The 43,790-nt window shown below is 55.6% G+C and carries 48 protein-coding genes; 37 read left to right on the forward strand and 11 right to left on the reverse strand.

From position 1 onward, the window contains the following. Positions 1-105: 105 nt before the first annotated feature. The 17 genes from eutS to eutR all read left to right on the forward strand — a co-directional run bounded on the left by eutS (position 106) and on the right by eutR (position 14,876). Entirely contained in the window at positions 106-441 is a 336-nt protein-coding gene (eutS, locus tag JTI98_RS10835) for an ethanolamine utilization microcompartment protein EutS (RefSeq protein WP_042999878.1), read from the forward strand. Positions 442-454: 13 nt separating this feature from the next. Then, entirely contained in the window at positions 455-934 is a 480-nt protein-coding gene (gene eutP / locus JTI98_RS10840) for an ethanolamine utilization acetate kinase EutP (RefSeq protein WP_044258352.1), read from the forward strand. After that, positions 912-1,604 (forward strand): ethanolamine utilization acetate kinase EutQ, encoded by a 693-nt coding sequence (gene eutQ / locus JTI98_RS10845; RefSeq protein WP_058586936.1) that lies wholly within the window; start codon positions 912-914, stop codon positions 1,602-1,604. Before eutP ends, eutQ begins: the two co-directional genes overlap by 23 nt. Beyond that, the gene (gene eutT / locus JTI98_RS10850) at positions 1,601-2,404 is read left to right on the forward strand and encodes an ethanolamine utilization cob(I)yrinic acid a,c-diamide adenosyltransferase EutT (protein ID WP_042999881.1); all 804 of its coding nucleotides are present in this window, start codon (positions 1,601-1,603) and stop codon (positions 2,402-2,404) included. The genes eutQ and eutT overlap by 4 nt, the downstream gene beginning before the upstream one ends. Further along, a complete protein-coding gene (gene pta / locus JTI98_RS10855; RefSeq protein WP_044328173.1) occupies positions 2,401-3,417 on the forward strand; it encodes a phosphate acetyltransferase in 1,017 nt (338 codons plus the stop codon). The genes eutT and pta overlap by 4 nt, the downstream gene beginning before the upstream one ends. 36 nt (positions 3,418-3,453) lie before the next feature. Further along, the gene (gene eutM, locus JTI98_RS10860; protein ID WP_000387720.1) at positions 3,454-3,744 is read left to right on the forward strand and encodes an ethanolamine utilization microcompartment protein EutM; all 291 of its coding nucleotides are present in this window, start codon (positions 3,454-3,456) and stop codon (positions 3,742-3,744) included. A 77-nt stretch (positions 3,745-3,821) separates the two neighbouring features. Continuing rightward, positions 3,822-4,109, forward strand: coding sequence for an ethanolamine utilization microcompartment protein EutN (gene eutN, locus JTI98_RS10865; protein WP_042317652.1), 288 nt, complete (start codon positions 3,822-3,824; stop codon positions 4,107-4,109). An 11-nt stretch (positions 4,110-4,120) separates the two neighbouring features. Beyond that, positions 4,121-5,524, forward strand: a complete 1,404-nt coding sequence (locus JTI98_RS10870) for an aldehyde dehydrogenase family protein (protein WP_216081240.1) — start codon at positions 4,121-4,123, stop codon at positions 5,522-5,524. A 10-nt stretch (positions 5,525-5,534) separates the two neighbouring features. After that, entirely contained in the window at positions 5,535-6,374 is an 840-nt protein-coding gene (gene eutJ / locus JTI98_RS10875) for an ethanolamine utilization protein EutJ (protein WP_042999884.1), read from the forward strand. After that, positions 6,364-7,551 carry an ethanolamine utilization ethanol dehydrogenase EutG gene (eutG, locus tag JTI98_RS10880; RefSeq protein WP_044328172.1) on the forward strand — a complete coding sequence of 396 codons (1,188 nt, stop codon included), beginning with the start codon at positions 6,364-6,366 and terminating at the stop codon, positions 7,549-7,551. The genes eutJ and eutG overlap by 11 nt, the downstream gene beginning before the upstream one ends. Before the next feature lie 123 nt (positions 7,552-7,674). Beyond that, positions 7,675-8,901, forward strand: coding sequence for an ethanolamine utilization protein EutH (eutH, locus tag JTI98_RS10885; RefSeq protein ID WP_042999886.1), 1,227 nt, complete (start codon positions 7,675-7,677; stop codon positions 8,899-8,901). Continuing rightward, entirely contained in the window at positions 8,898-10,301 is a 1,404-nt protein-coding gene (gene eutA, locus JTI98_RS10890) for an ethanolamine ammonia-lyase reactivating factor EutA (protein WP_216081241.1), read from the forward strand. Before eutH ends, eutA begins: the two co-directional genes overlap by 4 nt. Positions 10,302-10,312: 11 nt before the next feature. Then, positions 10,313-11,674: an ethanolamine ammonia-lyase subunit alpha gene (gene eutB / locus JTI98_RS10895; protein WP_042999888.1), complete on the forward strand. Its 1,362-nt coding sequence runs from the start codon at positions 10,313-10,315 to the stop codon at positions 11,672-11,674. Between the two features lie 20 nt (positions 11,675-11,694). Continuing rightward, entirely contained in the window at positions 11,695-12,588 is an 894-nt protein-coding gene (gene eutC / locus JTI98_RS10900; RefSeq protein ID WP_042999889.1) for an ethanolamine ammonia-lyase subunit EutC, read from the forward strand. A gap of 9 nt (positions 12,589-12,597) precedes the next feature. Then, positions 12,598-13,257, forward strand: coding sequence for an ethanolamine utilization microcompartment protein EutL (eutL, locus tag JTI98_RS10905; protein ID WP_042999890.1), 660 nt, complete (start codon positions 12,598-12,600; stop codon positions 13,255-13,257). Positions 13,258-13,269: 12 nt separating this feature from the next. Next, a complete protein-coding gene (gene eutK, locus JTI98_RS10910) occupies positions 13,270-13,776 on the forward strand; it encodes an ethanolamine utilization microcompartment protein EutK (protein ID WP_058586935.1) in 507 nt (168 codons plus the stop codon). A gap of 47 nt (positions 13,777-13,823) precedes the next feature. Beyond that, positions 13,824-14,876, forward strand: coding sequence for an HTH-type transcriptional regulator EutR (gene eutR / locus JTI98_RS10915; protein ID WP_042999892.1), 1,053 nt, complete (start codon positions 13,824-13,826; stop codon positions 14,874-14,876). Between the two features lie 57 nt (positions 14,877-14,933). Here the strand turns inward: eutR and hemF are convergent, their stop codons facing one another. Together hemF and amiA are read right to left on the reverse strand one after the other, a co-directional pair. Further along, the gene (gene hemF, locus JTI98_RS10920; RefSeq protein ID WP_044328169.1) at positions 14,934-15,833 is read right to left on the reverse strand and encodes an oxygen-dependent coproporphyrinogen oxidase; all 900 of its coding nucleotides are present in this window, start codon (positions 15,831-15,833) and stop codon (positions 14,934-14,936) included. Positions 15,834-15,835: 2 nt separating this feature from the next. Beyond that, positions 15,836-16,705 carry an N-acetylmuramoyl-L-alanine amidase AmiA gene (amiA, locus tag JTI98_RS10925; protein ID WP_042999894.1) on the reverse strand — a complete coding sequence of 290 codons (870 nt, stop codon included), beginning with the start codon at positions 16,703-16,705 and terminating at the stop codon, positions 15,836-15,838. A gap of 211 nt (positions 16,706-16,916) precedes the next feature. Here amiA and JTI98_RS10930 point away from each other — a divergent pair, with 211 nt between their 5' ends. From JTI98_RS10930 to cysM, 10 genes are all read left to right on the forward strand, one after another. After that, positions 16,917-17,342 carry a GNAT family acetyltransferase gene (locus JTI98_RS10930; RefSeq protein ID WP_043001859.1) on the forward strand — a complete coding sequence of 142 codons (426 nt, stop codon included), beginning with the start codon at positions 16,917-16,919 and terminating at the stop codon, positions 17,340-17,342. After that, entirely contained in the window at positions 17,329-17,778 is a 450-nt protein-coding gene (locus JTI98_RS10935) for a DUF2919 domain-containing protein (protein WP_216081242.1), read from the forward strand. The genes JTI98_RS10930 and JTI98_RS10935 overlap by 14 nt, the downstream gene beginning before the upstream one ends. Positions 17,779-17,838: 60 nt before the next feature. Further along, positions 17,839-18,414, forward strand: coding sequence for an RpoE-regulated lipoprotein (locus tag JTI98_RS10940; protein WP_042999896.1), 576 nt, complete (start codon positions 17,839-17,841; stop codon positions 18,412-18,414). 95 nt (positions 18,415-18,509) lie between these two features. Then, on the forward strand, positions 18,510-19,409 hold the full coding sequence (locus tag JTI98_RS10945; RefSeq protein WP_216082242.1) for a Dyp-type peroxidase: 900 nt from the start codon (positions 18,510-18,512) through the stop codon (positions 19,407-19,409). 179 nt (positions 19,410-19,588) lie between these two features. Continuing rightward, positions 19,589-20,380, forward strand: a complete 792-nt coding sequence (gene ucpA, locus JTI98_RS10950; RefSeq protein WP_044327215.1) for an SDR family oxidoreductase UcpA — start codon at positions 19,589-19,591, stop codon at positions 20,378-20,380. A 154-nt stretch (positions 20,381-20,534) separates the two neighbouring features. Then, positions 20,535-21,551: a thiosulfate/sulfate ABC transporter substrate-binding protein CysP gene (gene cysP / locus JTI98_RS10955; RefSeq protein WP_044258375.1), complete on the forward strand. Its 1,017-nt coding sequence runs from the start codon at positions 20,535-20,537 to the stop codon at positions 21,549-21,551. After that, positions 21,551-22,384: a sulfate/thiosulfate ABC transporter permease CysT gene (cysT, locus tag JTI98_RS10960; protein WP_042999900.1), complete on the forward strand. Its 834-nt coding sequence runs from the start codon at positions 21,551-21,553 to the stop codon at positions 22,382-22,384. Before cysP ends, cysT begins: the two co-directional genes overlap by 1 nt. Next, the gene (cysW, locus tag JTI98_RS10965; protein WP_044327213.1) at positions 22,384-23,259 is read left to right on the forward strand and encodes a sulfate/thiosulfate ABC transporter permease CysW; all 876 of its coding nucleotides are present in this window, start codon (positions 22,384-22,386) and stop codon (positions 23,257-23,259) included. Before cysT ends, cysW begins: the two co-directional genes overlap by 1 nt. After that, positions 23,249-24,343 carry a sulfate/thiosulfate ABC transporter ATP-binding protein CysA gene (cysA, locus tag JTI98_RS10970; RefSeq protein ID WP_044258378.1) on the forward strand — a complete coding sequence of 365 codons (1,095 nt, stop codon included), beginning with the start codon at positions 23,249-23,251 and terminating at the stop codon, positions 24,341-24,343. The genes cysW and cysA overlap by 11 nt, the downstream gene beginning before the upstream one ends. 109 nt (positions 24,344-24,452) lie before the next feature. After that, the gene (gene cysM / locus JTI98_RS10975) at positions 24,453-25,364 is read left to right on the forward strand and encodes a cysteine synthase CysM (protein WP_216081243.1); all 912 of its coding nucleotides are present in this window, start codon (positions 24,453-24,455) and stop codon (positions 25,362-25,364) included. A 32-nt stretch (positions 25,365-25,396) separates the two neighbouring features. On the opposite strand, the gene JTI98_RS10980 is transcribed toward cysM, so the two are convergent. Then, positions 25,397-26,113 (reverse strand): type 1 glutamine amidotransferase, encoded by a 717-nt coding sequence (locus JTI98_RS10980; RefSeq protein WP_058586930.1) that lies wholly within the window; start codon positions 26,111-26,113, stop codon positions 25,397-25,399. 13 nt (positions 26,114-26,126) lie between these two features. Beyond that, positions 26,127-27,422, reverse strand: a complete 1,296-nt coding sequence (gene ptsJ, locus JTI98_RS10985) for a transcriptional regulator PtsJ (protein WP_216081244.1) — start codon at positions 27,420-27,422, stop codon at positions 26,127-26,129. Positions 27,423-27,504: 82 nt separating this feature from the next. On the opposite strand from ptsJ, the gene pdxK reads away from it, so the two are divergent. Together pdxK and JTI98_RS10995 are read left to right on the forward strand one after the other, a co-directional pair. Continuing rightward, a complete protein-coding gene (pdxK, locus tag JTI98_RS10990; RefSeq protein ID WP_058586929.1) occupies positions 27,505-28,371 on the forward strand; it encodes a pyridoxine/pyridoxal/pyridoxamine kinase in 867 nt (288 codons plus the stop codon). Then, positions 28,368-28,607, forward strand: a complete 240-nt coding sequence (locus JTI98_RS10995) for a hypothetical protein (RefSeq protein WP_042999906.1) — start codon at positions 28,368-28,370, stop codon at positions 28,605-28,607. Before pdxK ends, JTI98_RS10995 begins: the two co-directional genes overlap by 4 nt. 106 nt (positions 28,608-28,713) lie before the next feature. Here the strand turns inward: JTI98_RS10995 and crr are convergent, their stop codons facing one another. From crr to cysZ, 5 genes are all read right to left on the reverse strand, one after another. After that, positions 28,714-29,223, reverse strand: a complete 510-nt coding sequence (gene crr / locus JTI98_RS11000) for a PTS glucose transporter subunit IIA (protein WP_000522253.1) — start codon at positions 29,221-29,223, stop codon at positions 28,714-28,716. Between the two features lie 40 nt (positions 29,224-29,263). After that, positions 29,264-30,991: a phosphoenolpyruvate-protein phosphotransferase PtsI gene (gene ptsI / locus JTI98_RS11005; RefSeq protein WP_042999907.1), complete on the reverse strand. Its 1,728-nt coding sequence runs from the start codon at positions 30,989-30,991 to the stop codon at positions 29,264-29,266. Positions 30,992-31,037: 46 nt separating this feature from the next. Continuing rightward, on the reverse strand, positions 31,038-31,295 hold the full coding sequence (ptsH, locus tag JTI98_RS11010; protein ID WP_000487600.1) for a phosphocarrier protein Hpr: 258 nt from the start codon (positions 31,293-31,295) through the stop codon (positions 31,038-31,040). 382 nt (positions 31,296-31,677) lie between these two features. After that, entirely contained in the window at positions 31,678-32,649 is a 972-nt protein-coding gene (gene cysK / locus JTI98_RS11015; protein WP_042999909.1) for a cysteine synthase A, read from the reverse strand. A gap of 163 nt (positions 32,650-32,812) precedes the next feature. Further along, a complete protein-coding gene (cysZ, locus tag JTI98_RS11020; RefSeq protein WP_216081245.1) occupies positions 32,813-33,574 on the reverse strand; it encodes a sulfate transporter CysZ in 762 nt (253 codons plus the stop codon). Between the two features lie 230 nt (positions 33,575-33,804). Here cysZ and zipA point away from each other — a divergent pair, with 230 nt between their 5' ends. The 3 genes from zipA to JTI98_RS11035 all read left to right on the forward strand — a co-directional run bounded on the left by zipA (position 33,805) and on the right by JTI98_RS11035 (position 37,150). After that, entirely contained in the window at positions 33,805-34,842 is a 1,038-nt protein-coding gene (zipA, locus tag JTI98_RS11025) for a cell division protein ZipA (RefSeq protein ID WP_216081246.1), read from the forward strand. A 72-nt stretch (positions 34,843-34,914) separates the two neighbouring features. Then, positions 34,915-36,930: an NAD-dependent DNA ligase LigA gene (gene ligA / locus JTI98_RS11030; RefSeq protein ID WP_216081247.1), complete on the forward strand. Its 2,016-nt coding sequence runs from the start codon at positions 34,915-34,917 to the stop codon at positions 36,928-36,930. Between the two features lies 1 nt (position 36,931). Then, the gene (locus JTI98_RS11035; RefSeq protein WP_042317684.1) at positions 36,932-37,150 is read left to right on the forward strand and encodes a DUF3820 family protein; all 219 of its coding nucleotides are present in this window, start codon (positions 36,932-36,934) and stop codon (positions 37,148-37,150) included. Here the strand turns inward: JTI98_RS11035 and JTI98_RS11040 are convergent. Beyond that, on the reverse strand, positions 37,147-38,145 hold the full coding sequence (locus JTI98_RS11040) for a bile acid:sodium symporter family protein (RefSeq protein WP_044268280.1): 999 nt from the start codon (positions 38,143-38,145) through the stop codon (positions 37,147-37,149). The genes JTI98_RS11035 and JTI98_RS11040 overlap by 4 nt on opposite strands. 89 nt (positions 38,146-38,234) lie before the next feature. Between JTI98_RS11040 and JTI98_RS11045 the strand changes: the two genes are divergently transcribed. After that, positions 38,235-39,161: a LysR family transcriptional regulator gene (locus JTI98_RS11045; RefSeq protein WP_044258390.1), complete on the forward strand. Its 927-nt coding sequence runs from the start codon at positions 38,235-38,237 to the stop codon at positions 39,159-39,161. On the opposite strand, the gene JTI98_RS11050 is transcribed toward JTI98_RS11045, so the two are convergent. Further along, positions 39,152-39,493, reverse strand: a complete 342-nt coding sequence (locus JTI98_RS11050) for a FlxA-like family protein (protein WP_044327911.1) — start codon at positions 39,491-39,493, stop codon at positions 39,152-39,154. The genes JTI98_RS11045 and JTI98_RS11050 overlap by 10 nt on opposite strands. A 236-nt stretch (positions 39,494-39,729) precedes the next feature. Here JTI98_RS11050 and xapA point away from each other — a divergent pair, with 236 nt between their 5' ends. From xapA to JTI98_RS11070, 4 genes are all read left to right on the forward strand, one after another. Further along, positions 39,730-40,563 carry a xanthosine phosphorylase gene (gene xapA, locus JTI98_RS11055; protein WP_042999916.1) on the forward strand — a complete coding sequence of 278 codons (834 nt, stop codon included), beginning with the start codon at positions 39,730-39,732 and terminating at the stop codon, positions 40,561-40,563. A 63-nt stretch (positions 40,564-40,626) separates the two neighbouring features. Continuing rightward, positions 40,627-41,883, forward strand: coding sequence for a nucleoside permease (locus JTI98_RS11060; RefSeq protein WP_058586926.1), 1,257 nt, complete (start codon positions 40,627-40,629; stop codon positions 41,881-41,883). A gap of 98 nt (positions 41,884-41,981) precedes the next feature. Then, positions 41,982-42,866, forward strand: a complete 885-nt coding sequence (locus JTI98_RS11065; RefSeq protein WP_046402133.1) for a LysR family transcriptional regulator — start codon at positions 41,982-41,984, stop codon at positions 42,864-42,866. Positions 42,867-43,142: 276 nt separating this feature from the next. After that, the coding region (locus tag JTI98_RS11070) for a hypothetical protein (RefSeq protein WP_216081248.1) at positions 43,143-43,790 on the forward strand (648 nt) is incomplete at its 3' end.

Genomic DNA, 43,790 nt, shown 5'->3' on the forward strand with positions numbered 1-43,790 from the left:
TTATTAGTGATCCACTTCACCTTTTAAATCACCTTGCCGAATTTTGTTATTTACCCTGACAAAAAATTGCCACGATAAGCCCAGTCTTAACACAGGCGGTGAGCAATGGATAAAGAACGCATCATTCAGGAATTTGTGCCGGGCAAACAGGTCACGCTGGCGCATCTCATTGCGCATCCAGGTGAAGAACTGGCGAAAAAGATCGGCGTTCCCGAAGCAGGTGCCATTGGCATTATGACCCTGACGCCGGGTGAAACCGCCATGATTGCTGGCGATCTGGCGATGAAGGCGGCTGACGTACACATCGGTTTTCTCGACAGGTTCAGCGGCGCGCTGGTGATCTACGGCTCCGTTGGCGCGGTAGAAGAGGCCTTATTGCAAACGGTCAGCGGGCTGGGTCGGTTATTACATTTCACGCTCTGCGACCTGACGAAAAGCTAATTTTGAGGTGCTCATGAAACGTATTGCGTTTGTTGGCACTGTCGGCGCGGGAAAAACAACGCTTTTTAATGCATTACAGGGAAATTATTCCCTCGCCAGAAAAACCCAGGCCGTGGAATTTAATGAAAATGGCGATATCGATACGCCGGGGGAATATTTTAGTCATCCCCGCTGGTATCACGCCTTAATTACCACGCTGCAGGATGTAGATACGTTGATTTATGTCCATGCGGCCAATGACAAAGAAAGTCGCTTACCTGCCGGGCTGTTAGATATCGGTGCCAGTAAACGACACATCGCCGTGATCAGCAAAACGGATATGCCGGATGCCGACGTAACCGCAACGCGGGAATTACTGCGCGGAATTGGGTTTCAGGAGCCGATTTTCGAGCTCAACAGCCATGACCCGCAAAGCGTGCAGCACCTGGTGGACTATCTGACTGAGCTCAGCCAAAAGGAGGAAGGGGCAGGTGAAAACACTTATCACAGCTAACGATATACGTGCGGCGCACGCACGAGGCGAACAAGAGATGTCGGTGGTGCTGCGCGCCAGCATCATCACTCCGGAAGCCCGTGAAGTCGCGGAGTTACTGGGCATCACGATTGTGGAGTGCGAGGGATCCGCGCCAACGGCAGCGTGCAGTGTGGACGAGGCCAAATCTGAAACCCAGCGCATTCGTGAAACTATCATCGCGCAACTACCAGAAGGGCAGTTTACCGAAAGCCTGGTTTCACAGCTGATGGACAAGGTGCTGAAGGAAAAACAGTCGCTGGAGCAGGGCGAGATGCAACCGGGTTTTCACTCGGTGACCGGCAAAGGCGGCATCAAAGTGATCGACGGCAGCAGCGTTAAGTTTGGCCGCTTCGATGGCGCGCAGCCACACTGCGTAGGCCTGACCGATCTCGTCACCGAGCAGGACGGCAGCAGTATGGCCGCCGGGTTCATGCAGTGGGATAACGCATTCTTCCCATGGACGCTGAACTACGACGAAATCGACATGGTGCTCGACGGTGAATTGCATGTGCGCCATGAAGGCGAAACGATGATCGCTAAAGCCGGGGACGTCATGTTCATCCCGAAAGGCTCGAGCATTGAATTTGGCACGCCGACGACCGTGCGCTTCCTGTACGTTGCGTGGCCTGCGAACTGGCAATCGGTATGAAAGATTTCATCACCGAAGCATGGCTCAGAGCGAACCATACGCTCAGCGAAGGGGCGGAAATCCATCTCCCCGCTGACGCTCGCCTGACGCCCTCTGCCCGCGAACTGTTGGAAGGCCGTCATCTGCGCATCAAGTTTCTGGATGAGCAGGGCAGTCTGTTTGTCGACGACGAGCAACAGCAGCCGCAGCCGGTGCACGGGTTAACCAGTAGCGATACGCATCCCCAGGCCTGCTGTGAACTGTGTCGCCAGCCGGTGGCGAAAAAGCCTGACACCTTGACCCACCTGACGGCGGACAAAATGGTCGCCAAAAGCGATCCGCGTCTGGGCTTTCGCGCCGCGCTGGACAGCACCATCGCGCTGGCGGTGTGGCTGCAAATCGAACTGGCGGAGCCGTGGCAGCCCTGGCTTGCGGATATTCGTTCGCGGCTGGGCAACATTATGCGCGCCGATGCGATGGATGAACCCCTGGCGGCACAGTCCATCGTTGGGCTGAACGAGGATGACCTGCATCGTCTTTCCCATCAACCGTTGCGTTATCTGGAGCACGATCATCTGGTACCTGAAGCCAGTCATGGTCGTGAGTCCGCGCTGCTGAATCTGCTACGTACCAAAATTCGCGAGACGGAAACGATCGCCGCTCAGGTCTTTATCACCCGCGGATTTGACGTCCTGCGCCCGGATATTTTGCAGGCGCTGAACCGTCTCTCCAGCGCGGTCTACGTGATGATGATTCTGTGTGTCACCAAACACCCACTCACCGTCAACCAGATCCAACAGCGACTGGGAGGTGAACAATGATCATTGAACGCGCCCGTGAACGGGCTCAGCAGGCGCCGGCCCGGGTGGTCTTCCCAGATGCGTTAGACGAACGCGTGCTGAAAGCGGCGCACTACCTGCAACAGCACGGTCTGGCGCACCCCATTCTGGTGGCCAGTCCGTTTGCACTGCGCCAGTTTGCCCTCACACATCGGGTGGCGCTGGATGGTATTCAGGTTATCGACCCGTACAGCAATCTGGCGATGCGTGAAGCGTTCGCCCAGCGCTGGCTCGCCCGGTCTGGAGAGAAAACGCCGCCGGATGCCCTTGAGAAACTCAATGACCCGCTGATGTTTGCTGCGGCGATGGTAAGCGCAGGCAAGGCGGATGTCTGTATCGCTGGCAACCTTTCATCCACAGCTAACGTGCTGCGTGCGGGCTTACGCATTATTGGCCTGCAGCCGGGATGTAAAACGCTGTCGTCCATTTTCCTGATGCTGCCGCAGTACGTCGGACCCGCGTTAGGGTTTGCCGACTGCAGCGTGGTGCCGCAGCCGACGGCGGCGCAACTGGCAGATATCGCGATCGCCAGCGCCGACACCTGGCGCGCCATCACCGGTGAAGAACCGCGTGTGGCGATGCTGTCATTCTCCAGTCAGGGTAGCGCCCGTCATCCCTGCGTGGCGAACGTGCAGCAGGCAACGGAGATTGTTCGCGAACGTGCGCCCACGCTACTGGTGGATGGCGAATTGCAGTTTGACGCCGCCTTTGTGCCGGAGGTCGCTGCGCAAAAAGCGCCCGCCAGCCCTTTGCGCGGTAACGCCAACGTGATGGTTTTTCCGTCACTGGAGGCCGGCAATATTGGTTACAAAATCGCCCAGCGTCTGGGAGGGTATCGTGCCGTCGGGCCGCTGATTCAGGGGCTTGCCGCACCGCTTCATGACCTTTCGCGAGGCTGTAGCGTACAGGAAATTATCGAACTGGCGTTGGTGGCAGCCATGCCGCGCCAGACTGACGTGAGACGCGAACGTGACTCACAAACCCTGGTTGTATAAATGGTCCCGTTCTGGACCCCATGAGAGGAAAACACAATGGAAGCTTTAGGAATGATTGAAACCCGGGGCCTGGTTGCACTGATTGAGGCCTCTGATGCGATGGTAAAAGCCGCACGCGTGAAGCTGGTTGGTGTGAAACAGATTGGCGGCGGTCTGGTGACTGCGATGGTTCGTGGCGATGTCGCGGCCTGCAAAGCAGCAACAGATGCCGGTGCCGCAGCGGCACAGCGTATCGGCGAACTGGTCTCCGTTCACGTGATTCCGCGTCCGCATGGCGATCTGGAAGAAGTCTTCCCGATCAGCTTCAAAGGCGACAGCAACATCTAAGCAGGACTGGGGGCCGGATGGCGCTGCGCTTATCCGGCCTACAGGATCGCAGCACAACGAAACCCACGGAGGCGGGTATGAAACTGGCAGTCGTCACAGGACAAATCGTTTGTACCGTACGCCATCAAGGACTGGCACACGATAAATTGCTGATGGTGGAGATGATCGATGCCCAGGGAAATCCCGACGGGCAGTGTGCCGTCGCCATTGACAGCATCGGGGCGGGAACCGGGGAGTGGGTGCTGCTGGTTAGCGGCAGTTCTGCTCGCCAGGCGCATCGCAGCGAAGCGTCCCCTGTCGATCTGTGCGTGATTGGTATCGTCGATGAAGTGGTGGCTGGCGGTCAGGTGATATTCCACAAATAGGACTGAACATCATGAATCAACAGGATATTGAACAGGTGGTGAAAGCGGTACTGCTGAAAATGAAAGACAGCAGTCAACCCGCGACCGCCGTTCATGAAATGGGCGTCTTTGCCTCCCTGGATGATGCGGTGGCGGCAGCAAAAGTCGCTCAGCAGGGGCTGAAGAGCGTGGCGATGCGCCAGCTTGCCATTCACGCCATCCGTGAAGCGGGCGAAAAGCATGCCAAAGAATTAGCGGAACTTGCCGTCGCAGAGACCGGCATGGGACGCGTCGACGATAAATTTGCCAAAAACGTGGCACAGGCTCGCGGGACGCCGGGCGTGGAGTGCTTATCGCCGCAGGTACTCACCGGCGATAACGGCCTGACGCTGATCGAAAATGCGTCGTGGGGCGTCGTCGCCTCAGTGACGCCATCTACTAACCCGGCGGCGACAGTGATTAATAACGCCATCAGCCTGATTGCCGCGGGTAACAGCGTCGTGTTCGCTCCCCATCCGGCGGCGAAAGGCGTTTCACAACGCGCTATCACACTGCTTAACCAGGCGGTGGTGGCGGCAGGTGGCCCGGAAAACCTGCTGGTGACCGTGGCGAACCCGGATATTGAAACCGCACAGCGGTTGTTTAAGTACCCAGGCATTGGTCTGCTGGTCGTCACCGGCGGCGAAGCGGTGGTCGACGCTGCCCGCAAACACACCAATAAACGTCTGATTGCCGCCGGTGCCGGTAATCCGCCGGTGGTCGTCGATGAGACGGCGGATCTGGCGCGGGCTGCACAATCCATCGTCAAAGGCGCTTCTTTCGATAACAACATCATTTGCGCGGATGAAAAGGTACTGATTGTCGTCGATAGCGTGGCGGATGAGCTGATGCGCCTGATGGAAGGCCAGCAGGCAGTGAAACTGAGCGCCGCACAGGCCGAACAGCTCCAGCCGGTGCTGCTGAAAAATATCGATGAACGCGGCAAAGGCACTGTCAGTCGTGACTGGGTTGGACGCGACGCGGCAAAAATCGCCGCCGCCATTGGCCTGCAAGTTCCGCCGCAAACCCGTCTGCTGTTTGTTGAAACGTCAGCCACGCATCCTTTTGCCGTCACGGAACTGATGATGCCGGTTCTGCCGGTGGTACGGGTGGCAAATGTCGACGAGGCGATTGCGCTGGCGGTGCAACTGGAAGGCGGCTGCCACCATACCGCTGCGATGCACTCACGCAACATCGACAACATGAACCGGATGGCGAACGCCATTGATACCAGCATCTTTGTCAAGAATGGACCGTGCATTGCCGGGCTGGGGCTGGGTGGTGAAGGCTGGACCACCATGACCATCACCACGCCAACCGGAGAAGGGGTGACCAGCGCGCGTACGTTTGTGCGTCTGCGTCGCTGTGTATTGGTGGATGCGTTTCGAATTGTATAAGGGATGAATGATGGCGCACGACGAAGAAAATTGGCTCACGCCAAGACTGCAAAAAGCCGCTGACCTGTGTAATCAGGCACCTGCGACGAGCGATTCCGCGCTGTGGCTGGGTGTTGATCTCGGCACCTGCGACGTGGTGTCGATGGTTGTCGACGGTGACGGACAGCCGGTCGCGGTGTGTCTTGACTGGGCTGACGTCGTGCGCGACGGCATCGTCTGGGATTTCTTCGGTGCGGTCACAATTGTGCGCCGCCATCTCGATACGCTCGAACAACAGCTCGGTAGCCGGTTTACCCACGCAGCGACGTCGTTCCCGCCGGGCACCGACCCGCGCATTTCCATCAACGTGCTGGAATCTGCCGGGCTGGAGGTCAGCCATGTGCTGGATGAACCAACCGCGGTCGCCGATCTGCTGCAACTGGATAACGCCGGTGTCGTGGATATCGGTGGCGGCACGACCGGGATCGCCATCGTCAAACAGGGCAAAGTGACGTACTCGGCGGATGAAGCGACGGGCGGCCACCACATTTCGCTGACGCTGGCCGGAAACCGGCGCATCGAACTGGAAGAGGCCGAGCAGGTCAAGCGCAGCAACGCGCAGGAGATTTGGCCGGTGGTGAAACCGGTCTACGAGAAAATGGCGGAGATCGTTGCTCGTCATATCGAAGGACAAGAAATAGCCGATTTATGGCTGGCGGGCGGCTCTTGTATGCAACCGGGTGTAGAGGCGTTGTTTCGCCAGCGCTTTCCTGAACTCCAGGTACATCTGCCCCGGCATAGCCTGTTTATGACACCGCTGGCGATCGCCAACAGCGGGAGAGAGAAAGCGGAGGGAATCTATGCAAGCTGAATTGCAGACGGCGCTCTTTCAGGCATTCGATACCCTGAATCTGCAACGCATGAAAACGTTCAGCGTACCGCCGGTCACGCTGTGCGGGCTCGGGGCGCTCAGTTCCTGCGGACAGGAAGCGCAATCGCGAGGCTTAAGCCATCTGTTCGTGATGGTCGACAGTTTCCTGCATCAGGCGGGGATGACCGCGTCGTTAGAGCGCAGTCTGGCGATGAAAGGCGTGGCGATGACGGTCTGGCCGTGTCCGATGGGTGAGCCGTGCATCACCGACGTCTGCGCAGCGGTCGCCCAATTGCGCGAGTCAAAATGCGACGGCGTTGTTGCCTTTGGCGGCGGTTCGGTGCTGGATGCGGCAAAAGCAGTCGCCCTGCTGGTGACGAATCCACATCAGACGCTGGCCCAGATGACGGAATACAGCAGCTTACGCCCGCGACTGCCGTTGATTGCTGTCCCCACCACCGCCGGAACCGGATCGGAAACCACGAACGTAACGGTGATTATCGACGCGGCGACAGGACGCAAGCAGGTGCTGGCACATGCGACGCTGATGCCGGACGTGGCAATCCTTGATGCCGCGCTGACTGAAGGCGTACCGCCTCATGTGACGGCAATGACCGGGATTGATGCGCTGACGCACGCGGTTGAGGCATACAGCGCGCTGAATGCCTCGCCGTTTACCGACAGCCTGGCGATTGGCGCAATTGCAATGATTGGCAAATCGCTGCCGAAAGCGGTGGGCTACGGTCACGACCTCGCCGCACGGGAGAGCATGCTGCTGGCCTCCTGCATGGCAGGAATGGCGTTTTCCAGCGCCGGGCTGGGGCTGTGTCATGCGATGGCGCATCAGCCTGGCGCCACATTGCACATTCCGCACGGCCAGGCGAACGCCATGCTGCTGCCAACGGTGATGGGCTTTAACCGTATGGTGTGTCGCGAACGCTTTAGCCATATCGGACGCGCCTTGACCAATAAGAAAGCAGACGATCGCGACGCTATCGCCGCCGTCAGCGAACTGATTGCGGAGGTGGGCCTGAACAAACGGCTCGCTGATGTCGGCGCAAAACCAGAACACTACAGCGTCTGGGCGCAAGCCGCGCTGGAGGATATTTGTATACGCAGCAACCCACGCACCGCCACGCAGAGCGACATTATTGAGTTGTACGCGGCGGCACAATAAAAGCATACCAGGACGTAGGCCAGATAAGGCGTTCGCGCCGCCACCCGGCAAAACGCGACATCATTGCCTGATGACGCTGCGCTTATCCGGTCTACGAAAACCCTGGCAAATGGAGATAAGGGTATGGGAATTAACGAAATCATCATGTACATCATGATGTTCTTTATGCTGATTGCCGCCGTGGACAGGATCCTGTCGCAGTTCGGCGGGTCGGCGCGTTTCCTCGGGAAGTTCGGCAAAAGTATTGAGGGATCCGGCGGTCAGTTCGAAGAAGGGTTTATGGCGATGGGCGCTCTGGGACTGGCGATGGTCGGTATGACCGCGCTGGCGCCGGTGTTAGCCAAACTGCTCGGGCCGGTGATTATTCCGCTGTATGAAATGCTTGGCGCGAACCCATCCATGTTCGCCGGAACGCTGCTGGCGTGCGATATGGGCGGCTTCTTCCTTGCCAAAGAGCTGGCGGGTGGCGACGTCGCGGCGTGGCTCTACTCGGGGTTGATTCTGGGGGCAATGATGGGGCCCACCATCGTGTTCTCTATCCCCGTTGCGCTGGGCATTATTGAGCCGTCTGACCGCCGTTATCTGGCGCTTGGCGTGCTGGCAGGCATTGTCACGATCCCTATCGGCTGTATTGCCGGTGGTCTGGTCGCGATGTATTCGGGCGTTGAGATCAACGGACAACCGGTCGAGTTCACCTTCGCGCTGATCCTGATGAACATGATCCCGGTGATTATCGTCGCCGTGCTGGTGGCGCTGGGGTTGAAATTCATCCCGGAAAAAATGATCAACGGCTTCCAGATCTTCGCCAAATTCCTCGTTGCGCTGATCACCATTGGTCTCGCCGCGGCAGTCATCAAGTTCCTGCTGGGCTGGGAGCTGATCCCCGGTCTCGACCCCATCTTTATGGCACCTGGCGACACCCCCGGTGAAGTGATGCGTGCCATTGAAGTGATCGGTTCTATCTCCTGCGTACTGCTCGGGGCGTATCCGATGGTGCTGTTACTGACCCGTTGGTTTGAGAAACCGCTGATGCGCGTCGGAAGCCTGTTGAAAATCAACAATATGGCAGCTGGCGGCATGGTGGCGACACTGGCGAATAACATCCCGATGTTCGGCATGATGAAGCAGATGGATACCCGCGGCAAAGTGATCAACTGCGCCTTCGCCGTCTCCGCAGCCTTCGCGCTGGGTGACCACTTAGGCTTCGCGGCGGCCAACATGAACGCCATGATCTTCCCGATGATTGTCGGCAAATTGATTGGCGGTGTTACGGCGATTGGCGTGGCCATGATGCTGGTGCCAAAAGATGAAAACGTTCCGGCAGAAACGGAAGTGGAGGCGCAATCGTGAACACGCGCCAGCTACTGAGCGTCGGTATCGATATCGGCACCACGACCACGCAGGTGATCTTCTCGCGCCTGGAACTGGTTAACCGTGCGGCAGTGTCGCAGGTGCCCCGTTACGAATTCATCAAACGCGACATTAGCTGGCAAAGCCCGGTCTTCTTTACCCCCGTCGATAAGCAGGGCGGGTTACGGGAGGACGACCTTAAAGCGCTGATCCTCGCGCAGTATCAGGCGGCGGGGATCGCGCCGGAATCGGTTGATTCAGGAGCCATCATCATCACCGGCGAGAGCGCGAAAACCCGCAACGCGCGCCCGGCGGTGATGACGCTCTCCCAGTCGCTCGGTGACTTTGTGGTTGCCAGTGCCGGACCGCATCTGGAATCGGTGATTGCCGGTCACGGCGCCGGGGCGCAAACCCTGTCTGAACAGCGGATGTGCCGGGTGCTGAACATCGACATCGGCGGCGGCACTTCGAACTACGCGCTGTTTGATGCCGGAAAGGTGAGCGGCACCGCCTGTCTGAACGTCGGCGGGCGTCTGCTGGAGACCGACGGTCAAGGGCGCGTCGTACATGCCCATCAACCCGGTCAGAAGATTGTCGATGAGGTATTCGGGGTGGGTACCGATGCCCGTTCACTGACCGTCGCGCAGTTAGGGCTGGTGGCGCAGCGGATGGCGAGTCTGATCGTAGAAGTGATCGACGGCGCGTTGTCGCCGCTGGCGCAAACGCTGATGCAAACCGGGTTACTGCCAGCGGACGCGAAGCCGGAGGTCATCACCCTGTCCGGCGGCGTGGGAGAGTGCTATCGCAATCTGCCTGCCGATCCGTTCTGCTTTTCTGATATTGGGCCGCTGCTGGCGACGGCGCTGCATGAGCATCCGCGTCTGCGTGCGATGAACGTGCAGTTTCCGGCGCAGACCGTGCGCGCCACGGTGATTGGCGCAGGGGCGCACACGCTGTCGCTCTCGGGCAGCACCATCTGGCTGGAAGGGGTTCAGTTGCCGCTGCGCAATCTGCCGGTGGCGATCCCGATGGATGACGCCGATCTGGTTGGCGCGTGGCAACAGGCGCTGATGCAGCTCGATCTGGATCCACAGACTGACGCATACGTACTGGCGCTTCCCGCCTCGCTACCGGTGCGTTACGCCGCATTACTTACGGTCATCGACGCGCTACTGGCCTTCATCGCGCGTTACCCGAATCCGCATCCCCTGCTGGTGGTGGCCGAGCAGGACTTTGGTAAAGCGCTGGGCATGCTGTTGCGCCCACAGTTACAGCAACTCCCGCTGGCGGTCATTGACGAAGTGATTGTCCGGGCGGGCGACTATATCGACATTGGTACGCCTTTGTTTGGCGGATCGGTTGTGCCGGTGACGGTGAAATCACTCGCAATTCCTTCCTGAGGGAACGACTTATGAAACTAAAGACCACATTGTTCGGCAATGTTTATCAGTTTAAGGATGTAAAAGAGGTGCTGGCAAAAGCCAACGAACTGCGTTCGGGGGATGTGCTGGCCGGCGTCGCGGCGCAAAGCTCGCAGGAGCGTGTCGCGGCGAAACAGGTGTTGTCGGAAATGACGGTGGCGGATATTCGCAATAACCCGGTGATTTCCTATGAAGAGGACTGCGTCACACGCCTGATTCAGGACGATGTCAACGAAACGGCCTACAACCGCATTAAGAACTGGAGCATCAGCGAGCTGCGTGAGCATGTGCTGAGCGATGACACCTCGGTTGATGATATTGCCTTTACGCGTAAAGGACTGACCTCGGAAGTGGTGGCGGCAGTGGCGAAGATCTGCTCTAACGCCGATCTGATCTACGGCGGCAAGAAAATGCCGGTGATCAAAAAGGCCAACACCACGATCGGTATTCCGGGCACCTTCAGCTGTCGTCTGCAGCCGAACGATACCCGTGATGATGTGCAGAGTATTGCCGCGCAAATCTACGAAGGGCTCTCTTTTGGTGCCGGCGATGCGGTGATTGGCGTCAACCCGGTGACCGACGATGTGGAGAACTTAAGCCGCGTACTGGACACGGTTTATGGGGTGATCGACAAGTTCAACATCCCGACCCAGGGCTGTGTGCTGGCGCACGTTACCACGCAGATTGAAGCGATCCGTCGCGGTGCGCCGGGCGGACTGATCTTCCAGAGTATCTGCGGCAGTGAAAAGGGCTTAAAAGAGTTCGGCGTAGAGCTGGCAATGCTGGACGAAGCGCGTGCGGTAGGGGCGGAGTTTAACCGGATCGCCGGAGAAAACTGCCTGTATTTCGAAACCGGACAGGGCTCGGCGCTTTCCGCCGGGGCGAACTTCGGGGCGGACCAGGTAACGATGGAAGCACGTAACTACGGCCTGGCGCGTCATTACGATCCATTCCTGGTGAACACCGTGGTGGGCTTTATCGGGCCGGAGTATCTCTACAACGACCGCCAGATTATTCGTGCCGGTCTGGAAGATCACTTTATGGGCAAGCTGAGCGGCATCTCGATGGGCTGTGACTGCTGCTACACCAACCATGCCGATGCCGATCAGAACCTCAACGAAAACCTGATGATTCTGCTCGCCACCGCGGGCTGTAACTACATCATGGGTATGCCGCTTGGCGACGACATCATGCTCAACTACCAGACCACCGCCTTCCACGATACGGCGACCGTACGCCAGTTGCTGAATCTGCGTCCGTCGCCGGAGTTTGAACGCTGGCTGGAAACGATGGGCATTATGGCAAACGGTCGCCTGACCAAACGGGCGGGCGATCCGTCACTGTTCTTCTGATGACGCGGGGATGACAAACAATGGATCAAAAACAGATTGAAGAAATTGTACGCAGCGTAATGGCGTCAATGGGACAGACACAGCCGCAGACCGCCGCCCCGTCGCAGTCCTGCGACAAACCGCAGTGTGCGGCACCGTCGACTACAGAGAGCTGCGCGCTGGATCTGGGCTCCGCTGAAGCAAAAGCCTGGATTGGCGTGGAGAACCCGCATCGCGCAGAGGTGCTGACCGAACTGCGGCGCAGTACCGCAGCGCGCGTTTGCACCGGGCGTGCCGGTCCGCGTCCACGCACTCAGGCGCTGCTGCGTTTTCTCGCCGACCACTCACGCTCAAAAGACACCGTCCTGAAAGAGGTGCCGGAAGAGTGGGTGAAAGCGCAGGGACTGCTGGAAGTGCGTTCGGAAATCAGCGACAAAAATCTCTACCTGACGCGCCCGGATATGGGCCGCCGTTTGAGTCAGGAAGCCATAGAGGCGCTGAAATCGCAGTGCGTCGCAAATCCGGATGTTCAGGTGGTGGTGTCTGACGGCCTGTCTACCGATGCGATCACCGCGAACTATGAAGAGATCCTGCCACCGCTGCTGTCCGGTCTGAAGCAGGCCGGGCTGAAGGTCGGGACACCGTTCTTTGTCCGCTATGGTCGCGTGAAGATTGAAGACCAGATCGGCGAGATCCTCGGAGCGAAAGTGGTGATTCTGCTGGTCGGTGAACGTCCAGGACTGGGGCAGTCGGAGAGTCTCTCCTGCTACGCGGTCTATTCACCGCGCGTGGCGACGACGGTGGAGGCCGACCGTACCTGTATTTCCAACATCCACCAGGGCGGTACGCCGCCGGTAGAAGCCGCTGCTGTCATCGTGGATTTGGCCAAACGCATGCTGGAGCAGAAAGCGTCCGGCATCAACATGACCCGTTAAGGAGGCATCATGCCAGCATTAGATTTGATTCGACCGTCGGTCAGCGCGATGCGCGTGATAGCTTCCGTGAACGACGGGTTTGCACGCGAACTTAAATTACCGTCGCATATACGTAGCCTCGGTCTCATCACGGCAGATTCTGATGACGTGACGTATATTGCCGCAGACGAAGCGACAAAACAGGCGATGGTTGAAGTGGTGTATGGCCGTTCGCTGTACGCCGGGGCGGCCCATGGGCCGTCGCCGACAGCCGGTGAAGTGTTGATTATGTTGGGGGGACCAAACCCGGCGGAAGTGCGCGCCGGGCTGGATGCGATGGTGGCGCATATCGAAGGCGGCGCGGCGTTCCAGTGGGCGAACGATGCGGAAAACACCGCGTTCCTGGCGCATGTGGTGTCGCGTACCGGCTCTTATCTGTCGTCAACGGCAGGGATCGCGCTGGGCGATCCGCTGGCTTATCTGGTGGCACCGCCGCTGGAAGCAACCTATGGCATTGATGCGGCGATGAAATCCGCCGATGTTCAACTGGTGACCTACGTGCCGCCTCCGTCAGAAACTAACTACTCGGCGGCGTTTTTGACCGGTAGCCAGGCTGCCTGTAAAGCTGCCTGTAATGCCTTTGCCGATGCGGTTCTGGACATCGCCCGTAATCCTGTTCAGCGCGCGTAACGGAGGTCATCAATGATCAATGCACTGGGGTTACTGGAAGTGGAGGGCATGGTTGCCGCCGTGGACGCGTCGGATGCCATGCTGAAGGCGGCTAATGTCAACCTGCTGAGTCATGAAGTGCTTGACCCGGGCAAAGTGACGCTGGTGGTGGAAGGCGATCTGGCGGCGTGTCGTGCGGCGCTGGATGCCGGAAGCGCCGCAGCACAGCGGACAGGCCGCGTCATCAGCCGCAAAGAAATTGGTCGGCCAGAAGACGACACCCAGTGGCTGATCGGCGGATTTAAGCGCGCGTCGAAATCCCCTGAGCAGAAGACAGCGCCGAAGCCTGAAGCACCTGTACGGTCTGAATACGCCGACGCGCTGCTGGCGCAGCTCGCTACAGCGCGTCAGGGAATGACGGCAGGAGAGGTCGCCGCGCACTTTGGCTGGCCGCTTGAAGAGGCCAGAAACGCACTGGAACAGCTCTTCACTGACGGGGCGTTGCGTAAACGCAGTAGTCGCTATCGCTTAAAAAATTAACCTGTCGGAGGGCCGGGCGTCTTACCAGGCGTCCGGCATAAAAGATCATGAAAAAGACCCGTTCAGCCAGTTTGCACCATCTTTATCATGAAGCGTTACCCGAAGACGTTAAACTCACGCCAAAGGTGGAAGTGGACAACGTTCACCAGCGGCGGACCACGGATGTTTATGAGCACGCCCTGACCATCACTGCCTGGCAGCAGATTTATGATCAACTGCATCCGGGGAAGTTTCATGGTGAATTCACGGAAATCTTGCTCGATGACATTCAGGTTTTTCGCGAATACACCGGACTGGCGCTGCGTCAGTCATGCCTGGTGTGGCCGAATTCGTTCTGGTTTGGCATTCCGGCCACGCGGGGCGAGCAGGGATTTATTGGCGCACAGTGTCTCGGCAGCGCCGAGATTGCGACCCGCCCGGGCGGTACGGAGTTCGAGCTGAGCACGCCGGATGATTACACGATTCTCGGGGTGGTAATTTCAGAGGATGTGATTTCCCGTCAGGCACAGTTTTTACATAATCCGGAAAGGGTGCTGCATATGCTGCGCAACCAGTCGGCGCTGGAGGTCAAAGAGCAGCACAAGGCGGCGCTGTGGGGCTTTGTCCAGCAGGCGCTGGCGACTTTTAGCGAGAACCCGGAGAATCTTCATCAACCCGCAGTGCGTAAGGTGCTGGGGGATAATCTGTTGTTGGCGATGGGCATGATGCTGGAGGACGCGCATCCTATCAACTCGGCGGAGAGTATCAGCCACCAGGGCTACCGCAAACTGCTCTCCCGGGCGCGTGAGTATGTGCTGGAAAATATGTCGGAGCCGCTGACGGTACTCGACCTCTGCAACCAGCTTCACGTCAGCCGTCGTACGTTGCAGAATGCATTTCACGCCATTTTGGGGATTGGACCGAATGCGTGGCTGAAAAGGATCCGCCTGAATGCGGTGCGACGGGAATTAATCAGCCCGTGGTCGCAGAGTACCACGGTCAAGGATGCGGCAATGCAGTGGGGGTTCTGGCATTTAGGGCAGTTCGCCACCGACTACCAGCAATTGTTTGCCGAGAAGCCGTCGCTGACGTTGCACCAGCGTATGCGCCAGTGGATGTGATGAACGCAGGCTGCAATGGATTGTAGGCCTGGTAAGGCGTAAGCCGCCATCAGGCAATTACACCCACTCACGCACCTGAATAAAATCGCTGAGAGCGGCCTCCGGGCTGCCAGCGTCCGGCTGCCAGTCGTATTCCCAACGCACCAGCGGCGGCATCGACATCAGGATGGATTCCGTGCGCCCGCCGGTCTGAAGCCCAAACAGGGTGCCACGATCCCACACCAGATTAAACTCCACGTAACGACCGCGACGATAGAGCTGGAAGTTACGCTCACGTTCACCCCAGCTCATTGCCTTGCGGCGCTCAACGATCGGCAGATACGCCTCGGTATAGCCTTCGCCGACGGCCTGCATGAAGGCGAAACAGTGGTCAAAATCCGGCGTGTTCAGATCGTCAAAAAACAGCCCGCCGATGCCACGCTGCTCGTTGCGATGTTTGAGGAAGAAATAGTCATCGCACCACTTTTTGTAACGTGGATAGACATCGTCGCCAAACGGCTGACACAGATCGCGCGCGGTGCGATGCCAGTGAATGGCGTCTTCTTCAAAGCCGTAGTAGGGCGTTAAGTCAAAACCGCCGCCAAACCACCAGACCGGATCGGCATCCGGCTTTTCGGCAATAAAAAAACGCACGTTGGCATGGCTGGTGGGAATATAAGGGTTAAGCGGGTGCACGACCAGCGACACGCCCATCGCTTCAAAACTGCGTCCTGCCAGTTCCGGGCGATGGGCCGTGGCCGATGCTGGCATGGCGTCACCGTGTACGTGAGAAAAATTGACGCCAGCCTGTTCGAAGATGCCGCCGTTACGCAGCACCCGACTCCTTCCGCCGCCGCCCGCGTCACGCTGCCAGCTATCTTCGACAAACTCCGCACCGTCAATGGCGGTGAGCTGCTGGCAAATGGCATCCTGCAAGTTCAGCAGGAACTGTTTTACGCGTAGAGCATCGGGTTTCATGATTACCGTTTCTTCGAATGGGCTTTCTGATTATCAAACCAATGGAAATAGCTGATCACACCATTAGCGATGGCGGTGGCGATCTTCTGACGAAATGCCGTGGTGCCCAGCAGTCGCTCCTCTTCCGGATTGGTGATGAATGAGGTTTCAACCAGTACCGACGGGATTGACGGTGATTTTAGCACCACAAACGCCGCCTGTTCCGTATTCCGGCTGTGCAGTTTATGTACCGGTTTGATCTTCCTGAGAATATGTGACCCCAGCGTCAGGCTGTTTTTGATGGTATCCGTCTGTACCAGGTCAAAGAGCACCTGTTGCAACAGGTGATCCTTGTCGGTCGTTTTCTTACCGGCGACTTCGTCGGCGCGGTTTTCGCGGTCGGAAAGGTATTTCGCCATGGCGCTACTGGCCCCGCGATTGGAGAGGGCAAACACCGACGCGCCCGCCGCACTGGGATTGGTAAAGCCGTCCGCGTGGATTGACATAAACAGATCCGCGCCGTGCTTGTGGGCGATTTCGACGCGGTCGTACAGGGGAATAAAGGTATCGCCCGAACGCGTCAGGCGGCAGTCGATCCCCTGACTGCGTAAAATGGAACGCACATTTTTCGCTATCGCCAGCACAACATGCTTTTCTTTGGAGCCGTTGCGGCCAATGGCGCCGGTGTCGATACCGCCGTGGCCAGGGTCCAGCACGACAATGCGCTTGCCACCTGATTTTTTCGTGGCAGGCTGACTGTGACCATTGCTGGTTTTCAGTGGGGCTTCTTTGGCTGTGGCGTTCGCCATCCCTGTTAATGTCAGTGCCGCCAGTCCGGCTTTCAGCACCTGGCGGCGCGATGTGAGAGTTTTTAGCGGTTTAAAAGTGCTCATACGGCCTGAGTTGTAAAAAAAAGAGTCCTGATGTTATATCGTATCGCGTAATCCGTTACGACGCTTGATGTTGAGAATTGTTTTACTTTTCATTTCAATACGTGACAATCCGCTATTATGCCATTTTTTCCGCCGTTTCGCGTCAGATATTGGCTAAATGGGGCGTTCGCGCCATAATCGGAGTTTTAACCTTGAAAAGGGCCTCAATACCATGGAGATACGCGTTTTTCGGCAGGAAGATTTCGAAGAGGTGATCACCCTCTGGGAGCGCTGCGATTTGTTGCGTCCGTGGAATGACCCGGAAATGGATATCGAGCGGAAGGTGAACCATGACGTTAGCCTGTTTCTCGTTGCGGAAGTAAACGGGGAAGTGGTGGGGACGGTGATGGGCGGCTACGACGGTCATCGCGGATCGGCCTATTATCTTGGCGTGCACCCGGAATTTCGCGGTCGCGGCATCGCCAATGCGCTGCTTAACCGGCTTGAGAAAAAACTCATTGCGCGCGGTTGCCCGAAGATTCAGATCATGGTGCGTGAAGATAACGACGTGGTGTTGGGGATGTATGAGCGACTCGGCTATGAGCATGCCGACGTGCTGTGTCTCGGAAAACGCCTGATCGAAGATGAAGAATATTGAGTTTCATCCTGCAGATTACGATGGCCACGGCCATTTGCGTCTGCCCTTTTTGTTCTGGCTTGTGCTGCTGCTTCATGCGCGGACCTGGGTGCTGTTTGTGATTGCCGGTGCTTCGCGCGAACAGGGCACGGCGCTGTTGAATCTGTTCTATCCCGATCACGACAACTTTTGGCTGGGGCTGCTACCCGGCATTCCTGCCGTGCTCGCATTTTTACTGAGCGGGCGACGTTACACTTTTCCGCGTTTATGGCAGGCATTGCGACTGCTATTGATTGTTGCGCAGGTGGTGCTGCTCTGTTGGCAGCCCGTTCTCTGGTTCAATGGCGATCCTGTCAATGGCGCGGGTCTGGCGCTGGTGGTGGCGGATATCGTGGCACTTTTGTGGCTATTGACCAACCGACGGATGCGCGCCTGTTTTACTCTGGAGAAAGAATAACGGAACTTTTTGGTGAAGCCGGACTCCAGGTAACGTTGATCATTAATGAAAGGAAGTGAGATGAAATCGCTGCGTGTAGTGTTATGTGCTATGCCGCTGGTGCTGACCGGCTGTTCGACGCTGTCGTCGGTAAACTGGTCTGCCGCCAATCCGTGGAACTGGTTTGGTTCATCGACAGAAGTAACCGAACAGGGCGTTGGCGCACTCACGGCATCGACGCCGCTAAATGAACAGGCCATTGCCGATGCGCTGGACGGCGACTATCGCCTGCGCAGTGGCATGAAGACCGAGAATGGCAATGTGGTGCGCTTTTTCGAAGCCATGAACGGCGACAAGGTGGCGATGGTCATTCACGGCGAGCAGGGAAACATCAGCCGCATTGATGTCCTGGATAGCGGGATTCCTTCCGACGCGGGCGTTGAAATTGGCACACCGTTTAGCGACCTCTACAGCAAAGCGTTCGGCAATTGTCAGCCTGCCAGCCACGCTGAGCAGAGCGCAGTAGAATGTAAAGCCGAAGGCAGTCAACACATCAGCTATCTCTTTACCGGTGAATGGAAGGGGCCTGAAGGGTTAATGCCGCCGGACGATACGCTGAAAGCGTGGAAAGTGAGCAAAATTATCTGGCGTCGTTAATTTGCGTCTGAACAAACCCTCGAACGTAAAAAAAGGGTAAAATAACGCCCATCAATGCCACGATTGCGTGGCATTCTCATTTTTCAGGAGGAATGATGTCTCAGGTTCAGAGTGGCATTTTGCCAGAGCATTGCCGTGTGGCGATTTGGATTGAAGCGAATGTAAAAGGCGACGTTGATGCCCTGCGTGGTGCCAGCAAAGCGTTCGCCGATAAACTGGCGACCTTCCAGGCGACATTCCCGGACGCCCATCTGGGTGCGGTCGTGGCCTTCGGCAACAACACCTGGCGCGCCCTGAGCGGCGGAGTGGGGGCTGAAGAGCTGAAAGACTTTATCCCTTACGGTAAAGGCCTGGCCCCGGCGACCCAGTACGATGTGCTGATCCACATTCTTTCTCTGCGTCACGATGTGAATTTCTCTGTCGCTCAGGCGGCGATGGAAGCCTTCGGCGATTGCATTGAGGTCCAGGAAGAGATCCACGGTTTCCGTTGGGTGGAAGAGCGTGATCTCAGCGGCTTTGTCGACGGTACGGAAAACCCGGCAGGGGAAGAGACGCGCCGCGAAGTGGCGGTCATCAAAGACGGCGTGGATGCGGGTGGCAGCTACGTCTTTGTTCAGCGCTGGGAACACAATCTGAAGCAGCTCAACCGCATGAGTATTCACGATCAGGAGATGATGATCGGGCGTACCAAAGAAGCCAACGAAGAGATCGATGGCGACGATCGCCCGGTAACGTCGCACCTGAGCCGTGTGGATCTGAAAGAAGACGGCAAAGGGCTGAAAATTGTTCGCCAGAGCCTGCCATACGGTACCGCCAGCGGCACTCATGGTCTCTATTTCTGCGCCTACTGTGCGCGTCTGCATAACATTGAACAGCAACTGCTGAGCATGTTTGGCGACACCGACGGCAAACGTGACGCCATGCTGCGCTTCACCAAACCGGTGACCGGCGGGTATTACTTTGCGCCGTCGCTGGACCGTTTGCTGGCACTGTAATTTTCCGCTTACGCACGTCGCTACGATCAGCATAAAAATAGTGTCCCCGCCCCGGCGGGGATGATTTTTATCTAAGATTTACCTTAATTAGTGAGCTGTTCCTCAGCACGTATCCTTTTTTCCTGTATTTTCAATGTTAATGGAGTGTGAGACTTCATATTCACAAGGAGAGCATTGAAATGGGTAAACTCACGGGCAAAACAGCATTGATTACAGGCGCATCACAGGGCATTGGCGAAGGCATCGCCAAAGTGTTTGCCCGACATGGGGCGAACTTAATCTTGCTGGATATCTCCGATGAGATTGAAAAGCTGGCGGATGAACTCGGTGGCCGCGGGCATCGCTGTACGGCTGTGATTGCGGATGTGACCGATCCCGCCTCCGTGGCGGCGGCGTTGAAGAAAGCGAAAGAGGTGGAAGGCCGCATCGACATTCTGGTCAACAATGCAGGCGTCTGCCGTCTGGGCAGCTTCCTCGACATGAGCGACGAAGATCGCGACTTCCACATTGATGTGAATATCAAAGGCGTCTGGAACGTGACCAAAGCGGTCCTGCCGGAGATGATTAAGCGTAAAGACGGACGCATCGTGATGATGTCCTCGGTCACTGGCGATATGGTCGCCGATCCGGGCGAAACGGCCTATGCGTTGTCGAAGGCCGCGATTGTCGGGCTGACCAAATCGCTGGCGGTGGAGTACGCCCAGTCGGGGATTCGCGTGAATGCGATTTGCCCGGGCTACGTGCGTACCCCGATGGCGGAAAGCATTGCGCAGCAGTCTAACCCGGACGATCCGGAAGCAGTGCTGACCGAAATGGCGAAGGCGATCCCGCTGCGTCGACTGGCCTGCCCGCTGGAAGTGGGTGAACTGGCCGCCTTCCTGGCGTCGGATGAGTCCAGCTATCTCACGGGCACGCAAAACGTGATTGACGGCGGCAGCACGTTGCCGGAGACCGTCAGCGTCGGAATCTGACGACCGCACAACCCCTTCTGACCATCAGGAGGGGTTTCTCTTATTCCCTTTTCAACTTTCAAATCAGTAAACGGTATATAAAACCGTTACTCCTTTCACACTCGTTATAAATATTATGGCTATTAGAAAGTCATCAAATTTATAAGGGTGCGCAATGGCCGTTAACTTACTGAAAAAAAGATATCTGACGCTTGTGGCGTCGTTGTTACTGGTCGGTCAGGCGCAGGCGACGGAGCTGTTGAACAGCTCGTACGACGTCTCCCGCGAACTGTTTGCCGCCCTCAACCCGCCGTTTGAACAGCAGTGGGCGAAAGATAACGGCGGCGATAAGCTGACGATTAAACAGTCGCACGCGGGCTCCTCAAAGCAGGCGCTGGCAATTTTACAGGGACTGAAAGCCGACGTCGTGACCTACAATCAGGTGACCGATGTGCAGATCCTGCATGACAAAGGCAAGCTGATTCCGGCTGACTGGCAAAGCCGTTTGCCGAACAACAGCTCACCGTTTTACTCCACGATGGGATTCCTGGTACGTAAAGGCAACCCGAAGAACATTCGCGACTGGAACGACCTTGTCCGTTCTGATGTGAAGCTGATCTTCCCGAACCCGAAAACCTCCGGTAACGCCCGTTACACCTATCTGGCTGCCTGGGGCGCCGCCGATAACGCGGACGGCGGCGATAAAGCCAAAACTGAACAGTTCATGACCCAGTTCCTGAAAAACGTCGAAGTGTTTGATACCGGCGGTCGCGGCGCGACCACGACGTTTGCTGAGCGCGGACTGGGCGATGTGCTGATTAGCTTTGAGTCCGAAGTGAACAACATTCGCAAACAGTATGAAGCGCAGGGTTTTGAAGTGGTTATCCCGAAAACCAATATTCTGGCTGAGTTCCCGGTTGCCTGGGTGGATAAAAATGTGCAGGCCAATGGCACCGAGAAAGCGGCGAAAGCCTATCTGAACTGGCTGTACAGCCCGCAGGCGCAAACCATCATCACGGACTACTACTACCGCGTGAACAACCCGGAGGTGATGGACAAGCTGAAAGATAAATTCCCACAGACCGAACTGTTCCGCGTGGAAGAGAAATTTGGCTCCTGGCCTGAGGTGATGAAAACCCATTTCACCAGCGGTGGCGAACTGGACAAACTGCTGGCGGCGGGGCGTAAGTAATGTTTGCAGTCTCCTCCCGACGCGTACTGCCTGGCTTTACTTTAAGCCTGGGCACCAGCCTGCTGTTCGTTTGCCTGATTTTGCTGCTGCCGCTCAGTGCGTTAGTGATGCAACTGGCACAGATGAGCTGGGCGCAATACTGGGATGTGATTACCAATCCGCAGGTGGTTGCTGCCTATAAAGTGACGCTACTGTCGGCGTTTGTGGCGTCGATTTTTAACGGTGTGTTTGGCCTGCTGATGGCGTGGATCTTAACCCGTTACCGTTTTCCGGGCCGGACGTTGCTGGATGCGCTGATGGATCTGCCGTTTGCGTTGCCGACGGCAGTTGCCGGTCTGACGCTGGCTTCGCTGTTTTCCGTTAACGGTTTCTACGGCGAATGGCTGGCAAAATTTGATATCAAGGTGACATACACCTGGCTTGGCATTGCGGTGGCGATGGCGTTCACCAGTATTCCGTTCGTGGTGCGTACCGTGCAACCGGTACTCGAAGAGTTAGGCCCGGAATATGAAGAAGCGGCGGAAACCCTGGGCGCCACGCGGCTGCAAAGCTTTCGCAAGGTGGTCCTGCCGGAACTGTCACCTGCGCTGGTGGCCGGTGTCGCGCTGTCGTTTACCCGCAGCCTTGGCGAGTTCGGCGCAGTGATTTTCATCGCGGGCAACATCGCCTGGAAAACGGAAGTCACCTCGCTGATGATTTTTATTCGTTTGCAGGAGTTTGATTACCCTGCCGCCAGCGCGGTTGCCTCGGTGATCCTTGCGGCATCGTTATTGCTGCTGTTTTCAATTAACACCCTGCAAAGTCGCTTTGGCCGACGTGTGGTAGGTCACTAATGGCGGAAGTTACTCAATTGAAGCGTTATGACGCCCCCCGCATCAACTGGGGAAAATGGTTTCTGATTGGCACCGGCATGCTGGTGTCGGTGTTCATCCTGTTGGTGCCGATGATCACCATTTTCGTCCAGGCGTTCAGCAAAGGGGTGTTGCCCGTGCTACAGAATCTGGCCGATCCGGATATGCTGCATGCCATCTGGCTGACGGTGTTGATCGCCCTGATTGCGGTGCCGGTGAACCTGGTGTTTGGCGTTCTGCTGGCCTGGCTGGTGACCCGTTTTAACTTTCCGGGCCGCCAGTTGCTGCTGACGCTGCTGGATATTCCTTTTGCCGTCTCGCCGGTGGTGGCGGGGCTGGTGTATCTGCTGTTTTACGGTTCCAACGGCCCGTTGGGCGGCTGGCTGGACGAGCATAATCTGCAAATTATGTTCTCCTGGCCGGGGATGGTGCTGGTGACCATCTTCGTCACCTGTCCGTTTGTGGTACGTGAACTGGTGCCGGTGATGCTCAGTCAGGGCAGTCAGGAAGATGAGGCGGCGATTTTGCTGGGCGCATCCGGCTGGCAGATGTTCCGTCGCGTGACGCTGCCGAACATTCGCTGGGCGCTGCTGTATGGCGTGGTGCTGACTAACGCCCGTGCGATTGGCGAGTTTGGCGCGGTGTCGGTGGTTTCCGGCTCAATTCGCGGAGAAACCCTGTCGCTGCCGTTACAGATTGAATTACTGGAGCAGGACTACAACAGCGTCGGCTCTTTTACCGCTGCGGCGCTATTGACGCTGATGGCGATTATTACCCTGTTTTTGAAGAGCATGTTGCAATGGCGCCTGGAGAATCAGGAAAAACGCGCGCAACAGGAGGAAAATCATGAGCATTGAGATTGCCAATATTAAGAAGTCTTTTGGTCGCACCCAGGTGCTGAACGATATCTCACTGGATATTCCTTCAGGTCAGATGGTTGCCTTGCTGGGGCCGTCCGGTTCCGGTAAAACCACACTGCTGCGCATTATTGCCGGGCTGGAACACCAGTCCAGCGGACATATTCGCTTCCATGGTACCGACGTCAGCCGCCTGCATGCGCGCGATCGTAAGGTGGGATTTGTCTTTCAGCACTACGCGCTGTTCCGCCATATGACGGTGTTCGACAACATCGCCTTTGGCCTGAGCGTCCTGCCGCGTCGTGAGCGTCCCAATGCGGCGGCGATTAAAGCCAAAGTGACGACACTGCTGGAGATGGTGCAACTGGCACACCTGGCGGATCGCTTCCCGGCGCAGCTTTCAGGTGGGCAAAAACAACGTGTCGCGCTGGCCCGCGCGTTAGCGGTTGAACCACAAATTCTGCTGCTGGATGAGCCGTTTGGTGCCCTTGATGCGCAGGTGCGTAAAGAGCTGCGCCGATGGCTGCGTCAACTGCATGAAGAGCTGAAATTCACCAGCGTCTTTGTCACGCACGATCAGGAAGAGGCCACTGAAGTGGCGGACCGCGTGGTGGTAATGAGCCAGGGGAATATTGAACAGGCCGATGCGCCGGATCAGGTCTGGCGTGAACCGGCGACCCGCTTTGTACTGGAATTTATGGGTGAAGTGAACCGCCTGCAAGGCACCATTCGTGGTGGGCAGTTCCACGTTGGCGCACACCGCTGGCCGCTGGGCTATACGCCTGCGTATCAGGGGCCGGTCGATCTGTTCCTGCGTCCATGGGAAGTCGATATCAGCCGCCGTACCAGTCTGGATTCGCCGTTGCCTGTTCAGGTTATTGAAGCCAGCCCGAAAGGTCATTACACCCAATTGGTCGTGCAGCCGCTCGGGTGGTATCACGACCCGTTGACCGTGGTCATGCAAGGGGACGATGCTCCGGTACGCGGCGAGCGTCTGTTTGTAGGCCTGCAAAATGCACGCTTGTATAACGGCAATCAGCGTATTGAACGTCATGATGATGTTGTTTTCGCAGAAATAGCGTAATCTCAGAGCGTTTTTTATGTAGGCCGGATAAGGCAGTTATGCTGCCTCCGGCAATACACATTTGCCTGATGGCGCTGGGTTTATCAGGTCTGGGTTGTGGACTGAAATTGTGAACACATTAGAACAAACTATTGGCAACACGCCGCTGGTGAAGCTGCAGCGGTTGACGCCGGATAATGGCACTGAAATTTGGGTCAAACTGGAAGGCAATAACCCGGCGGGGTCGGTGAAAGATCGTGCCGCGTTATCGATGATTGTTGAAGCGGAAAAACGCGGGGAGATTACGCCTGGTGATGTGTTAATTGAGGCCACCAGCGGGAACACTGGCATTGCGCTGGCGATGATTGCGGCACTAAAAGGCTATCGTATGAAGCTACTGATGCCGGACAACATGAGCCAGGAACGCCGCGCCGCGATGCGCGCCTACGGTGCCGAGCTGATTCTGGTGACCAAAGAGCAGGGGATGGAAGGGGCGCGCGATTTAGCGCTGGAGATGGCTCAGCGCGGCGAAGGCAAGCTGCTGGACCAGTTCAATAACCCTGATAACCCATACGCGCATTACACCACCACGGGGCCGGAAATCTGGCGGCAAACGTCCGGACGTCTCACCCATTTTGTTTCCAGCATGGGGACGACTGGTACTATCACCGGGGTTTCTCGCTTTCTGCGCGAGCAGGCCCGTACGGTCACTATTGTGGGTCTGCAACCGGAAGAGGGCAGCAGCATTCCGGGGATTCGCCGCTGGCCAGCGGAATACATGCCGGGCATTTTTAATGCTCAGCTTGTCGATCAGGTCGTCGATATTCACCAGCGAGACGCGGAGAACACTATGCGTGAACTGGCGGTACGTGAAGGGATCTTCTGTGGCGTCAGCTCTGGCGGCGCGGTCGCCGGTGCGATACGGATTGCGAAAGCCAATCCGGGCGCGGTGGTAGTGGCGATTATTTGCGATCGCGGCGATCGTTATCTCTCTACCGGCGTGTTTGGCGAAGAGCACTTCAGCCAGGGCGCGGGGATTTAACCCTATTGCCCGGCGATGACCGGGCATGCGGATTAACCCTGACGTTTTTTCACCAGCAGATCCAGGAACTGCCAGAGTTTTTCATTCATTTCCTTATAATCCCATTCGCGCATTTCCGCCTTCGAGCGAATAAAGCGCTTCCCTTTGGCTTCCGCCAGCTCTTGCTCAGAATGTTGAATCAGTCCTTCCACCGCCTCGGCAGTAAATTCCATATGGCACTGGAAGCCGTAGACAAAATTGCCATATTGCACGATCTGTCGTGGACAACCGACGCTTGTGGCAAGCACCGTGGCCTGATCGGTAAGCCCTGGCATGTCGTTATGCCAGTGGCCGACCGTCAGCGGAGAGCCGAAGTGGGCAAGCAACGGATGCTGTTTTCCTGCTTCGGTCAGCGTAATGGGATAGTGACCAATCTCTTTTTCCGGACTCTGGCAGACCCTGGCTCCCAGCGCTTCGCCAATCAACTGTGAACCCAGACAGATCCCGACCACGATCCGACCCGCCGAGATAGCCTGATTGATCAGGTGTTGTTCAGCCTTAGAGTCAAAATAAGGGCACTCTGCAAGCGTGGTGCGCGGTGACTGCGGGCCGCCAAACACGACCAGCATATCAAAGCCATCGGCGTTGGCCGGAACCGGTTCGCTGTCATAGACGCGGGTCCAGGTGATGTGATGACCGCGCGTTTCAGCCCACGGCAAATAAGCGCCTGCCGATTCAAATGATTCGTGAATAATAAAATGGACGTGCACGGATACTCTCCTGTTATTGGCTCAGCGCCTGATGAAGATGGCCGGCCAGGCGGTTGATGTCGTTGTCATTGAGTGTGGAAAGGGTGATACGCAGTCCCTGTGCGGGCGTGTTAACGCCGAAAGCGTCGCCTTCACGCACCAGCCAACCGGATTTCGCCAGCGCGAATGCAACGTTTTGGCTGGCTTCGGCAAGGGGTAGCCACAGGTTCAGACCATCGCCGGGGAAAATGTTGTTGATGCCTTGTGCGTGCAGCGCCTGCGCCAGTTTGCGCTGCTGATCGGCGTAAAACTGGCGGGATTCGGCGAGTGTTTGCTGCCAGACGGGGTCTGCCAGACAGGTGTAAACCAGATCCTGCAAAATGTGGCTGATCCACTGACTGCCGGCGTTTAGACGCAGGCGTAATTTTGCTGACGTCGCGGGATCGCTGGCGACAATGGCAAGACGCAGGTCTGGCCCCAGCGTTTTCGACATTGAGCGAACGATTGACCAGTGGAGCGTTTCTGTCGCAATCACCGGATGCCACGCGCAGGCGGAAAGCAGGGCAAAGTGGTCGTCAACAATCACCAGTACCTGCGGGTATCGCGCAAGGATGGCCTGTAATGCGCCAGCGCGTGCGGCGCTTAAACTGCATCCCGTCGGGTTGTGCGCCCGAGGTGTAACGATTACTGCCCGGGCGCCTTTACTCAGCGCCTGTTCGAGCCCCTCCGGTCGCATCCCTTCACTGTCGACGCTCACCGGGCTGGCGCTGAATCCGGCGTATCGCAGCATATTGATACTGCTTAAAAAGCAAGGGTCTTCAACCACCACGCTATCGCCGGGCAGCAGATGGGCGCTCAGCAGGCGTTCAATGGCGTCAATTGCGCCGCTGGTGATATCAATTTCACCCGCAGCGGGAACGGCATCCTGCATCCACTGCGTGGCCCAGCGCTTTAGCTCCGGGGAAACCGGCGCGTCACCGTACAGGCGGTGGTCGTGATGACATTTTGCAAAGTAACGGCTCAGGTCCGGCAGGCGAGCCGGGTCAGGATTTCCGCTGGAGAGATCGTGAAGCGGCGTGTGGGGGTCGCCGCCTTCGCGTGCGATGGGCGTCGAGGCGCTTTTAATAACGGTGCCATTGCGGCCACGACTTTGCGCCAGTCCGGATGTCACCAGGCGTTTGTAGGCCGCTGCAACAGTATTGCGATTTACATTGAGTTGTGCAGCCAGTTCCCGTACCGGCGGCAATGTTTCACCTGCAGACAACACGCCGCTGGTGACGTGCTGCCGTATACTGTCAAAGATTTCGCTGGCGGTTTTTCCGTCGATCATTATTGACCTATGACAAAATGAATTTTAGCATATGACGATAATAGTGAGGCACCCGCCCGCTGTCCAGTGAGAGGAGAAGTTAATGGAGCAGGAGAGTGATATTCAGTCAGTGCTCTTCGACGATAAGCATCGGGCGTTGCAGACCGATATTGTCGCCGTTCAGTCACAGGTGGTGTATGGCAGCGTCGGCAATAGCATCGCTGTGCCAGCCATCAAAGCAAAGGGTTTGCGGGTGACGGCGGTGCCTACCGTCCTGTTCAGTAATACTCCGCACTATGACACGTTCTACGGGGGCGTTATTCCGGCCGACTGGTTCCGCGGTTATTTGCTGGCGTTAAGCGAGCGTGATGCGCTGCGCGAATTAAAGGCCGTGACCACCGGTTATATGGGCAGTGCAGAACAAATCGCGCTGCTGGCGCAATGGTTGCAAAACGTTCGTCAAACGCATCCTGACATTCCTGTTCTGGTCGATCCGGTGATTGGCGATACTGACAGCGGAATGTATGTGAAAGCCGAGATACCGGATGCCTATCGACATCACCTGCTGCCGCTGGCGCAGGGGCTGACGCCGAATGTCTTTGAACTGGAGATGCTCAGCGGTATGCCGTGCCGCACCCTGGAGGAGGCTGTTATCGCGGCGAGATCGCTGCTGACCGACACGCTGAAGTGGATTGTCATCACCAGCGCGCCAGGACAGGACAGTGAAACCATCAATGTGGCGGTGGTCACGGCCCAAACGCTGGATGTGATTGAGCACCCGCGGGTAGAAACCGATCTGAAAGGGACCGGCGATCTGTTCTGTGCCGAGTTGATTAGCGGCATTGTGTTGGGGAAATCGTTGACGCAGGCAACGCAACAGGCCGCGGAACGCGTACTGGCGGTGATGACCTGGACGCAGCAATGCGGATGTGACGAACTGATACTGCCTCCGGCAGGGGAGGCGCGATGAAGAGTTATCGGTTAGTGGTTCGTCAGCAGGGACGTATCGTGGGACATTTTGAAACCAGCGGGCTGAATGCGCTGGAAGATATCTGCGTGGCGCGCGCGATGTTTGGCATCACGGGCGGCTATCAGTGCGAACTGTTGGTTTCTGATTCAGAAAAGCGGATGCTGGAGAGCGGGCCGGAAGGGATGAAAATCCTGATGCGTGAAAAGTGTTATCGCCCGGTGACCTCACCATTGTAACCGCGAACTGATGCCGGATGGCGGCGTATGCGCCATCAGGCGGGTTTTGCCATCCGGTAGATAAAAAAATGGCGCCAGAAGGCGCCATTTTTCTCTGCGGCAAGAATTATTTCTTGATGCGGATAACCGGGGTTTCACCCACAGTCACGCTACCGGACAGTTTGATCAGTTCTTTGATTTCGTCCATGTTGGAGATAACAACCGGAGTCAGGGTTGACTTGGCTTTTTCTTCCAGCAGCGGCAGATCGAATTCAATTACCGGGTCACCCACTTTCACACGCTGGCCTTCTTCAGCGATACGCTTGAAGCCTTCGCCTTTCAGCTCAACGGTGTCGATACCGAAGTGAACAAACAGTTCGATACCGCTATCGGATTCGATAGAGAACGCATGGTTGGTCTCAAAGATTTTGCCGATGGTACCGTCAACCGGTGCAACCATCTTATTACCGGTTGGTTTGATAGCGATGCCATCACCCACGATTTTTTCAGCAAAAACGACATCCGGTACGTCTTCGATGTTGACGATCTCGCCAGAGAGCGGTGCAACAATCTCAATAGTTCCGGTGTCTTTCTTATCATCAGAAACCAGAGACTTCAGTTTATCGAACAAACCCATGATCTTCTCCTAAGCAGTAAATTGGGCCGCATCTCGTGGATTAGCAGATTGTTTTTTCTTCAATGAACTTGTTAACCAGCGTCATTAACTCGTCCGTTGTCGGTTGAGCAAGAGCCTGCTCTGCTAACACCTTCGCATCTTCGAAGTTCGTGTTACGGATAATCTTCTTAATGCGCGGGATAGAAATGGCGCTCATAGAGAATTCGTCCAGACCCATCCCCAGCAACAGAAGTGTAGCACGTTCGTCGCCTGCAAGCTCACCACACATGCCAGTCCATTTACCTTCAGCATGAGAAGCATCAATAACTTGCTTGATCAATGTGAGGACAGATGGCGACATTGGCTGGTAGAGATGTGAAATCATATCATTACCACGGTCAACTGCCAGAGTGTACTGCGTTAAATCATTGGTGCCGATACTAAAGAAATCAACTTCTTTGGCTAAATGACGAGCAATCGTTGCCGCAGCCGGTGTTTCCACCATCACGCCAATCTCAATGGTCTCGTCAAAGGCTTTACCTTCGTCACGCAGTTCCTGTTTGTAGATTTCGATCTCTTTACGCAGTGCGCGAACTTCTTCAACAGAGATGATCATCGGGAACATAATGCGCAGTTTGCCGAAAGCAGACGCGCGCAGGATAGCGCGAACCTGATCGCGCAGGATCTCTTTACGATCCATCGCGATACGCACGGCACGCCAGCCCAGGAACGGGTTTTCTTCTTTCGGGAAGTTCATGTACGGCAGCTCTTTGTCGCCGCCGATGTCCATGGTACGCACGATCACCGCCTGAGAGCCACACGCTTCAGCCACGGCTTTGTAAGCTGCAAACTGTTCTTCTTCAGTCGGCAGCGCGTCGCGATCCATAAACAGGAATTCAGTACGGTACAGACCCACACCTTCCGCACCGTTGCGCTCTGCGCCTTCAACGTCACGCACGGTACCGATGTTGGCGCACACTTCAACCTGATGGCCATCCAGGGTGATGGCAGGGAGATCTTTCAGTTTAGCCAGTTCCGCTTTTTCAGTGGCAACTTGCTCCTGAACGGCGCGCAGTTTTTCAATTTCTTCGTTGGTCGGGTTGACGTAAACCTGGTTGTTTACGGCATCCAGAATCAGATAATCGTCGTTTTTCACCTGAGAGGTGACGCTACCGGTACCCACGATGGCTGGCAGTTCCAGAGAACGCGCCATGATAGAGGTGTGGGAAGTGCGGCCGCCCACGTCGGTAATGAAACCCAGCACCTTTTTCAGGTTCAACTGTGCAGTTTCAGACGGGGTCAGGTCAGCGGCAACCAGGATCACTTCATCCTGAATTGCGCTCAGGTCAATAATTGCCAGCCCGAGGATGTTGCGCAGCAGGCGCTTACCAATGTCACGTACGTCAGCCGCACGTTCTTTCAGGTATTCATCATCCAGTTCTTCCAGGGCAGTGGCCTGACCTTCGATAACTTCATGCGCAGCTGCGTCAGCCGTCATGTGTTTATCTTTAATCAGGGCTATGATTTCCTGCTCCAGCTCCTCATCTTCGAGCAGCATAATATGCCCTTCGAAAATGGCTTCTTTTTCTTCACCGAACGTTTCACCAGCTTTCGTTTTGATCGCTTCTAACTGTGCAGATGCCTTGGCACGACCGCTCAGAAAACGTTCAACTTCCTGATCAACCTTGTCGGCAGAAATTTTTTTCCGGTCAATGACGATTTCGTCTTCTTTCAGCAAAAGTGCTTTGCCGAAAGCGATACCCGGGGATGCTAAAATGCCTGAAATCATAACCCTACCTTACTTGTGACTGATTTTTAAAAGAACCCGGAAAAACTTATTCCAGTTCCGCCATCAGCTTGACCAGATGTTCTACGGCTTTCTGCTCGTCTTCACCTTCTGCAGAGATGGTCACGACGGTACCCTGAGTCAGACCCAGAGTTTGCAGTTTAAACAGGCTTTTCGCGCTGGCGCTTTTGCCGTTGGAAGTCACAGTAATCTCAGAAGTGAAGCCTTTCGCTTCTTTAACAAACTGAGCAGCAGGGCGGGTGTGCAGACCGTTCGGAGCGGTAATGGTAACTTCTTGCTGGAACATTGTATTTCCCCAACTTATAGGTTTAGTGTTGTGGAACTAAAGTCTAGCCTGGCGGTTTGACTTTAGCCTGTATTGTTAGCGCCGGCGTAAACGGGCGCGACACACCAGGTGTTTTACGCCATCCGTTGCTGTCAACCTCTGGCCGCTGACGTTTCGCTCGTCATTAAACATTATGCCGCTAAATCAATACTTGAACCAAATCATAAAATCGATTCAGCTAGCAGTTTTCCTGTAACGATTAATTTCGCGCTTCAAAATAATTAATCAGGTTAAATACCAGACCTGGCGGGGTGAAGCAATGGCAGGTGGGGTGAAAGTTTGAAGCAGGCCACAAAAAAGCACCTGAAAAGGTGCTTTTTTACGCGTTTTTAACATGCTGGCATTACTGTTGCAATTCTTTCTCTGTGAAGAGATCGGCAAACAGTGCAGTGCTCAAATAACGCTCACCCGATGACGGTAGGATAACCACAATATTCTTATTGGTAAAGGTTTCATCTTCCTGAAGCTTAAGAGCGGCAGCCACTGCGGCTCCGGAGGAGATACCGGCAAGAATGCCTTCCTCTTCCATCAGGCGGCGGGCGGTGGAGATCGCCTCTTCGTTGGTGATGGCGACCACTTTGTCGATCAGTTTCAGATCCAGGTTACCCGGAATGAAACCGGCACCGATACCCTGAATTTTGTGCGGACCTGGCTTCAGCTCTTCGCCTGCCAGCGCCTGAGCAATGACCGGGGAATCCGTTGGCTCAACGGCAACGGTAATCAGATCGGTTTTGCCTTTAGTGCCTTTAATATAGCGGGTGACGCCGGTCAGTGTACCGCCAGTCCCCACGCCGGAGATGAAAACGTCAACCTGGCCGTCGGTATCTTCCCAGATTTCCGGACCGGTGGTTTTTTCGTGAATTTCGGGGTTTGCCGGGTTGCTGAACTGCTGAAGCAACAGATACTTCGCCGGATCGCTGGCGACAATCTCTTCTGCTTTCTGAATGGCGCCTTTCATGCCTTTTGCGCCTTCGGTCAGCACCAGGTTGGCACCCAGCGCTTTCAGCAGTTTACGACGTTCGATACTCATGGTTTCCGGCATGGTCAGCGTCAGTTTGTAACCACGTGCCGCCGCGACATAGGCCAGCGCGATACCCGTGTTGCCGCTGGTGGGTTCAACCAGCTCGACGCCCGGTTTCAGCACGCCGCGTTTTTCAGCATCCCAAATCATATTGGCACCGATACGGCATTTCACGCTGAAGCTCGGGTTACGTGATTCCACCTTCGCCAGAATGCGTCCGTTACCGATACGGTTCAGTCGAACCAGCGGCGTATGACCGATAGTCAGCGAGTTGTCTTCAAAAATCTTACTCATGGCCTGTCCTTAACTGTATGAAATTGGGATACCTTCCCAGCATACCCTTCAGACGAATATGGGGAAGTAAGGATTTCGCATATCTATATGCTATGAAGAAATAATGGGTATCAGTATGGAATAAGAGGCGTTATAAACAACCTCTTATTTACACAAACTTTCGTTATTTCCATAACGCGTGCTTAGCACGATAGCAATCCACCCACATCGCCGTGGCGCCACAGACTGCCACTGGCATGATGAAGAGATTAAGAACCGGGATCAGGGTAAACAGGCTGGTGAGCGCACCAAACTGCATATTGGTGACCTTACGGCTGCGCAGAGCAGTGCGCATCTCTTTAAACGGCACTTTATGGTTGTCAAAAGGGTAATCGCAATACTGAATGGCCAGCATCCAGGCGCTGAACAGGAACCACAGTACGGGGGCGACGGTTTGCCCGATGCCGGGAATAAAGTAAAGGATCAGCAGTACGATGGCGCGTGGCAGATACCAGGCCAGCTTTTGCCATTCGCGTTTCATAATCCGCGGCACATCTTTCATGATCCCCAGAATGCCCGTGTCCGGCGGCGTTGCGCCGGTGAGTCGCGCTTCCAGTTGCTCCGCCAGCAGCCCGTTAAACGGCGCGGCAATCCAGTTGGCCAGGGTCGAGAAAAAATAGCCAAACACCAGCAGCACAGAGATGACCGCGACAGGCCACAGCAGATAGCTCAGCCATTGCAGCCAGTCCGGGACGTGATTCATAAGCGACGGGATCCAGACATCCAGCTGTGTGAACAGCCACCAGAACGCACTGCCCATTAGCAGGATGTTGACCAGTAGCGGTAAAATGACATAGCGACGGATCCCTGGTTGCGAAACCAGTTTCCATCCCTGAGCAAAGTAGTAAAAACCGCTGCGTGGCGCAGTGACAGATGATGACACCATAGTCAGGACATGCTCCTTTTCGTATAAGTCCTAAGCGAACACGGGTATCTTACCGGGTTATCGCACACAGAACAGTTCGGAAATGTTCGAAAAAACAGCAAAAAGCACGATTTCGTTCATCTTTATGCTGTGAAAGCTAAGAGTACACTTGCACTTGACGTAATCGGCAAATACTCTTAGTGAGTAAATGTTTGCCGTGGTGGCAAGGTGTTAGAACAACAGAGAATATAATGATGCAGGATTTGCGTCTGATATTAATCATTGTTGGCGCGATCGCCATAATCGCTTTACTGGTACATGGTTTCTGGACCAGCCGTAAAGAACGATCTTCTATGTTCCGCGATCGTCCACTGAAACGCATGAAATCAAAACGCGACGACGACTCGTATGACGATGATGTCGAAGCAGACGAAGGCGTGGGTGAAGTTCGTGTTCACCGCGTGAATCATGCCCCTGGCAACCCGCAGGAGCATGAAGCTCCTCGCCAGTCGCCGCAACACCAGTACCAGCCGCCTTATGCGTCGGCACAACCGCGTCAGCCGGTTCAGCCATCGTCTGAAGTGCCGGTACAGCCGCAGCATGCCCAGCGTCCGCCGCAGCAGCCGGTACACCAGCCACAGCCTGCGCCGCAGCAATCCGCTCAGCCGCAGCCGGTGCATCAGCCTGCGCCACAGCAACCTGTGCATCAGCCGCAGCCGGTTCAACAACAGCCTGTCGCGCCGCAGGTTCAGCCCGTTCAGCCGACTGCACCGCAGCCGTCGCCACAGGCTTTCCAGCCTGCAGAACCCGTGGTCGAGCCACAGCCTGAGCCCGTCGTTGAAGAAGCACCAGCCCCGGAAAAGCCTCAGCGTAAAGAAGCGGTGATCATCATGAACGTCGCCGCCCATCATGGCAGCGAGCTTAACGGTGAAGTGCTGCTCAACAGCATTCAGCAGGCCGGATTCAAGTTTGGCGACATGAATATTTTCCATCGTCATCTGAGTCCGGATGGCAGCGGCCCGGCGTTATTCAGCCTGGCGAATATGGTTAACCCGGGTACGTTTGATCCAGAAATGGTCGACTTCACCACGCCGGGCGTGACCATCTTTATGCAGGTGCCGTCTTACGGCGATGAACTGCAGAACTTCAAACTGATGCTGCAATCCGCACAGCATATTGCCGATGAAGTCGGTGGTGTGGTGCTCGACGATCAGCGTCGGATGATGACGCCGCAAAAATTGCGTGAGTATCAGGACCGTATCCGCGAAGTGAAAGACGCGAACGCCTGATACACTCAAGGCACGACAACTTCCTTTCTGAACCCCCGCCTGTCGGGGGTTTTTTATCATTGATGGTGCGATATGGAATCAATCGAACAACAACTGACCGAACTGCGAACCACGCTTCGCCATCATGAGTATCTTTACCATGTGATGGATGCGCCGGAAATCCCCGATGCAGAATATGACCGCCTGATGCGCGAGCTGCGTGAACTGGAAGCGCAACACCCGGAGCTGATTACTCCGGACTCTCCGACCCAGCGCGTGGGCGCTGCGCCGCTGGCGTCTTTCAGCCAGATTCGTCATGAAGTGCCGATGTTGTCGCTAGACAACGTCTTTGATGAGGAGAGTTTCCTGGCGTTTAACAAGCGCGTGCAGGACCGTCTTAAGAGCAGTGACAAGCTGACCTGGTGCTGTGAGCTGAAACTGGACGGTCTGGCGGTCAGCATTCTCTATGAAAACGGGGTGCTGGTGAGTGCCGCAACTCGCGGTGATGGTACGACCGGTGAGGACATTACCTCAAACGTGCGGACTATTCGCGCCATTCCGCTGAAACTCCACGGCGATAACATTCCGACGCGTCTGGAAGTGCGAGGCGAAGTTTTCCTGCCGCAGGCGGGTTTTGAAAAGATCAATGAAGATGCTCGCCGCACGGGCGGAAAGCTGTTTGCTAACCCGCGAAATGCGGCAGCGGGCTCGCTGCGCCAGCTCGATCCGCGTATCACCGCGAAGCGACCACTCACTTTCTTCTGCTATGGCGTTGGCGTGCTGGAAGGCGGCGAACTGCCTGATACTCATCTGGGGCGTCTGCTGCAATTCAAAGCATGGGGGTTGCCGGTCAGCGATCGCGTGACGCTGTGTGACTCGCCGGAAGCGGTGCTGACGTTTTACCACAAGGTGGAAGAGGACCGTCCGACGCTGGGTTTCGACATCGATGGGGTGGTGATTAAGGTCAATTCGATGGCGCTACAGGAGCAACTGGGTTTCGTCGCACGTGCGCCGCGCTGGGCGGTGGCCTTTAAATTCCCGGCGCAGGAACAGATGACCTTTGTTCGTGACGTGGAGTTCCAGGTCGGACGCACCGGAGCAATTACTCCCGTTGCGCGTCTTGAACCGGTACAGGTCGCGGGTGTGCTGGTGAGTAACGCCACGCTGCATAATGCCGATGAAATCGAACGTCTTGGCCTGCGCATTGGCGATAAGGTGGTAATTCGTCGTGCTGGCGATGTTATTCCGCAGGTCGTTAACGTGGTGCTTTCCGAACGTCCGGACGACACGCGTCCGGTAGCATTTCCGACGCATTGCCCGGTATGCGGTTCAGACGTTGAGCGCGTGGAAGGTGAAGCGGTTGCTCGCTGTACCGGCGGTTTGATTTGCGGCGCGCAGCGTAAAGAATCGCTCAAGCATTTTGTGTCTCGTCGGGCGATGGACGTGGACGGCATGGGCGACAAAATTATCGACCAACTGGTCGAGAAAGAGTATGTCCACACGCCGGCGGACCTGTTTCGTCTGACCGCCGGGAAACTGACCGGTCTCGACCGAATGGGGCCGAAGTCGGCGCAAAACGTGGTGGAGGCGCTGGAAAAATCGAAATCGACCACCTTTGCGCGCTTCCTGTATGCACTCGGTATCCGGGAAGTTGGAGAGGCTACGGCCGCCGGTCTGGCCGCTTACTTCGGTACTCTGGAAGCGCTGGAAGCGGCGTCTATTGACGAGCTGCAAAAAGTCCCCGATGTGGGCATTGTGGTCGCCACCCATGTGTTCAATTTCTTTGCTGAAGAGAGCAATCGCGAAGTCATCGGGCAACTGCTGGGCGAAGGCGTTCACTGGCCTGCACCGGTGGTGATCAATGCGGAGGAGATTGACAGTCCATTTGCCGGGAAAACGGTAGTGCTGACGGGAAGCCTGAGCCAGATGTCGCGCGATGATGCTAAAGCGCGGCTGGTGGAGCTCGGCGCGAAAGTGGCGGGCAGTGTCTCGAAGAAGACCGATCTGGTTATTGCTGGCGAAGCGGCCGGTTCCAAACTGGCAAAAGCGCAGGAGCTGGGGATTGCAGTGATTGACGAAGCGGAAATGCTCCGCCTGCTGGGTGTCTGAGATGGAGAAAGAGCAGCTCGTTGAGATTGCCAACACGGTGATGCCGTTTGGTAAATATAAAGGGCGTCGGCTGATCGATGTGCCAGAAGAGTATCTGCTGTGGTTTGCCCGCAAGGATGAGTTTCCGGCGGGTAAACTGGGCGAGCTGATGCAAATTACGCTGCTAATCAAAACCGAAGGGCTGAGCCAGCTGGTTCAGCCCCTGAAGCGCCCGCTTTAAGCTTTGGCGGCGCGGCTGTCCTGCTGCGCCTGTAACTGTTCGGTCTGGCGCTTATAGCGGCGCGCCAGTACCGCACAGACCATCAACTGAATCTGGTGGAAGATCATCAGCGGCAGCACCATCATCCCAATGACGGACGTCGGGAAAAGGATGTTGGCCATGGGGACGCCGTTTGCCAGACTCTTTTTCGACCCGCAGAAAACAATCGTGATTTCGTCGGCTTTGTTGAAGCCGCATTTGCGCGCCACAACGATGTTTACAGCAATCACGATGGCGAGCAACACGATGCTGACCACGACGATAAACAGCAGCGATCCCCAGCCCACTTTGTGCCAGATCCCGTTCACGACGGCTTCGCTGAAGGCGGAATAAACCACCAGCAAAATTGACGTTTGATCGGTCTTCGCAATCCATTTTTTATTTCGTGCGACCCACTTGCCGATCCACGGGCGGGAAAGGTGCCCGAGCACAAACGGCAACAGCAGTTGCAGCATGATTTTCCCGACCTGCTCCAGACTGCCTTCTGCGCCATGAATATTCATCACCAGACCAACCAACAGCGGGGAGAGGAAAATCCCCAGCAGGCTGGAGGCTGAGGCTGAGCAGACCGCCGCCGCAACGTTTCCTCCCGCCAGCGACGTAAAGGCAATCGCTGACTGTACCGTAGCGGGCAAAATGCACAGATACAGAAAGCCGGTGTACAGCATCGGATCAACGTTGACCGGCGCCCACCAGGCAAACAATACGCCGAGCACCGGGAACAAAATGAAGGTGCTGCACATCACCCACAGGTGTAACCGCCAGTGACTGCCGCCCGCGATAATGGCTTCGCGCGAAAGCTTTGCTCCGTGCATAAAGAACAGGAGCGCGATGGCCGCGGTGGTAATGCCTTCAACAACAGGCACAAAATCTCCCTCAGCGGGGAAAAATGAGGCCAGCAGGACGACCGTAATCAGGGTCAGCGTAAACGGATCGAGGATACGAAAAATATTCATAAATACTCCAGGAATTCGGTGTCCTTATTTTGCGTTTTTCATTTTGAGAAATAAAATTGATTTATTGCATCTATATATGAATCGAATCGATGAATTATTCACTGCGTCAACTTCGGGTGTTTGTCACTGTAGCCCAGGAAAAAAGTTTTAGCCGTGCAGGCGAGTGCATTGGTCTGAGTCAGTCAGCAGTGAGCCACAGTATTAAAGAGCTAGAACGCCAGACGGGCGTTAAACTGCTGGATCGCACGACGCGAGAAGTGGTGCTGACGGACGCCGGCCAACAACTGGCGGGTCGTCTGGAGCGACTGCTGGATGAGCTACACATCACGCTGCGTGAAGCGGGTAGGGTGGGCACGCAACTCACCGGGACGGTCCGCGTGGCGGCAAGCCAGACGATCTCCGCCCATCTCATTCCGCAGTGCATTGCGCAAAGCAACTTGCGCTATCCGGCGATCGACTTTGTCCTGCACGATCGACCGCAGCAGTGGGTACTGGAGAGTATCCGCCAGGGAGAAGTGGATTTTGGTATTGTGATTGATCCGGGGGCGGTGAGCGATCTGCAATGTGAAGCTGTGCTCTCCGAACCTTTTCTCCTGCTTTGCCATGAGTCACACTCGCTGGCGACACGGGAATGGGTGAACTGGCAGGATCTCCGGGAGGAACGGTTGGTCTTACAGGATTATGCATCGGGGAGTCGACCGCTCATTGATGCAGCGCTCGCGCACTTTGCGATAGAGGCCAATATTGTGCAGGAGATTGGTCATCCGGCGACGCTGTTTCCGATGGTAGAAGCAGGAATAGGTATTAGCATTTTGCCTGCGCTGGCGTTACCGCTGCCCCAGGGGAGTCACTTGCAGGTGAAGCGTCTGACGCCAGTGGTGGAACGACAACTGATGCTGGCACGGCGCAAGAATCGCTCGCTGTCGACAGCAGCCCAGGCGCTGTGGGAAGTGGTCCGCACCCAGGCGAATGCATTAACAAATTTACGTGCGCAGGATCCACTTTATCAGATATAAACATCAATCTGATGGTCGTCGGAAGGATGATTAACGCCTTGTGCGTTAATCTGGGTTTGTTCCTGCTTTTGCTGAGTCTCTTCGGCCTGCTGGTGCTGTAACTGCGCCAGTTGTGCCTGCAACACTTTGATCTGTGTCTGGAGCATTTCTTGTTGTTTTTTCTTATCTTCCGCGCTGCCGGTGCTATCCGGCACCTCTTTGAGCTTCTGCGTCAGTTGGGTGATTTTCTCCACAATCTGGGCGATCTGCGCGGCGGTACTGTTACCTGAAGCGGTTTTTGCGCTACTCCCGCCGCTTTGAACGGAAGGGGTTGAGACGTTGATGGTGGTCATCGTGGTTTCCTTTTGCCATTAAACCTACGATATCGGCATAGAAAGACAGACCTTCAGTGCATCCTCCTATTTCTGGCAGGGACAATTAGCCTTCATACGTGCTTGCCGGGCCCAGGATTGATATACATTTGCTATCGATCATCCGGGAAAACTGTATTGGTAATCGATTGCGTACTCTCGCTATAACCATTACCTCCCTCACTCAATGAGTGACTAGCTGATTATAAGGACATCTCATGACCGACTCCCACTTTTCCCAGAATCCCTGGAACAGCGCTGATATTATCCGCGGCTATAAACCTGACTTCACGCCGCGCGTAGCTTTTATCCTTGGATCGGGTTTAGGCGCGCTGGCCGAGCAGATAGAAGATGCGGTGGCGATCTCTTACGAGAAGCTGCCTGGGTTCCCGGTGAGTACCGTTCACGGGCATGCCGGTGAGTTAGTGCTCGGTCATCTGGCCGGGGTTCCGGTCGCCTGTATGAAAGGACGCGGGCACTTCTACGAGGGGCGCGGCATGACCGTGATGACCGACGCTATTCGCACAATGAAGCTACTGGGTTGCGAACTGCTGTTCTGCACCAATGCGGCAGGGTCTCTGCGTCCGGAAGTGGGGCCAGGGAGTCTGGTGGCGCTGAGTGACCATATCAACACCATGCCGGGAACGCCGATGGTTGGACCGAACGACGAACGCTTTGGTGAGCGTTTCTTCTCGCTGGCGAATGCCTATGATGCCGATTATCGTGCGATTTTACAGACCGTGGCTGCCGACGAGGGTTTTACGCTGAGCGAAGGCGTATTTGTTTCTTATCCGGGACCTAACTTTGAGACGGCCGCGGAGATTCGCATGATGCAGATTATTGGCGGCGATGTGGTGGGGATGTCGGTGGTACCTGAAGTTATCACCGCCCGCCACTGCGGACTGAAAGTGGTTGCCGTGTCGGCGATCACCAATCTGGCGGAAGGGCTGGGGGATGTGAAGCTCTCGCACGCGCAAACCCTGGCGGCGGCTGAACTTTCACGTCAGAACTTTATCGACCTGATTTGCGGGTTCCTGCGCAAACTGGCCTGAAACCGATAATAATAATGACCCCGCCTGCTGGCGGGGTTCGTACTCTACGGCAAGGAAGAAAAAATGGGTATTGCGTCCCGATTAAAGATCATGTCGTTTATGCAATATTTTATTTGGGGAAGCTGGCTGGTCACCCTGGGTTCATACATGATTAACACCCTTCATTTTACCGGTGCCAACGTGGGTATGGTGTACAGCTCAAAAGGGCTGGCGGCGATTATTATGCCCGGCATTATGGGGATTATTGCGGACAAATGGCTGCGGGCAGAGCGTGCTTATATGCTTTGTCATCTGCTCTGTGCGGGCGCGCTGCTCTACGCGACGACGGTGACCGATCCGGACACCATGTTCTGGGTGATGTTGATCAACGCAATGGCCTTCATGCCGACGATTTCGCTTTCCAACAGTGTCTCTTATTCCTGTCTGGCGCAATCAGGGCAGGATCCGGTGACGGCATTTCCGCCTATTCGCGTTTTTGGCACGATTGGTTTTATCGTTGCGATGTGGACCGTCAGCCTGATGGGCCTGGAGCTGAGCAGCGCGCAGTTGTACATTGCGTCTGGCGCATCGCTGCTGCTGGCTGCCTACGCACTCACGCTGCCGAAAATTCCGGTCGCCGAGAAGAAAGCGAGCGCGTCGTTTGCCAGTAAGCTGGGGCTGGATGCGTTCGTGCTGTTTAAAAATCCGCGGATGGCGATTTTCTTTCTGTTTGCCATGATGCTGGGTGCAGTGCTGCAAATTACCAACGTTTTTGGTAACCCCTTCCTGCACGACTTTGCCCGCGATCCGCAGTTTGCCGACAGTTTTGTGGTGAAATACCCGTCCATCTTACTCTCTGTCTCGCAGATGGCGGAAGTCGGCTTTATTCTGACTATCCCGTTCTTCCTCAAACGCTTTGGCATCAAAACGGTCATGCTGATGAGCATGCTGGCGTGGACATTGCGCTTTGGCTTCTTTGCTTTTGGCGACCCGTCTCCACTCGGATTTGTTCTGCTGCTGATGTCGATGATCGTCTACGGTTGCGCATTCGATTTCTTCAACATTTCAGGCTCGGTCTTCGTTGAACAGGAAGTGGATTCGAAAATTCGTGCCAGTGCGCAGGGGCTGTTTATGACGATGGTCAATGGCGTCGGCGCGTGGGTCGGCTCCATCCTGAGCGGTATGGCGGTGGATTACTTCTCAGTGGATGGCGTGAAGGACTGGCAAACTATCTGGCTGGTCTTTGCGGCGTATGCCCTGGTGCTGGCGGTGATTTTTGCGCTGTGCTTTAAGTACAAGCATGAACCTGAAAAGCAGGCACAGCCCTCGCTGGCCCGTTAATCCCCCTTTGCGGCGGGCATATGTTGCCCGTCGTTCCTGTTCTGCGACGCAATGTGGTAATTTGGCGCATCAGTCCTCTCCCCAGGAGCGCATTACCCATGGAACGCACGCCTCGTATCGATCTCAAGTTACTGCGTTATTTTCTTGCTGTCGCCGAAGAGTTACATTTTGGACGCGCCGCCGCTCGTCTGAATATGTCGCAGCCTCCATTGAGTATTCATATTAAAGAGCTGGAACAGGAGCTCGGCACGCTGCTGTTTATCCGCCATTCGCGCAGCGTAGCGTTGACCCATGCAGGGAAAATCCTGATGGAAGAGTCACGACGTCTGCTTTCCAGCGCCAGCCAGGTGTTAGCACGCGTCGAACAGATCGGGCGCGGTGAGGCAGGGCGGATCGAACTGGGCGTGATCGGCACGGCGATGTGGGGAAAAATGCGCCCGGTAATGCGGCGATTCCTGAAGGACAATCCTAACGTTGAGGTGCTGTTTCGTGAAAATATGCCAGCGATGCAGATGGCCATGCTGGAGCGGCGTGAGCTTGACGCTGGCATCTGGCGAATGGCAACGGAACCGGCGCCTGGGTTTACCAGCTTGCGCTTGCATGAATCCTCTTTTCTGGTGGCGATGCCAGAAGAGCATGCGCTGACTGTGCGGGAGGCCGTACCATTAGAAGCCCTGCGCAATGAATACTTCGTCACCATGCCTTCGATTCACACTGACTGGGCATTCCTGCAACGCGTTTGCCAGAGTGCGGGGTTCTCTCCGATGATCATACGTGAAGTGATGGAACCGCAAACGGTACTGGCGATGATCAGTATGGGAATTGGCATTACGCTGATTGCCGACAGCTACGCGCAGATGAACTGGCCGGGTGTGGTGTTCCGTCCATTAGAGGAGCGTATTCCGGCAGATTTATACATTGTGTATGACCAGCAACAGGCGACACCCGCACTGGAACACATGATTAATGCCTTAACGGCGTAACGGGTGCATCGTGTACTTTTTTGCTTCAACGTACCCGAACCGACCCCCGTTGTGGTGCCAGGACGTCTGGCAGTGGACCAATCATTGTATAGCATCACCAATTGATCCTATGCGGTTGATGGTGACGCTGGGAATATATGTTTGAACCAATTTCCGCAAGGATTATTCACAATTTCGGTAAATGAAAATGTAGCAATGTATATGCGGAAGGTGAAATTTAAATTTGTTATTCTTTATTGAATTTTTCCGTTCGGGGCGTATGCTGAAGTAAAATAAATGGAGGTTGTTATGTGCGAAAGGATATTAAGAAACGCTTCTTTTGATCATGAAGGCACTATTCTGAGAGACTGTCAGGAACGATTCACAGAGCCAGAGTTATCTTCTGGGGCTGATCCTGTATTATTCAGATCGTTAACCTCCGGAGAGTTAAAACTGGCGCAAACTCTATTTAAGAATATCATCAACTACGACAGAGTAAAAATATATTGTGACCGCAATCATTCAAGGTATCAATCTAAAGTAATAACCAATACCAGAAATGGTGAGATTCTTTTGAGTGTAAACGAGTATAAATCTGATTTTTCAGCCGATTATACAAACTTCCATGATTCTGTAAAATATCCTCATTTGTTTATATTTGCCATGTCTTTTGTCTGGCAATATTATCGGCATGACTCTTCTTTTCATGATAATACCTATGCTTCAACACGCTGGGATTCATATCATCTTGATGAGCCTCATTTTATTTTTTACTCTATGGAGCAACAGGCGGCAATGATTGCTGACTACTGGTTATTGAAAAAATATGGACTTACGGAATATGAAAAGTTAAGCAGCTATCAAAAACATGGTCAAGTTGATTTTAGTATAAGAAAAGAGTTATTGGATAAATACCAATCTATTTTATGGATGCATATTCAAGCT

The sequence above is a fragment of the Citrobacter sp. MGH 55 genome, from assembly GCF_016906145.1.
Taxonomy (GTDB): Bacteria; Pseudomonadota; Gammaproteobacteria; order Enterobacterales; family Enterobacteriaceae; genus Citrobacter_A; species Citrobacter_A amalonaticus.

Bases quoted from the DNA above. Each gene is read 5' to 3' on its own strand.
- eutS (WP_042999878.1), top strand. From the start codon at position 106: ATGGATAAAGAACGCATCATTCAGGAATTTGTGCCGGGCAAACAGGTC.
- eutP (WP_044258352.1), top strand. From the start codon at position 455: ATGAAACGTATTGCGTTTGTTGGCACTGTCGGCGCGGGAAAAACAACG.
- eutT (WP_042999881.1), top strand. From the start codon at position 1,601: ATGAAAGATTTCATCACCGAAGCATGGCTCAGAGCGAACCATACGCTC.
- pta (WP_044328173.1), top strand. From the start codon at position 2,401: ATGATCATTGAACGCGCCCGTGAACGGGCTCAGCAGGCGCCGGCCCGG.
- eutM (WP_000387720.1), top strand. From the start codon at position 3,454: ATGGAAGCTTTAGGAATGATTGAAACCCGGGGCCTGGTTGCACTGATT.
- eutN (WP_042317652.1), top strand. From the start codon at position 3,822: ATGAAACTGGCAGTCGTCACAGGACAAATCGTTTGTACCGTACGCCAT.
- JTI98_RS10870 (WP_216081240.1), top strand. From the start codon at position 4,121: ATGAATCAACAGGATATTGAACAGGTGGTGAAAGCGGTACTGCTGAAA.
- eutJ (WP_042999884.1), top strand. From the start codon at position 5,535: ATGGCGCACGACGAAGAAAATTGGCTCACGCCAAGACTGCAAAAAGCC.
- eutG (WP_044328172.1), top strand. From the start codon at position 6,364: ATGCAAGCTGAATTGCAGACGGCGCTCTTTCAGGCATTCGATACCCTG.
- eutH (WP_042999886.1), top strand. From the start codon at position 7,675: ATGGGAATTAACGAAATCATCATGTACATCATGATGTTCTTTATGCTG.
- eutB (WP_042999888.1), top strand. From the start codon at position 10,313: ATGAAACTAAAGACCACATTGTTCGGCAATGTTTATCAGTTTAAGGAT.
- eutC (WP_042999889.1), top strand. From the start codon at position 11,695: ATGGATCAAAAACAGATTGAAGAAATTGTACGCAGCGTAATGGCGTCA.
- eutL (WP_042999890.1), top strand. From the start codon at position 12,598: ATGCCAGCATTAGATTTGATTCGACCGTCGGTCAGCGCGATGCGCGTG.
- eutK (WP_058586935.1), top strand. From the start codon at position 13,270: ATGATCAATGCACTGGGGTTACTGGAAGTGGAGGGCATGGTTGCCGCC.
- eutR (WP_042999892.1), top strand. From the start codon at position 13,824: ATGAAAAAGACCCGTTCAGCCAGTTTGCACCATCTTTATCATGAAGCG.
- hemF (WP_044328169.1), bottom strand. From the start codon at position 15,833: ATGAAACCCGATGCTCTACGCGTAAAACAGTTCCTGCTGAACTTGCAG.
- amiA (WP_042999894.1), bottom strand. From the start codon at position 16,705: ATGAGCACTTTTAAACCGCTAAAAACTCTCACATCGCGCCGCCAGGTG.
- JTI98_RS10930 (WP_043001859.1), top strand. From the start codon at position 16,917: ATGGAGATACGCGTTTTTCGGCAGGAAGATTTCGAAGAGGTGATCACC.
- JTI98_RS10935 (WP_216081242.1), top strand. From the start codon at position 17,329: ATGAAGAATATTGAGTTTCATCCTGCAGATTACGATGGCCACGGCCAT.
- JTI98_RS10940 (WP_042999896.1), top strand. From the start codon at position 17,839: ATGAAATCGCTGCGTGTAGTGTTATGTGCTATGCCGCTGGTGCTGACC.
- JTI98_RS10945 (WP_216082242.1), top strand. From the start codon at position 18,510: ATGTCTCAGGTTCAGAGTGGCATTTTGCCAGAGCATTGCCGTGTGGCG.
- ucpA (WP_044327215.1), top strand. From the start codon at position 19,589: ATGGGTAAACTCACGGGCAAAACAGCATTGATTACAGGCGCATCACAG.
- cysP (WP_044258375.1), top strand. From the start codon at position 20,535: ATGGCCGTTAACTTACTGAAAAAAAGATATCTGACGCTTGTGGCGTCG.
- cysT (WP_042999900.1), top strand. From the start codon at position 21,551: ATGTTTGCAGTCTCCTCCCGACGCGTACTGCCTGGCTTTACTTTAAGC.
- cysW (WP_044327213.1), top strand. From the start codon at position 22,384: ATGGCGGAAGTTACTCAATTGAAGCGTTATGACGCCCCCCGCATCAAC.
- cysA (WP_044258378.1), top strand. From the start codon at position 23,249: ATGAGCATTGAGATTGCCAATATTAAGAAGTCTTTTGGTCGCACCCAG.
- ptsJ (WP_216081244.1), bottom strand. From the start codon at position 27,422: ATGATCGACGGAAAAACCGCCAGCGAAATCTTTGACAGTATACGGCAG.
- pdxK (WP_058586929.1), top strand. From the start codon at position 27,505: ATGGAGCAGGAGAGTGATATTCAGTCAGTGCTCTTCGACGATAAGCAT.
- JTI98_RS10995 (WP_042999906.1), top strand. From the start codon at position 28,368: ATGAAGAGTTATCGGTTAGTGGTTCGTCAGCAGGGACGTATCGTGGGA.
- crr (WP_000522253.1), bottom strand. From the start codon at position 29,223: ATGGGTTTGTTCGATAAACTGAAGTCTCTGGTTTCTGATGATAAGAAA.
- ptsI (WP_042999907.1), bottom strand. From the start codon at position 30,991: ATGATTTCAGGCATTTTAGCATCCCCGGGTATCGCTTTCGGCAAAGCA.
- ptsH (WP_000487600.1), bottom strand. From the start codon at position 31,295: ATGTTCCAGCAAGAAGTTACCATTACCGCTCCGAACGGTCTGCACACC.
- cysK (WP_042999909.1), bottom strand. From the start codon at position 32,649: ATGAGTAAGATTTTTGAAGACAACTCGCTGACTATCGGTCATACGCCG.
- cysZ (WP_216081245.1), bottom strand. From the start codon at position 33,574: ATGGTGTCATCATCTGTCACTGCGCCACGCAGCGGTTTTTACTACTTT.
- zipA (WP_216081246.1), top strand. From the start codon at position 33,805: ATGATGCAGGATTTGCGTCTGATATTAATCATTGTTGGCGCGATCGCC.
- ligA (WP_216081247.1), top strand. From the start codon at position 34,915: ATGGAATCAATCGAACAACAACTGACCGAACTGCGAACCACGCTTCGC.
- JTI98_RS11035 (WP_042317684.1), top strand. From the start codon at position 36,932: ATGGAGAAAGAGCAGCTCGTTGAGATTGCCAACACGGTGATGCCGTTT.
- JTI98_RS11040 (WP_044268280.1), bottom strand. From the start codon at position 38,145: ATGAATATTTTTCGTATCCTCGATCCGTTTACGCTGACCCTGATTACG.
- JTI98_RS11045 (WP_044258390.1), top strand. From the start codon at position 38,235: ATGAATTATTCACTGCGTCAACTTCGGGTGTTTGTCACTGTAGCCCAG.
- JTI98_RS11050 (WP_044327911.1), bottom strand. From the start codon at position 39,493: ATGACCACCATCAACGTCTCAACCCCTTCCGTTCAAAGCGGCGGGAGT.
- xapA (WP_042999916.1), top strand. From the start codon at position 39,730: ATGACCGACTCCCACTTTTCCCAGAATCCCTGGAACAGCGCTGATATT.
- JTI98_RS11060 (WP_058586926.1), top strand. From the start codon at position 40,627: ATGGGTATTGCGTCCCGATTAAAGATCATGTCGTTTATGCAATATTTT.
- JTI98_RS11065 (WP_046402133.1), top strand. From the start codon at position 41,982: ATGGAACGCACGCCTCGTATCGATCTCAAGTTACTGCGTTATTTTCTT.